The following is a 57671-nucleotide window of genomic DNA, read 5'->3' as shown; positions in this document are numbered from 1 at the left end:
GCTGACATCAATCATTCTCAGCCTGTCCCCGGGTTCCGGAGCGATTAATACCATGACCACCTCCATTAACCACGGTTACCGCGGCGCGGCGGCGTCGATTGCCGGTTTGCAGACCGGGCTGGCCATTCATATCGTGCTGGTCGGCGTCGGCCTCGGCACTCTCTTCTCTCGCTCGGTGCTGGCCTTTGAGGTGCTGAAATGGGCCGGCGCAGCCTACCTGATCTGGCTGGGTATCCAGCAATGGCGCGCGGCAGGGGCCATCGACCTGAATACGCTGGCGAAGGCGCAGACCCGCGGCAAACTGTTCCAGCGGGCGGTGTTCGTGAATCTCACCAATCCTAAAAGCATCGTTTTTCTGGCCGCCCTGTTTCCACAGTTTATCCTGCCCCACCAGCCCCAGGTGATGCAGTATCTCGTTCTGGGCGTCACCACCATCGTCGTCGATATCATTGTGATGATTGGCTATGCAACCCTCGCACAGCGCATTTCAGCATGGATTAAGGGGCCAAAGCAGATGAAGGCGCTGAACAAAGTCTTTGGTTCACTGTTTATGCTGGTTGGGGCGCTGCTTGCCTCCGCCCGTCACGCCTGAATGATGGAATCTCGCTCGCAAAGAGAGGTTCGCCTGGCTGGCGAAGCCATCTCTCTGCGCGAGCCGGCGCGCAAAGCGGGAAATTAATCTTTTTGCCCGCTGTCGACGCTGAGCCCGCCGTGCCAGGATGCCGTCAGAGACGTGATTCACGGATGAACGGCGATGGCAGAAACGGCGACCCCACATGATGCGGTATTTAAAACTTTTCTGTCGCGGGCAGAGACAGCGCGCGATTTTATCGAGATCCACCTGCCACCGTCGTTAACAGCGATCTGCAAACTGGATACCCTGCGTCTGGAATCCGGCAGCTTTCTTGAAGACGATCTCAGGCCCTACTACAGCGATATTCTCTATTCGCTGGAAACCACCCGCGGTAAAGGGTATGTCCATGTTCTGATCGAGCACCAGAGCGCCCCCGATAAACTGATGGCCTTTCGCTTAATGCGCTATGCCGTCGCCGCCATGCAGCGCCATCTGGAGAGCGGCCATAAAACGCTGCCTCTGGTTATTCCGGTCCTCTTCTATCAGGGACGACGCAGCCCCTATCCCTGGTCTATGAGCTGGCTGGATAATTTCGCCGATCCCGAGACCGCCCGCCAGCTCTATAGCGGGGCGTTTCCGCTGGTCGATATCACGGTGATCCCCGACGACGACATTATGCAGCACCGCAGCATGGCGGCCCTGACGCTGGTGCAAAAACACATCCGCCAGCGCGATATGGCGCAATTGCTGGATAAGTTGACCCAACTCTTAATGCTGGAGCAGATGAGCGGACAACAAATCACCGTATTGGTAAACTATATGGCTCAGGCAGGGGATGCCGAGGATACTCGGGCACTCTTATACGGGCTGGCACAGCGCGTGCCGCAGCATGGAGGATTACTGATGACGCTGGCGGAAACATGGCTCGCAGAAGGTATGGAAAAAGGCATCAGGAAAGGCGTACAGCAAGGTATAAAGGAAGGCAAACATCAGGCCTTGCTGCAGGTTGCCGAAGCGATGCGCAAACGCGGGATTGATGACGAAGCGATTATGGAAATGACCGGTCTGTCTGAAGACGAGCTGCAGCGGCTTTGCCATTGACACTTTCTCCACCCGGATATAGCCGGGTGGAGCATCGCGCCAGGTTAACGCGAGATAATCAGGTGGATGCCGAAGCCCGCAAACAGCGTGCCGGCGATACCGTCGATCCACTTCGCCATCCGCTGATAGCCTCGGCGCATCCCCGGCAGGGCGAACAGGCTGGCAACCACCAAAAACCAGGCCAGCGTCTCCATGATAATCAGCAGAAAAATGCCCCAGCGCGCGCCGGCGCCAACGCTGTCACCGACGAACAGCGAGAACACCGATCCGAAGTAGATAATCGCTTTCGGGTTCGCCAGATTGGTCAGCAATCCCTTCAGGAAGCTGCGTCCGCTGCGGGCCAGTTCAACCTGCGGTTCTGCCGGGGACACCGCCTCTTTTTTCAACGCGCCGCGCAACATCTGATAGCCCATCCAGCACAGGTACAAGCCACCGCCGATCATAATGATGTTGTGCAGCCATGCCATTCTGGCGAGGATCAGGTTCAGGCCGAGCAGCGCAACCCCCGCCCAGATCATCACGCCGCAGGTGATCCCCAGCACTCCCATCACCGCCTCTCTGCGCGAGCGGCTGATGGCCGTTTGTGAGACAAAGAAAAAATCCGGCCCCGGGCTCATTAGCGCAATGATATGCACCAGCGCCACGGTGAGGAAAAGCATCAGCATAGTTAACTCGCAGGAAAATAATGAAGAGGATAACTATTCTGGCACTTTTATAGCCAGCTGACTACTCATCGTCGCCATCGACATGCGACCGGATCAGAGCCATAAACGGCTTGCCGAAACGCTCGAGTTTACGTGTTCCTACGCCGTTGACGCTGAGCATTTCGCCAGCGGTTAGCGGCGACTGCTCCGCCATCTCAATCAGCGTCGCATCGTTGAAGACCACGTACGGGGGAATGTTTTCTTCATCGGCAATCGCTTTACGTAACTTGCGCAGCTTGGCAAACAGCTTACGATCGTAATTACCGCCGAAGGATTTCTGCATCGCCTTCGGCTTCAGCGCCACGATACGCGGTACGGCAAGCTGCAGCGGAACGTCGCCGCGCAGCACCGGGCGTGCGGCTTCGGTCAGCTGCAGCGCGGAGTGCTGGGCGATATTCTGCGTCACCAGCCCAAGGTGAATCAGTTGGCGGATCACGCTCACCCAGTGCTCGTGACTCTGTTCCCGGCCGATGCCGTATACCGGGAGCTTATCGTGGCCCATCTCGCGGATGCGCTGATTGTTGGCGCCACGCAGGACTTCCACCACGTAACCCATCCCGAAGCGCTGGTTGACCCGATAAATAGTGGAGAGCGCCTTGCGGGCGTCCATTAAGCCATCGTACTGCTTCGGCGGATCAAGACAGATATCGCAGTTACCGCACGGCTCCTGGCGTCCTTCGCCAAAGTAGTTCAGCAGCACCAGACGACGACAGGTCTGGGCTTCAGCAAACGCCCCCATCGCGTTCAGCTTATGCCGTTCGATATCCTGCAGCGGTCCGGCGGGCTTCTCTTCCAGACAGCGGCGCAGCCACGCCATGTCCGCCGGATCGTAAAACAGCATCGCTTCCGCCGGCAGGCCGTCACGCCCGGCACGGCCGGTCTCCTGATAGTAGGATTCAATATTGCGCGGGATATCAAAATGCACCACAAAGCGGACGTTCGGCTTGTTGATGCCCATCCCAAAGGCCACTGTCGCCACCACAATCTGCAGATCGTCGCGCTGGAATTTCTCCTGCACGTCGGCGCGCACGTCGTTTTCCAGGCCGGCATGGTAAGCCGCCGCGCTGATGCCGCGGCTCTGCAGGCGCGCGGCGGTATCTTCCACTTTCGAACGGCTGTTGCAGTAGATAATGCCCGATTTGCCTCGCTGATCCTGGACGTAGCGCATCAGCTGGTCGAGCGGCTTGAATTTCTCCATCAGCATATAGCGGATGTTCGGCCGGTCGAAGCTGCTGACCTGAATCAGCGGATCGTTAAGTCCCAGCAGACGGACGATATCGCGGCGGGTGGTGTCATCGGCGGTGGCGGTCAACGCCATAAACGGGATCTGCGGCATCCGCTGACGCAGCTGGCCCAGCGCGGCATATTCCGGGCGGAAGTCATGGCCCCACTGAGAGATGCAGTGCGCTTCGTCCACCGCCAGCATCGCCAGATTCCAGTTCGCCAGATGCTCAAGGAAGTTGTCGAGCATCAACCGTTCCGGGGCGATATACAGCAGACGAACCTGCCCGCTGCGGCAGCCGGCCATCACGTCCTGCTGCTGTTCGCGGCTTTGCGTCGAGTTCAGACAGGCCGCCGCCACGCCGTTAGCCAGCAGCTGATCGACCTGATCCTTCATCAAGGAGATGAGCGGCGAGACCACGACCGTCAGGCCGCCCAGCACCAGCGCCGGCACCTGATAACACAGCGACTTGCCGCCGCCGGTCGGCATCACCACCAGGCAATCGCGCCCGGCCAGTGCCGTATCGATAATGGTTTCCTGGCCCGGGCGAAACTGCTGGTAACCGAAGGTCTCTTGTAAAACCTGCCTAGCCAGCGATTCCTGATTTAATACTTCCGCCTGTGCCACGTTGACCCCATTTGCCTGAAAAGAAAACAGGCGCTATTTTCAGCGCCTGCGAGCCAGAGTGCAACGATTAAAACAGATCGTTAAGCATTAGCCCGACGCCGACGCGCGTTTGATTAAAGTTGTAGTCGATAAGCGATTCGCCGTAGCCGCTGTAGATCTGGGTGTAAGCGCGAACATGTTTGGTGATGGGATAGCTCACCCCAAGTTCCGCCCCGCCGTAGCCAGTATTCCAGTTGTATTGCCCCTGCGCGCTGAGGATTGCCTCGCCCAGCTGGTAACCCACCTTCAGGCGGTAATAGCCCATATATTTGGTGATATCCGGGTTATCATCGGTGCTGCCCACCACATACCAGGGTTTCACTTCCACCAGCCAGTTGCCATTTTGCGCCATCAGGCGGGCATAAAGCCGGTTCCAGCTGCGCGAGGTGGGATCGGAACGGCCATTCGAGTCGTGGTTATATCCCATTTCGATATCGCGCAACGTCCAGCCGGCAAACTGATAGTCGGTCGCAAAACCAAGAAACAGCTGGGGTTCGTAGTTGGTTTCGCGAAACGGCGCCGACTCTTTGCTGTTGGAGAGCTGCCACCAGGATTTCTGGGTATAGGACGCGCCGAGCAGCGAATTATCCCCCAGGATGCCGCGCCACAGCGGGAAGGCGAGGCTCAGCTGAAACTTCACTTCATCTTTACGGGCATTTTCGGCCCAGTCATAGCTGCGAATCGCCTCTTTATTGAGATCGCTGGTCCACGTGTAGAGCAGATAGTTGCTTTCATAAGGGTAGAGCAGAAAAGGATTATCATGATCCTGTAGCAGGTTGGCGATAATACTGCCGCGCACTGCTGGTTTGTCGTGTACCGACGCATCCTGCGCCATAACACCAGCCGGTAGCGCGCACAGCGCCGCCAGGCAGGCCAAAGAGATACGCATGCTGGTCTCCTGATAAATAGTTTTTATTTTTGTTTAACCTGAAGACATTCTACCTGTTTATTAATCCCCTGCCCCCTAATCCACTCCGAAAGTGGAAATCAATATTTTAGAAGCATAAAATCAACATTTTATTAACGAATGGAACCGGTGTTATGTCCGAACTTACTGCCGAAGCAGCTCTGAAACTGGTGGGAGAGATTTTCGTCTATCACATGCCGTTTAACCGCGCCCTCGGCCTCGAACTGGAGCGCTATGAAAAAGCGTTTGCCCAGCTCAGCTTTAATAATCAGCCGATGATGGTCGGCAACTGGGCGCAAAGCATTCTGCATGGCGGAGTGATCGCCTCCGCGCTGGACGTCGCCGCAGGGCTGGTCTGCGTTGGCAGCACCCTTACCCGCCATGACACTATCAACGAAGAAGAGCTGCGCCAGCGGCTTTCCCGCATGGGAACCATCGACCTGCGCGTGGACTACCTGCGTCCGGGCCGCGGCGAACGTTTTACCGCGACCAGCACCCTGCTGCGCGCCGGCAATAAAGTGGCGGTAGCCCGTGTGGAACTGCATAACGAAGCGCAGGTATATATTGCCAGCGCAACAGCGACCTATATGGTGGGTTGATTAGCCAAAATCGAGTAACATCACTCTCTTTGGCAATGGATTTTACCGATGGATGTGAAACAGACGCGGTTGGGGATTATTCTGGCCCTCGCCGCCTACTTTATCTGGGGTATCGCGCCGGCGTACTTCAAACTTATCTACTATGTTCCCGCCGATGAAATTCTGACCCATCGCGTGATCTGGTCTTTCTTCTTCATGGTGGCGCTCATCAGCGTCAGCCGCCAGTGGCCGCAGGTGAAAAAGCTACTGAAGACGCCGCGCAAGATCTTCCTGCTGGCGCTCTCTGCGGTGCTGGTCGGCGGCAACTGGCTGCTGTTCATCTGGGCGGTGAATAACCACCATATGCTGGAAGCCAGTCTCGGCTACTTTATCAACCCGCTGGTGAACATTCTGTTAGGGATGATTTTCCTTGGCGAACGTTTCCGTCGCCTGCAGTGGCTGGCGATGATCCTCGCCTTTTGCGGCGTACTGGTGCAGCTCTGGACCTTTGGTTCGCTGCCGATTATCGGCCTTGGGCTGGCCTTCAGCTTTGCCTTTTATGGTCTGGTGCGCAAGAAAATCGCTGTCGATGCGCAGACCGGCATGCTGGTGGAAACGCTGTGGCTGTTGCCGGTGGCGGCGATTTGGCTGTTCGGCATCACCGACAGCCCCACCAGCCATATGGGGCAGAACCCCTGGTCGCTCAATCTGCTGCTGATGGCGGCGGGCGTGGTGACCACCATCCCTCTGCTGTGCTTCACCGGGGCGGCAACGCGTCTGCGGCTCTCCACGCTGGGCTTTTTCCAGTACATCGGCCCAACGCTGATGTTCCTGCTGGCGGTGACGTTCTACGGCGAAGTGCCGGGCAAGGATAAAATGGTCACCTTTGGCTTTATCTGGGTGGCGCTGGCGATATTCGTGATGGATGCGGTGTATACGCAAAGACGGGGGCGTCGGAGCCAGTAGATTGCCGGATAGCGTCTATGCCCTATCCGGCTTACAAAAGTCCAGCACCCAGGCCGGATAAGCGAAGCGCATCCGGCACAACAACTACAGCCAGTTTTTACGCTTGAAGTAGAGATACGGCGCCAGGCCGGCCAGCATCATAAAGACGATCGCCCCCGGGTAGCCGAAGCTCCAGTGCAGCTCCGGCATAAATTCAAAGTTCATTCCGTAGCTGGAGGCCACCAGAGTTGGCGGCAGGAACACCACCGACACCACCGAGAAGATCTTAATGATGCGGTTCTGTTCGATATTGATAAAGCCCATCGCCGCCTGCATCAGGAAGTTCACCTTCTGGAACAGCGATTCGTTGTGCGGCAGCAGGGATTCGATATCGCGCAGGATCTCCCGCGCCTGCTCCAGCTGGCCCGCCGGCAGGCGCGCCTTACGTACGAGGAAGTTCAGCGCGCGCTGGGTATCCATCAAACAGAGGCGGACCTTCCAGCCGATATCTTCCAGTTCCGCCAGCGTCGACAGCGCTTCGTCGTACTCATCGCCCTGGTGGCCTTCCATAATCACGCGGCTCAGCTTTTCCAGGTCGCTGTAGATGTTTTCTATCTCATCCGCCAGCTGTTCGATTTTGGTCTCGAACAGATCTAACAACAGCTCGTAAGCGTTGCCGTCCACCAGCGTCTGGTTACGCACGCGCATGCGGTAGAGGCGAAAAGCCGGCAGTTCACGCTCGCGCAGCGTAAACAGGCGCCCTTCGCGGATAGTAAACGCCACGGTAGAGTTACCCGCGTGATCGTCGGCATCTTCGAAAAAGAAGAAGGAGTGGATATGTAACCCGTCTTCATCTTCAAAGAAACGTGCGGAGGCTTCGATATCTTCCAGTTCCGGGCGCGTCGCCAGGTTCTGACCCAGTTCCGTCTGCACGCGGCTTCGCTCATCATCGTCAGGCTCGACCAGATCGACCCACACCGAGCTGGCGAGGTGCTTGATCTCATCGGCTTCCAGGCGCGTTAAACGATTGTTTTCCAGTTGAAATGCGCTCAGCATGACCGGGACTCCCAATGCAAAAAAATTATCGGACAGTTCGGTGGGCACACAGAAACAAATTGGGTTTCAGACCATTAAGCCTGACTCAGCGCGACGGGAATGGGGCAGGTCGCTGACAACCGCTAAGGCTATCAGCATAAGAGGATAGCCTTAGGAGTTGTTCCTGAATGACAGGAAGTTGAGCCAGCATCTACTGGGTGTGTCCAAGGCGAATGTCCTCTTAGCGTAATCGTGCGCGCATGTTACGCCAGCGCAAAATCGGCGTCAACACGCAACGGAACGCGAAAGCGCAAATCAGGCGCCTTAACGTATAAAGGTAGCAGAATATTACAAAATAATGATATTTTTCTTAAAGTTACACTTCCTCGAGCCGGGCGTAAGCCGCTACCAGCCATTTGATCCCCTGACCCTGAAAAGCCACCTGCAGCCGGCTGTGCTCGCCGCTGCCTTCGAGGTTGACGATGGTGCCTTCGCCAAACTTCGGATGTCGTACGCGCTGGCCTAATTTGTAGCCGGTATTGCTCTCGGCAATCGGCGCGCCCAGTCGCTGATGGTTTACCGGGCGGCTTACCGTGGCCCGCAGACGCACCTCTTCTACGCACTCCTGCGGCAGTTCTCCAATAAAGCGCGACGGGCGATGGTAAACCTCTTTGCCGTACAGACGGCGGGTTTCCGCGTAGGTCAGCGTCAGCTTCTGCATGGCGCGCGTCACGCCAACGTAGGCCAGACGACGCTCTTCTTCCAGGCGGCCGCCTTCATCAAGGGCCATCTGGCTCGGGAACATCCCCTCTTCGACGCCGACGATGAACACCTGCGGGAACTCCAGCCCTTTCGCCGAGTGCAGGGTCATCAACTGAACCGCGTCCTGCCAGGTGTCCGCCTGCCCTTCGCCCGCTTCCAGCGCGGCGTGGGAGAGGAACGCCTGCAGCGGCATCAGATCTTCATCTTCTTCGTTGTAGCTGAACTGGCGCGTCGCCGTCACCAGCTCCTCTAAGTTTTCAATACGGGTCTGGCCCTTCTCGCCTTTCTCCTGCTCGTACATCGCGCGCAGCCCGGAGTCTTTAATCACCCGATCGGTCTGGACGTGCAGCGGCATATCGGTGGTCTCCTGCGCCAGCGCGTCAATCAGCTCCATAAAGCGCTGCAAGGCGCTGGCGGCGCGACCGGCCAGCGCTTTATCTTTCAGCAGCTCGCGGCTGGCCTGCCACAGCGTCAGCTGACGATCGCGCGACGTCTGGCGCACCACGTCCAGCGTGCGGTCGCCGATGCCGCGGGTCGGCGTATTGACTACGCGCTCAAACGCCGCATCGTCGTTACGGTTGGCGATCAGACGCAGGTACGAGAGCGCATCTTTGATTTCCTGGCGCTCGAAGAAGCGCATGCCGCCATAGATGCGGTACGGCATGATGGCCTGCAGAAGCGCCTCTTCCAGCACGCGCGACTGGGCGTTGCTGCGATAGAGGATGGCGCACTGCTCCAGCGCCCCGCCGTTCTCCTGCCAGGTTTTTATCCGGTTCACCACGAAGCGTGCTTCGTCGAGATCGTTGAAAGCGCAGTACAGCGAGATCGGCTCGCCGTCGGCGCCGTCGGTCCAAAGCTTCTTGCCCAGGCGACCGTTGTTGTTTTCAATCAGGGCGTTGGCGGCGCTGAGGATGTTGCTGGTCGAGCGATAGTTCTGCTCAAGGCGGATGGTTTCCGCACCGGGAAAATCGTTAAGGAAGCGCTGAATGTTCTCGACCTGCGCGCCGCGCCAGCCGTAAATCGACTGATCGTCATCGCCGACGATCATCACCTTGCCGGTATCGCCCGCCAGCAGGCGGATCCAGGCGTATTGAATGTTGTTGGTATCCTGGAATTCGTCGACGAGGATATTGGTGAAACGCTCGCGGTAGTGCTGGAGGATATGCGGCTTATTCAGCCACAGCTCGTGGGCGCGCAGCAGCAGTTCGGCGAAGTCCACCAGCCCGGCGCGATCGCAGGCTTCCTGATAGGCCTGATAGACCTTCTGCCAGGTCTGCTCGACCGGGTTGCCGTAGCTCTGAATATGATGCGGACGCAGCCCTTCATCTTTCTGGCTGTTGATGTACCACATCGCCTGACGCGGCGGCCACTGCTTCTCATCGAGGTTCATCGCCTTAATCAGACGCTTCAGCAGGCGCAACTGGTCTTCGCTATCAAGGATTTGGAAATCCTGCGGCAGGTTGGCGTCCAGATGGTGCGCGCGCAGCAGGCGGTGGGCCAGGCCGTGGAAGGTGCCCACCCACATGCCGCCCTGGGTGGTGCCCATCAGCTGGCCGATACGATGGCGCATCTCTGCCGCCGCTTTGTTGGTAAAGGTCACCGCCATAATAGAATACGGCGAGCAGTTCTCTACGCTCAGCAGCCAGGCGATACGGTGCACCAGAACGCGCGTCTTACCACTGCCCGCCCCTGCCAGCACCAGCATGTTGGTGCGCGAGGCCGCTACGGCTTCACGCTGTTTGTCATTGAGGCTGTCGAGCAGGTAAGAAACGTCCATTGGCACCGCCGGAAGAGAAGGGGTTCCACGAACCCCTGTTAATATATACAGAGTGACTGGTGATTATATCAGCGAGGTCAGAGATGCCAACCGTGAAATTTCAATATGCGGCAGCAGGCGGCTGTCCGCGGTGTGCATCAGGTCCGCGCCTTGCGGTTTGATCCAGCATGCCTGCATGCCACAGCGCAGCGATCCGGCGACGTCAGTGGTCAGGTCATCGCCGACGTGCAGAATATGCCCGAGCGGTAAGTTCAGGCGCTCCGCCGCCAGATGGTACATGTCGGCAAACGGCTTGGAGCGGCCATCCGGCCCGGCGCGCAGCACAAAGCGGAAATAGTCGCTCAGGCCGAACAGCTCTGGTCGGGCGTTGCCGTTGGTAATCGCCACCAGAGGCCACTTCTCCGCCAGCTTCGCCAGCGTATCGTGGGTCTCCTGCGGGACATCGACGCGGCTGCGCCAGTGGGCGAAGTGTTCCATCGCCGCATCGGCCCCCGCTTTCGCCGCGTCGGCGGAGAGGCCGGCGTTACGCATGCCTAACTCCAGCGCACGGTGGCGCCAGACGGTCACGTCGTGATAGATCTCAGGCTCGGATGCCAGCAGCGTCTGGCGCAGCTGATTAAGCTCATGGGCGTCGAACTGGCTGAGCGACGGATGGTAGCTGCGCACAAAAGCCAGCGACTCGTGCATCGTCCGGTCAATTACCGGGCGGTTATCATAAAGGGTATCGTCCAGGTCAAACGTCAGCGCGGAAATCTGGCCCAGAGGTCGGTAAAAACGCATTATTTCCCCCGTTTTGCGCGCGGATGCGCGGCATCGTACACCGAGGCAAGGTGTTGAAAGTCGAGATGGGTATAAATTTGGGTGGTGGAGAGGTTAGCATGACCCAACAGCTCCTGCACACCGCGCAGATCGCCGCTGGACTCCAGCATATGAGTGGCAAAGGAGTGGCGAAGCTTGTGCGGATGCACATGGCTGTTCAGCCCCTGCTTAATGCCCCACTCGGCGAACCGCTTCTGTACGTTGCGCGCCGAAATGCGCTTGCCCAGTTTCGACAAAAACAGCGCGTCGTCGTCGGTACCGAACAGGCCGCGTAAATCCAGCCAGTGCTCAATCCACATCACGGCGTTGCGACCGATCGGCAAACGGCGCTCTTTGCTGCCTTTGCCCATCACCCAGACCTCGCCGCTTTCGAGATCGAGATGTTTGATATCAAGGTTGACCAGCTCGGATAAACGCAGCCCCGCGCCGTACATCACCTCCAGCATCGCCCGGTCGCGCACCGCCAGCGGATCGTTGAGATCGATATCCAGCAGCCGATTGACGTCATCGACATCGATATTTTTCGGCAGGTGACGGGGAATTTTCGGCGCGGCGATCCCTTTCGCCGGGTTGGCGCTGAGCTCGCCCTGGCCGACCAGCCAGTCGAAGAAACTGCGCAGCGCCGACAGGCGAAGCGCCAGGCTCGCCGGGCCTAACCCCGCGCGGCGACTGCGCACCGCAAAGCTTCGCACCTGAGCGGCATCGCACTGTGACCAGCTTTTCAGACCCGCCTCATCCGCCAGGGCGATCAGCGCGTCCAGCTGTCGCTGGTAATTCAGTAACGTGATCGGGCTGAGCTGGCGTTCAACGCCCAGGTGGCGCAGAAAGCGGGAGACGGCGGAGAAGAGAGGAGAATCGGTCATGCGCGTTCAATCCAGCGCTCCAGCAGGCCGGGCAGCATCTGGGCAATCTCCTGCAGCAGCTGCGTCCCCTGTCCTGGCTGATAATGCTGCGCATCGCGGCTGCTAAAGAGCATCACGCCGGGGGCATTATCGCCGCCCAGCAGCGACATCGCCACTGACCCAATGGCTTTCGCCTCCGGCAGCACCACCAACAGCTCCGGACCGTTGAGCGGCCCAAGGTAGTGGCGCGCCTGGCCCAGACGTTGAATACGGATCGGCTCAAACGCCTGCCGGCTTAACGCCAGATGGGTAAACTTCGAAGGCGCGCCGAGGCGCCAGCTGTCAGGGAACAGGCGCACCGTGGCGCCCGCCAGCCCCAGCTCGCGCGCCCAGCGGTGAAGGCGGTTGAGCATATCGTCGAGGCTCTCCGCCGCCGCCAGCCGCGTTTGCAGCTGCAGCAGGCGCTGGAACAGGCTTTCATTGGCGACCGCCTGCTCCATCAGCAGCGACATATTCTCTTCCAGCACATGAATATGGTTACGCGCCCGCATCATATGCCACTCCACCAGCGAAATCGTACCGCGTACCGGATGCGGGACGCGGAGGTGTTCGACCTGGGCGGCATTACGAATAAAAAATTCAGGATGTTGCAACAGATAGTCCACCACGGCGCGATCGTTCAATGCGCTGGCGACCTCCTGTTGTTCTTCCCCGATTGGTTTCATAAATGAATAAATCCATCATAGACATGGGCCGCCGGGCCGGTCATAAACAGCGGCTGGCCCGGGCCTTTCCAGGCGATATCAAGACGACCGCCGGGTAATTCCACACGTACCGTTTCAGCGAGCAGCCCCTGCTGGATCCCCACCGCCACCGCGGCGCAGGCGCCGCTGCCGCAGGCCTGAGTTTCCCCGGCGCCGCGTTCGTAGACGCGCAGACGGATATGGGACCGGCCGACCACCTGCATAAAGCCGATATTGGCGCGCTCCGGAAAACGCTCATGGCTTTCCATTACCGGGCCGAGGGTTTCCACCGCCGCCGTATCCACATCATCCACCTGGATAACGCAGTGCGGGTTCCCCATGGATACCACGCCGCACAATACTGTCTGCTCGGCGGCACGCATGATATAGGTCTTTTCCGCTTTGTTGGCGCGGAACGGCACCTGGGAGGGCTCGAAGTTGGGCTCGCCCATGTTCACCCGCACCAGATCGTCTTCCGTTACGCTTAATACCATACGGCCGTTGGCCGTACTCACGCGGATGTCACGTTTATTGGTCAGGCCTTTCAGCCGGACGAAGCGTGCGAAACAGCGCGCACCGTTGCCGCACTGCGACACTTCGCTGCCGTCGGCATTAAAGATCCGGTAATGGAAATCCAGATCCGGATCGTAGGGCGGCTCCACCACTAACAGCTGATCGAACCCGACGCCAAGGTGGCGATCCGCCAGGCGGCGAATCAGCTCCGGCGAGAAAAAAACATTCTGCGTTACCGCGTCAACGACCATAAAATCGTTGCCAAGGCCATGCATTTTAGAGAACTGCATCATCTACTCCAGTTGCGCGGAACAGAACGTTATCGTTAGTAATTGACCTGGCTCGGACCACCGGTATCGCCACGATCGTTACGATCCGGCGTTGAGCTCTGAATGCCCGGGTTAACCGGTTTGGTCGGCGGCGGCGCAGTTTTGTCAGCCGGCGGGAAATAGAGAGGCCCTTTCAAACCGCAGCCGGTCAGGCTGAAGATCGCAAACAAAACGGCAAGCGTAGGAAAAACGTTTTTCATTGATAGTTGCCCGTGATTCATTCTTTCTGCTTTCTATCATCGCAGGAGAAGGCGTAAAAGCAAGCCTTTAGCATCTGACTGCGCGCGCTTTTGTTTCGCGCTATACTGCCGCCAATCTCAAAAATGCGGGACAGAATCATGAATGACAGTGAATTTCATCGCCTTGCCGACAGCCTGTGGATGACCATCGAAGAACGCCTGGACGACTGGGACGGCGATAGCGACATCGACTGCGAAATCAACGGCGGCGTGTTGACCATCAGCTTTGAAAACGGCAGCAAAATCATTATTAACCGTCAGGAGCCGCTGCACCAGGTATGGCTGGCCACCAAACAGGGCGGCTACCATTTCGATCTCAAAGGCGACGAGTGGATCTGCGATCGCAGCGGCGAGACCTTCTGGGATCTGCTGGAGCAGGCGGCAAGTCAGCAGGCCGGTGAGACGGTGAGATTCCGTTAATGACGCGTTTCCCGGATGGCGGCGCATCGCGCCTTATCCGGGCTACCCGACGGCTCAGGTAGTCCCCAGGCCCGTACCGCCGGACGACGAACGCAGGCACGGAGCCGCGACGCCTGACCCGGCCTGGGAAAGCGCGCCCCGATAAGCGTTACGAGTAGCGCTGCTGCAGCACCGGCGAGGCGGTAACGTCCTGGCTGGTGGGTATCGCGGCGGCAATCGCCTGAGTGCGGAAAGGGATCACCTGGGTGCGCCCGTCCACCTCGACAATCTGATAGAACTGCGGCAGGTTGAAGTTGATAAAGCTGGAGCCGTAGGTAAAACGATCGTGCGATGACGAATAGAAGCGGCTGACGTCGCGCACCAGCTCCTCTTTGCTGCCCTCGCAGTGGTGATACACCTCAGCGCGGTTGCTCTCATCGAGAATATAGATGTTAAAGCCGCTGTCGTTGTTATCCGCGTCTTCAAAGAAGAACTGAATAATCCCTTCGCTGGCGAAGCCGTCCACCACCGCCGGCAGCTTAACGTGATTGGTTTCCACCTGCACCGACAGGCCGTGGAGCTTGTTGTGCGAGATAGCGCCGTAGAATTCAATGGCGTTTTCCAGCTTCTGCACCGAAACATTGAGACGCTCGAAGAACAGCCCCCAGGTCTGGCCGGAGACGCGCAGCGCTTTAAAGCGCCCGGTATCCTGGCGGGTACTGGAGAGACGCAGTTCGATGCACTCGGAGATCATCTGCTGTACGCGGGTACGGATCAGGCCGCGCAGATGTTGGCTATAGCAGAACACCTCCACGCTGTCCGGCGGCGCGGCGTCCTGATGCATTTTACCGAGGATCGTTTTCAGCGCTTCGATCATCGCCTGCTCGCCGTTGAAATGCAGGGTACGCACTTCGTTCCACGAGTTGCGATACAGCAGGTCGACGCTGCCGATCAGGCATTTTTGCTCTTCGCCGAAGCTGAAAACATCAAGCTTACGGAAATCAAAGTGCACCACCTGATTGCGGAAGGCCGCCGTCGGGTCATATTCGAGGTTGACGATAATCGCCAGGTGGCGAATTTCGCATGGGCTGTATAGCGCTTTTGGCGTCGGCGCCGGCAGGCGCAGCGGGAAGTGGTGCGACACGTCGGCCACCATCTCCTGCAGCTTCGCCAGATCGACGATGCCGTTGCCCTTAATAAACAGGCGGGTGCGTGAGGTCAGCAGGCCGTTAAACCAGGCCCAGGCCACCAGCTTATTAAGATAACGGTTATATTCCAGCGGCTGATGGCTGATGATCGATTCCATATCCGGCGCGCGGTTGTACAGATACCAACCGGTACGGTTGGCGCGACCCGGCGGCACGTGGATAAAGGTCAGATTCGGTTCCGACAGGTCCGGCGAAATTTGCGGGTTCACCAGCGTCACTTTGCCCGGCAGCGCTTCAAAAGCCGCATACAGCTTACGCGTCAGCACGCCAATATCCTGCGGACTGGCGGAGACGCTGAGGTTATTGCGCCGCGCGAAGCGGATCAGATTACGATAGCTCTGCATCATCGCATCGAGCAGTTCGTTGTGCGCCTTGCGCACTTCATCAATTTTCCAGTTCGCGCGGTTGTCGAGCATCATCAGACGCTTTTCATCCCAGCCCCACGCGTTGACCAGCTGGCTGACGACTTCGCGACGCCAGCCAACGCAGGCGCGTTCGCGGCTGAGTTTTTCACACACTTTCAGATAGAAGCAGCGGCGCACCAGGTCGAGACGGGTTTCATCTTCGATGGCCTGCAGGTAGGTGGTGACGCGCTCCAGCATCATGCAGTACGGGTCGAGGCCGAAGGAGACGATCTCGCCATCGTGCAGGCGCTGTTTGATATCTTTCGCCAGCAGGCGGTTATTGGGGTATTCCCAGGAATAGGCTTCCAGCAGCAGCGTTTTCAGCACCGCTTTATAGGGGGAGTCAATACTCTTATACAGCTGCCACAGGCTGGCGCCGAAGTACTCTTCCGCCGACAGCGAACTGAGGCCGCCGAGATCGAGCCACTCGTTTGGCGTCAGCACGCCCTGGGCATACAGCCCCATGACGTAATCGTCGTAATGCTCTTCTTCATCGCACGGCACCATATTCCACAGAATACGCTTGCCGGCGAGACGGACCGCGGTGCGGTAGAACTCATCGAGCAGTAAAATATGCTGGGTCGAACCGCAGTCTTCGCCGCCGAGGCTGCCGCTTTCGTTATGGCGGAAACGGTTTTCGTCGATCAGGAAGAAGCTGACTTCCACACCGAGCGAGGCCGCCCAGCTCTCAAGCAGGCTGCATTTTCGCTGCAGCAGCTGGCGCTCTTCGCTATCCAGCCAGGCCTGGTGACATACCCAGATGTCCAGATCGGAAGAACAGCTCTGGCCGACGGAGGAGGTACTGCCCATCGAGTAGACGCCGGTGATCGGCAGCTCGCCTTTCGGCGGCTCCTGGGTCTGCATGCCGCGATGCAGTTCCAGTTCTTCAAGATAGTGGCGTTGGGTTTCATCAGGCGTGTAGAGGCAAATGCCACGGGGAACGTTACCGTCAAGGTAACCCGGCATCAGCGGGTGATGATAATGTAATAACGTTGGCAGTAGACTGTAAACCTGCTGGAAAGCGGGTCCCATGGCAGCAAGCGCGCGATCCACGCGCAGTTGGTTGATGGCATCCAGTCTCTGTTTCAGTGTCTCAATATAGAGGTACAAGACATATCGCCTGATGTTCAAAAACCCGAGGTACAATAGTACGGAGGATTTCAGTATTTCAACAAAAACCGTCACCATTCGTCGTCGGTGTGGTTGTGAAGAGCAGCGGACAGACAAATGGTTTAAAACGTGATCAATTTAACACCTTGCTCATTGACCGTAAAGAAAGATGCGCTACATACAAGTGTAGCACCGTTTATTACCTGTAAATTCCTCACTACGCCTCCGGCAACCGCCCACGCGCATGAAAGGTTAAAAAAGAGTGGGCCGGAGCTATCTCCCACATAAACCGTGAAAACTAACATCCGTAAGACAACAATGTTAGGATGGTTAGTGGTCGACAATGACGGTAACAAGCATGTTAGACAAAGTTTTGAAAATTGCCACACGGCAAAGCCCGCTTGCGCTATGGCAGGCGCAATATGTTAAAGCGCGCCTGGAACAAGCGCATCCCGGACTGAAGGTCGAGCTGGTGCCGATGGTCACTCGCGGGGATGTCATCCTTGATACTCCCCTGGCAAAGGTGGGTGGCAAGGGCTTATTTGTGAAAGAGTTAGAGCTTGCCATGCTCGAAGGACGCGCCGATATCGCCGTTCATTCGATGAAAGATGTGCCGGTGGAATTCCCGGAGGGGCTGGGGCTGGTGACTATCTGCGAGCGCGACGATCCGCGCGACGCGTTTGTCTCCAATCGCTATGCCTCGATTGATGAACTCCCGGCCGGCAGCGTCGTTGGCACGTCAAGTTTACGCCGTCAGTGCCAGCTGGCCGCCACCCGTCCGGATCTGGTGATCCGCTCTCTGCGCGGTAACGTCGGTACCCGACTGAGTAAGCTGGATAACGGCGAGTATGACGCCATCATCCTCGCCGCCGCCGGCCTGAAGCGCCTGCAGCTCGAGGCGCGAATTCGCCAGCCGCTGTCGCCTGAGCAATCTCTGCCGGCGGTCGGCCAGGGCGCGGTGGGCATCGAATGCCGTCTCGACGATGCATGGACCCAGGGGCTGTTAGCGCCTCTCAACCATACGGAAACGGCAGTGCGCGTGCGCGCCGAGCGGGCGATGAACACGCGTCTCGAAGGCGGCTGTCAGGTGCCGATTGGTAGCTATGCGGAACTGAAAGACGGTGAATTGTGGCTGCGGGCGCTGGTTGGCGCCCCGGATGGTTCGCAGATGGTACGCGGCGAACGGCGCGGGCCAGCAGAGCAGGCCGAAGCGCTTGGCATCTCGCTGGCGGAAGAGCTCCTGGATAACGGCGCCCGCGATATTCTCGCGGCAGTTTATGATGGAGAAGCCCCACGATGAGCATCCTGGTCACTCGTCCACTACCGCAAGGAGAAGCGCTGGTCAGCCGTCTGCGGGCCATGGGACGCGTGGCCTGGAGCTTTCCGCTGATAGAATTTACGCCCGGTCGGGAGCTTCCCGCGCTGGGCGACGCGCTTGCCCGCCTGGGGCCTGACGATCTGCTGTTCGCGCTGTCCCAGCATGCGGTGGAGTTCGCCCATGCCCGTCTGCAGCAACAGGGTATGCCCTGGCCCACTTCCCCGCGTTATTTTGCCATTGGCCGCACGACGGCGCTGGCCCTGCATACGGTCAGCGGGCAGCACATCCATTACCCGTTAGATCGGGAAATTAGCGAAGTCTTGCTACAATTACCTGAATTACAAAACATTGCCGGGAAGAATGCGCTGATCTTACGCGGCAATGGTGGGCGGGAACTCTTAGGCGCGACGCTGACCGAGCGCGGCGCCAGGGTCACATTTTGTGAATGTTATCAACGTAGTGCAAAGCATTACGATGGCGCAGAAGAAGCGATGCGCTGGCAATCTCGCGGGGTCACCACGCTGGTGGTCACCAGCGGCGAGATGCTGCAGCAGCTATGGTCGTTAATACCGCAATGGTATCGCGAACGGTGGCTCCTGCACTGCCGCGTTGTCGTTGTCAGCGAACGTCTGGCCCTTCAGGCCCGGGAGCTGGGCTGGCAGGAGATTCAGGTTGCCGATAGCGCCGACAACGATGCGCTGCTACGCGCATTACAATAACTCTCAACATTGGAAGCCATAATGACGGAACAACAAAATCAATCCGCCGTGGTTGAAGAGACCAGGGAGGCCGTGGAGACCACACCACAGCCAGAGAACACTGATAAGAAGAAGGCTGGCAACAAAACCAGCCTGGCGCTCAGCGCGATCGCTATCGCCATTGCGATAGCCGCCGGTATCGGCCTGTATGGCCTGAACAAACAGCAGGCCTCGCGTCAAAACGAAACCACCTCTGAATTATCAAGCCAGGTCGCGGCGCTGCAAAAAGCGCAGGAAAGCCAAAAAAGCGAACTGGAAGGCATTATCAAACAGCAGGCCGAGCAGCTAAACGAAGCCAAACATCAGCAGGAGACGCTGGCCAAACAGCTGGACGAAGTCCAGCAAAAAGTGGCGGTCATTTCCGGTAGCGACGCCAAAACCTGGCTGCTGGCCCAGGCCGACTTCCTCGTCAAGCTGGCGGGACGTAAGCTGTGGAGCGATCAGGATGTCACCACCGCCGCCGCGCTGCTGAAAAGCGCCGACGCCAGCCTCGCCGACATGAATGACCCAAGCCTGATCGGCGCCCGCCGGGCGATCACCGACGATATCGCCACCCTCTCCGCGGTGAACCAGGTCGACTACGACGGCATGATCCTCAAGGTTAATCAGCTGGCGAACCAAATCGATAACCTGCGGCTGGCGGATAATAACGATGACGATTCGCCGATGGATTCTGATAGCGATGAGCTCTCCAGCTCCATCAGCGAATGGCGCGTCAATCTGCAGAAAAGCTGGCAGAATTTTATGGACAGTTTTATCACCGTGCGCCGCCGCGATGAAACGGCGGTCCCGCTGCTGGCGCCGAATCAGGATATCTATCTGCGGGAAAATATTCGCTCTCGCCTGCTGGTCGCCGCGCAGGCAGTGCCGCGCCATCAGGAAGAGACCTGGAAACAGTCGCTGGATAACGTCTCGACCTGGGTACGCGCCTATTACGATACCGATGACGCCACCACTAAAGCCTTCCTTGAAGAGGTGGATAAGCTCAGTCAGCAAAGCATTACCATGACGGTGCCGGAAACGCTGCAGAGCCAGGCGTTGCTGGAAAAACTGATGCAGACCCGGGTGCGTAATCTGATGGCGCAGCCTGCCGTTTCCGCAGGCGGCGCGCCCTCGCCTGCACCTGCAGCACCGGCCGCCCCCGCTGCGCCGCAAGGAGAGTAACGCATGCTGAAAATTCTTTTACTCTTCGCACTGTTGATCGCCGGGATCGTGCTTGGCCCGATGATCGCCGGGCATCAGGGCTACGTCCTGATCCAGACCGATAATTACAATATCGAGACCAGCGTGACCGGGCTGGTGATCATCCTGATCCTCGCCATGGTGGTGCTGTTCGCCATTGAATGGCTGCTGCGCCGTATTTTCCGCACCGGGGCGCATACGCGCGGCTGGTTTGTCGGCCGTAAACGCCGTCGCGCGCGTAAGCAAACCGAGCAGGCGCTGCTTAAGCTGGCGGAAGGTGATTACCAGCAGGTTGAGAAGCTGATGGCGAAAAACGCCGATCACGCCGAACAGCCGGTGGTGAACTATCTGCTGGCGGCGGAAGCGGCCCAGCAGCGCGGCGATGAAGCGCGGGCTAACCAGCATCTGGAGCGCGCCACCGACCTGGCGGGCGATGACCTGATCCCGGTGGAAATCACCCGCGTTCGCCTGCAGCTGGCGCGCAATGAAAATCACGCCGCGCGCCATGGCATCGATAAGCTACTGGAAATCACCCCGCGTCATCCGGAAGTGCTGCGCCTCGCCGAACAGGCTTATACCCGTACCGGCGCCTGGCAGTCGCTGCTGGATATCATTCCGTCGATGGCGAAAGCTAACGTCGGCGATGAAGAGCACCGCGCCGCGCTGGAACAGCTGGCATGGGTTGGCCTGATGGACAAAGCGCTGGCCGACGGCGGCAGCGAGGGGCTGCGCGAATGGTGGCGCAACCAGAGCCGTAAAACGCGGGCGCTGGTGCCGCTGCAGGTGGCGATGGCCGAACGCCTCATCGAGAGCGACGATCACGATACCGCGCAGCAAATTATTATTGATGGTCTGAAGAAACAGTATGACGACCGTCTGGTGATGCCGATCCCGCGCCTGAAGACCAATAACCCGGAACAGCTGGAGAAAGTACTGCGCCAGCAGATCAAAGCCGTTGGCGATCGTCCGCTGCTGTGGAGCACCCTGGGCCAGTCGCTGATGCGGCACGGCGAATGGCAGGAGGCCAGCATCGCCTTCCGCGCCGCGCTTAAGCAGCGTCCGGATGCCTTTGATTACGCCTGGCTGGCGGATGCTCTGGATCGTCTCCATCAACCTGAGGAAGCGGCTACCATGCGCCGCGATGGTCTGCTGCTGACGCTGCAGAATAACCCTCAGCAATAACCTCACCTGGCTGTCGCCTCCTGCGGGGCGATAGCCCTTCTCCCCCGCCTTCCCGTTGACGCTCCCCCTGAAAGAAAAAAACGCCTGCGCTGAAATCAGGGCAGGCGTTAAAACAGGTCTGTTTGACAACAAATTGGGTGCTTCACTCAACGTAATGTCCATGGTGTTTGATGAGGCATAAATGCGACATCTGTCAGTGGACGATAAGCACCGTAAGAACGGCTCTGCATCATTCCGGAGTTTATGAGGCACAAAGGCGAACATAAGAGATGGAATGAGCATCTACCCGATTATTATCGCACAGGATCCAGGGAAATTGCATCTACCACAGTGATGAATTGAGAGTTTTCCTGACGCGTATTCTTAAGCAAAGAGAAGATTTTTTATCAGCAAGATCAGGGAAATAAGTCATGGCAGGAAGTCACAGAAAACAAAAAACCCCGCCGAAGCGGGGTTCAAAATTGGTCGGCGAGAGAGGATTCGAACCTCCGACCCACTGGTCCCAAACCAGTTGCGCTACCAAGCTGCGCTACTCGCCGAAATACTGCTTTTTGAATTTTTAGTTCAATTCGTTAAAGTCGTGGTGCGAGGGGGGGGACTTGAACCCCCACGTCCGTAAGAACACTAACACCTGAAGCTAGCGCGTCTACCAATTCCGCCACCTTCGCAGATTCACAACTCTATCAAATAATGGGGTGGCTAATGGGATTCGAACCCACGACAACTGGAATCACAATCCAGGGCTCTACCAACTGAGCTATAGCCACCACTGCAAACCTTTTACGCGGTATTAAAACCACCGCAGCTCCAGCACCGGGTTAATGGTGCGCCCGACAGGATTCGAACCTGAGACCTCTGCCTCCGGAGGGCAGCGCTCTATCCAGCTGAGCTACGGGCGCTTAGCGCCGTTGCGGGGTCGGATAATACGGACTTCCTCCCCCGCTGTCTAGTGCCTTTTAAAAGAAAATTATCGTTTGCTCATGCTTTGTTCGTTTTGGCGCTTATTCAGCCGTATTATTGACTTGCCCCTGCCTTCCAAGGCCAAACACCTTATAAATCAGGGTAACGGCAGCAAGGAAAATAATGCCGACAAAGAGCGACATCCGGGTTTCATCATTCAGCCCCATCCCGACCAGCACGCAGATCAGGAAAGCCATGGTGAAATAGTTGGCCCACGGAAACAGCAGCGAACGGAACGGATGGCTGGCTATCGCTGCCTGATGTACGCGACGGAAACGCAGCTGACTAATCAGGATCACAAACCAGGGCACCATCCCCGGCAGGACGCTGGCGCTATAGACATAGACAAACACCCGCTGCGGATTAGGAATGATGTAATTCAGGCAGGAGCCTACCAGCAGAATCAGAATAGACAGCGCCACGCCGACGGCCGGAACGCCGTTGCGCGATACCTTACCGATCGCCGCCGGCAGCTGACGGTTCTTCGCCAGGGCGTACAGCATACGTCCGCAGCTGTACATCCCGCTGTTGCAGCCGGAAAGCGCCGCCGTCAGCACCACAAAGTTGATAATCCCCGCCGCGGCGGTAATACCGATTTTGGCAAACGTCAGTACGAACGGGCTGCCGTTGGAGCCGATTTGATCCCATGGGAAGATGGTGACGATAACGAAAATCGCGCCGACGTAGAAAATCAGGATCCGCCACAGCACTTTGCCCACCGCGCTGCGCAGTGTGACCTGCGGATTTTTCGCTTCACCAGCGGTAATGCCGATGAGCTCCACGCCCTGATAGGACGCGACCACGATACACAGCGCCGTCAGGAAGCCCTTCCAGCCGCCGGCAAAGAAGCCGCCATGTTCGGTCAGGTTGCCAAAACCGATGGAGTGGCCGCCGTTGCCAAAGCCGAAGAAAATGACGCCCAGGCCCACGACGATCATCACGATAATGGTGGTCACTTTAATCATGGCGAACCAGAACTCGATTTCACCGTACAGCCGGACCGCCGCGAGGTTAGCCAGCGCCACCAGCCCCACGGCAATTAACGCCGGGATCCACTGCGCCATCTCCGGGAACCAGAACTGCACATAGACGCCGATGGCGGTAATCTCAGAGATGCCCACCGCCATCCACATAAACCAGTACGACCAGGCGGTCAGGTAGCCGAAGAAGGGGCTCATATAGCGATGCGCATACACCGCGAAGGAGCCGGTGACGGGCTCAAGGAACAGCATTTCGCCCATTGAGCGCATAATGAAAAAGACGAACAGGCCAGCGATAATGTACGCCAGCAGCACGGAAGGCCCAGCCCACTTCAGGGTACTGGCCGCCCCCATAAACAACCCCACGCCAATCGTCCCCCCAAGGGCGATCAGTTCAATATGCCGGGCCTCCAGTCCACGCTGGAGCTCCGCTTTTTTCTCAGTCATATATCCTCTTGTGTTTGCCGTATTCCGGGTACTCCCGGTTATTGTTATTAACTGAACTCATAGCCTTGCCGACGCGCAGGTCTCCCCCCGCGCGTATGAAGCCTGCGAATGGTTAATGAATTTTATGGAAATGGCAAATAAAGTATCAGGCGAGTAAAGACATTAAACAGAAAATGGACACAAACTCGCCAGAATGCAGAGGAATATTAGAGTTTATTGGTGTAATGCCAACGTAAATATCGTAGCAGCCGAGCCTGCCTTTTAATCCGGCTCGGCTGGGAAACCAGGCGGTAAAACCACTCCAGCCCCAGATCCTGCCAGAACTTCGGCGCCCGATGAACGTGCCCGGTGAAAACATCGTAAGTGCCGCCGACGCCCATATACAGCGCGTGCGGGTACAGGCGCCGACAGTCGCGCATAAAGATCTCCTGACGCGGGGACCCCATGGCGACGGTGACGATTTTCGCCCCGCTGTCGCGAATGCGTTCGAACAATGCCTGCCGTTGCTCAGGCGCAAAATAGCCGTCCTGGCTGCCGACGATATTCACCTGCCAGCGCTGGCGCAGGCTGGACGCCGTCTGCGCCAGGACTTCAGGTTTACCGCCGACCAAAAACACCGGAGTGCCTTCAGCGCCGGCGCGCTGCATTAACGCTTCCCAGAGATCGGCTCCCGCCACGCGGGACACCTGGGCCTGCGGATATTTTTTACGCAGCGAACGTACCACGCTGATGCCATCCGCATATTTAAACTCCGCCGCCTCAATCAGCGCCCGCACCTCGGGGTTATCCTCTACGGCCAGCATTTTCTCGGCATTAATCGCCACCAGCGTCCCCTCCCGGAGAACGCCGTCGGCATACAAATAATCCAGAGCGTGCTGCATATCGCGCCAGCCTATGAGCTGCAGCCCTCTTAACAGGTACAACGGCGCGGAAATGGTCCCAGTCATGTCCATCCTTCTCAGACTTGCGGTTGCGAAAGCGGTTTTACGCGCTTATGAATCAGTCCCACGCTATCCAGGAACCAGTACAGCAGTTTCGCCGCCAGCAAGCAGATACCAAAGATCACGAGGAAAAACACCACGCGGGAGCCGAACGAATCCAGCCCCTCGCGCGCCAGCACTATCATGTTGAAGATAGCGCCGAAACAGAAACTATGCAGGATTGCCGCTTTATAGCGATTGCTCTCCCGGTTGCCGAGCTCATACAGCCAGTCGAACCATTTAATAATCAACCCGACCGCCACAGCGCCCAGCGGCACAAACCAGACGCCGCCCATCACCACCAGCGAGCCAATCAGCGTCGGCGAAATCGCCAGCCCCGAATGGTTGTTTAACACTTCCCAGGTGAAGTAGTTGGCGGTATTGAGCACCATCGTCGGACGACCGTGCCACATCCAGCTGGGGATAAAGACGTAGAAGTCGCGGATCATCGGCGCCAGCCCCTGGAAATAGATCTTGTCATAGTTTTGCAGCAGCAGCGCCAGGTTCTCCCACGGCGAGAAGGTATCGCGTGTGAGATAGAGGAAGGTATAAAACGCTTCGTCGCCGCTGACGTTCATCCCGTAGCGCTTCAGCGCCAGCCAGAACATGCCGACGATGCCCAGCACGCCCGCCGCAGCCAGCATCCACAAGCTGATCCAGCCGCGAATAATGCCGATAAACAGGAAGATGGCGAAGGCGATGATGATATTGGCGCGAGTCCCGCCGACGATAGCGTAGGTCAGCAGACCAAAGGCCACGGTGCTGACGAGGAAGAAAATCCACGCCTTATAATCCTGGCGCAGGAAATAGACCACCAGCATCGCCGGGATAAAGAAGTAGAAGAAGCGCTTCAACGCCACGCCGGAGACTTCAGCAGAGAAAATCTGGCTGTAGGAGTTGAGCTTAAACAGCAGGAAACCATTGTGGGCGAAGAAGATGCCGACGCACAGCAGCGCCAGCCCCATCAGTATGCCCCACGCCAGATGGGTTTCCACCCGGTTCATGGTAAACAGCGGCCGACGCGTAACCTCACGCGATGCCGGACGCAGCCGCGTTTTATAGGTCACGTAGTAGATCGCGTAGAAGCACACCGCGATCAGCAGCGTCTGCAGCAAAATCTCCGGCGGCGCCACGCTGACGTCAAAGCGGAACACCAGAATACTGGTCAGCGGGAAACCGAAGAAAAAGGTCAGCAGAAACAGCAACGAGAAAAAGACGTTGAAGTTGAAGCGTACCCGACGGAACTCAAACCAGGTGGCGGTGGCGATAAACAGCGTCGACAGCAGCCAGACCACCAGCAGCCCGCTAAATTGCATTAACGTCATGCCTGCCCCTCCGCCGCTAACCGTAGCGCCCGCTGCCAGCCCGTCAGATAGTTCGGCCGGAAGAAAGCGATACCCGACTTATCCACGCTCGCCAGCTGGCGCTGCGCTTCGCGCACCACGCTGACGTCCAGCGCATCGCTGGTGAACAGCACCGGCACATGCTGCTCGGTCATATCCTGCCAGAACGGGTTTTCGCGGTTGAGCACGCAGGGAATGCCCGCCTGAATCAACAGGCACAGGGTGCCGATCCCCTGCTGACGCGCAAACAGGAAATAGCCCAGATCGCAGCGGCGCAGCAGCGCCAGATAATCATGAAACTCAAGCTTCTCGCTGAGGATCTGCAGATGCTCGCGACTAAACAGCGCCGCCCCCGCCTCACGAACCTCATTGATATAGGCCTCGTTATTCGCCGGATAGCCCATCGGCACGATGACGTTTACCGTATCGCCAAACTGCTGATGGATAGCCTTCAGCGCGGCAATATGTTCATTGCTGCGATCCCCGGAGTTGCCCACCAGAATGGTCAGCGTGTCGCCGCGCGGCGCGTTTTCGGCCAGGGTATTCAGCGCCGGATCCATACGCGTCGGGAAGTAGAGCAGTTCGCCCGGAACGCGCGGATGGCGGTTAGCGAACCAGCTAAGATCGCCGCGGGTGGCGAAAACGCGCCCCACCCGCCCCTGCGCCAGGCGGCGCAGCGGATAGAACAGGCGGAACTTCAGGCTGGTCGCATTTTCATACAGATCCGCCCCCCAGATATGCCAGTTAAACTGCGATGGGCGGATACCGCCGCTCAACAGCGCCAGCCACAGGCCGGTATTGAACTGGCCGTGGAAGAAAAAGCGCTGCTGACGGTTGGCTTTGGCTTGCGCAATCACCGCCTGCGCCAGCGACTTCTTCCCCGGATAGCAGGTGATGTCCAGCGCCGGATACCCATCACGCACGCTGGCCTCATCACCGACGACCATAAATCTCCTGGCCTGCGGATCGGCGGCCAGTTCGTCGTTAAAGAACCGCAGTACGGTCTGGTTATGATGCGGGATATCCGATCCCAGTACATGTATCAGTGCTGTCATGCCCGTTTACGCCAGAGTAAAAACACGCCACTACAAAGGGCGAAATAAACAATATAAGTGGCCATATACGCCTGCGCCGCGCCAACCGCGCCGTGCGCCGGTATAAGCCAGTGTGAGAATGCGGTCAGCAGCGTGAACTGGCTGATTTCCGTCAGAATATAAAAACGCAGCGACGCTTTAGCGATCACCAGATAGCCATAGACGTAGGCGCCTACTTTTAAAACGTCGCCCACCAACTGCCAGGCGAACAGGTCTCGCATCGCGGTAAAGCGATCGGAAAACAGCAGCCAGATGGCAAAATCACGCAGCAGCCAGACCGTCAGGCTCGCCGCCGCCACTGCCGGCAGGACGAATTTCAGCGACTTGACTATCTCGCGGGTGATATCCGTTTTGGCGCTCAGCCGCGACAGCGTCGGCAGGAGATAGACGCTGAACGAGGCGGTAATAAACTGCAGATAGGCATCAGAGATACTGCTCACCCCCTGCCAGATACCGACCGCCTCCCAGCCATAATGCGCCGCCAGCAGATTACGCATCATCACATAAGCCACCGGCAGGGTCACTGAGGTTATCAGCGCCATCAGGGTAAATTTCGATAGCTGTCCCGCCAGACCGTTATCCCAGCGCGGACGCAGGGCGTTCAGCGGAATATTACCCCGCCGCCAGAGCATGATGCCCGCCGGGATCACCACCAGCGCCGGCACTAACGCCAGCCCCAGCAGCGCCCCCTGGTAACCACCGAAGTAGTAACAGGCATAATAGGCCGCCACGCCAATCAGGCTGCCGGCAATCAGCGAGAAGGCGTTTCCCGCCGCATCGCGAAAGCCTTTCATCAGCGCCAGCAGGAAGTTCGCCCAGGCGATCCCCATCTGCACCAGCGCCACCAGCCGTACCAGATTCTGATAATGAGTATGACCGAACAGCCCCTGGCTTATCGGCGCCGCCGCCAGTAAAAACACCAGCGCCAGCAGCGTGGAAAAGCCAAGCACCATCGCCGACGAGGTGCCCACCACCTGCTTCAGGCGCGGGGGATCGTCGTGATGCTGAGCCACCAGCTTCGTGACGCCGTTAAATATCCCGGCCCCGGCCAGCACGCCGAGCACGGTGACCAGTTGCCGGAAGTTACCGGCCTGGCCAACGCCCGCGGGCCCAAACGAGACGGCCAGCAGCTTGACGACCAACAGCCCGGCGCCGATTTTGACCAGCGTCGAGGCCGCCGTCCACAATGAGGCTTTTGCTAACGACATATCAGGAGAAGTAGCTCAGCAGCGAGTTAATCACCGTCCGCTGGTTCACCACAGACAGATTGTAAAACAGCGGCAGGCGTACCAGGCGCTCGCTCTCCTGGGTGGTATAGCGGTCTTCACCGTGGAATTCGCCGAAGTGTTCGCCTGCCGGACAGCTGTGCAGGGGAATGTAATGGAATACCGCGAGGATCTCCGCCTCTTTCAGCCAGGCGATAAGCCTGCTGCGATCCTCGATATCGCGCAGCTTAATGTAGAACATGTGCGCGTTTTGCCCGCAGTCAGCCGGGACCGTCGGCAGTTCGATACGTCCCGCGCGGGCCAGCGGCAACAGCGCGTCATAGTAATTCTGCCACAGCGCCAGACGCTGCTGGTTGATGCGCTCCGCCGCTTCCAGCTGCGCCCACAGATAGGCGGCCTGCAGGTCGGACATCAGATAGCTGGAGCCAATGTCCCGCCAGGTATATTTATCCACCAGGCCACGAAAGAACTGGCTGCGGTTGGTGCCTTTTTCGCGAATGATCTCCGCACGTTCCACCAGCGTGCGATCGTTGATCAGCGTCGCCCCGCCCTCACCGCCGGCGGTGTAGTTTTTAGTTTCATGGAAGCTGAAGCAGCCGATATGGCCGATGGTGCCCAGCGCGCGCCCCTTGTAGGTGGACATCACCCCCTGCGCGGCGTCTTCCACCACGAACAGGTTGTACTTGTCGGCGATGGCCATGATGGTATCCATCTCGCAGGCTACGCCAGCATAGTGCACCGGGACGATCGCCCGGGTTTTATCGGTGATAGCGGCTTCGATTAACGTTTCATCGATATTCATCGTATCGCGACGGATATCGACAAAGACGATTTTCGCCCCGCGCAGCACAAAGGCATTGGCGGTGGAGACAAAGGTATAGCTGGGCATAATCACTTCGTCGCCCGGCTGGATATCCAGCAGCAGCGCGGCCATCTCCAGCGAAGCCGTGCAGGAAGGGGTTAGCAGGGCTTTTGCCGTGCCAAAACGCTGCTCCATCCACTGCTGGCAGCGGCGCGTAAAGCCGCCGTCGCCGCACAGCTTGCCGCTGTTCATCGCAGACTGCATGTAATCAAGCTCGGTTCCAACCACCGGCGGCGCGTTAAATGGGATCATGGGGTCACCTGTATAGCCAGTAGGCGGTGCTTTCCACATTAGCACCGCTGAGAATATAACGTTTAAGCGCGGCGGTGTTGCCCATCTGGGTCGCCACCCGCAGTGTAGAAAGTCCGCGCGAAGCGGCCCAGTACCGCGCCGCCTGCATCAGCTGCGCCCCGGCGCCGCGTCCGGCCAGCAGGCCGATACGCGCCTCGGTGGCATTGAGCTGGCGCAGGGAGACAAAGGCGCGAATATCGCCCTCTGGATGGCGGTAAATCAGGCACTGATGATCGAAGGTGCCGCGCACCGCATTTTCAATCCACTGGGCATAGAAACGGCCGCTGGCGTCGGCAGCATACCAGGGCGCGCGAAAGCGGCTCATCGCAAAGGCCTGCGCCGCCTGCTCGCGCAGTGGCGCAATATCCGCCGCCACGGCGACGTCGGCGCCCGCATCCGCAGGGTTGCCCACCGGTAGCGCCAGATCGACCTCGCCTTCCACCAGCTGAAAACCCAGCTGCTGCAGCGCGTCGAGCCGGACGGTGTCGCTGGCGGCTACCTTCGCCTGCACTCGCGACCACCCCGCCAGCGCCTCAGGCGTCAGCCGCGGCGCATGCTCGTCAAAGTGAACGACGGCGCTGTTAACGGCAAAGAAGCGGTTCTCCCACTCCAGGGGATCAATACTGGCGCGGACGGGCACGGAGCAGATCCAGCAGATATTGGCCGTAGCCGGTTTTTTCCAACCGCTTCGCCGCGTGTTTGACGCCGTCGTCGTCCAGCCAGCCGTTGCGCCAGCCGATCTCTTCCAGACAGGCGATTTTGAAGCCCTGACGCTTCTCGACGGTCTGCACGAACATGCTGGCCTCGATCAGGCTATCGTGGGTGCCGGTATCCAGCCACGCAAAGCCGCGTCCAAGCAGTTCGACGGTCAATGCGCCATCTTCAAGGTACATCTGGTTGATAGAGGTGATTTCCAGTTCGCCGCGCTCGGATGGCTTGACCCGTTTGGCGTACTCCGCCACCTTGCCATCGTAGAAATAGAGACCGGTGACCGCCCAGTTCGACTTCGGCTGCTTCGGCTTCTCTTCCAGCGACAGCGCGCGAAAGTTGTCATCAAACTCCACCACGCCAAAGCGCTCAGGATCCATCACCTGATAGCCAAAAATCGTCGCCCCTTCCGTGCGGGCAGCCACGCTGCGCAGCTTGGGGCTGAAGCTCTGGCCGAAGAAAATATTGTCGCCTAACACCAGGCACGCCGGTTCGCCGTTAAGAAAGGCTTCGCCGATGATAAACGCCTGGGCTAAACCATCCGGCGTCGGCTGTACGGCATAGTGCAGCGCAATGCCAAATTCTGAGCCATCGCCGAGCAGGCGCTGGAAATCGCGTAGATCGTCCGGCGTGGTGATGATCAGGATCTCACGGATCCCGGCCAGCATTAATACCGACAGCGGGTAGTAGATCATCGGCTTATCGTAGATCGGCAACAGCTGCTTCGACACGCCGCGGGTGATGGGATGCAGTCGCGTTCCGGAACCCCCCGCCAGAATAATACCTTTCATCATTCCCCCCAGAGATGATTAGCCTTGCAGTCCAAGACGCTCGCCCTGATAGCTTCCGTCCTGAACCTGGCGCCACCATGTCTCGTTCGCCAGATACCACGCCACGGTCTTACGCATACCAGAGGCAAAGGTCTCAGCCGGCGTCCAGCCCAGCTCACGGGCGATCTTCGAGGCATCAATGGCATAGCGCAGATCGTGGCCCGGGCGATCGGCAACAAAGGCGATCAGGTCGCGATAGTGCGCCACGCCCTGCGGCTTATGCGGCGCCAGCGCTTCGAGCAATTCGCAAATGGTTTCCACCACCTCGATGTTTTTACGCTCGTTATGACCGCCGATATTGTAAGTCTCGCCCGGTTCGCCGCGGGTCGCCACCAGATACAGCGCTCTGGCGTGATCTTCCACGTACAGCCAGTCGCGGACCTGCTGTCCATTGCCATACACTGGCAGCGGCTTGCCTGCCAGCGCGTTGAGGATGGTCAGCGGGATCAGCTTCTCGGGGAAGTGATATGGGCCGTAGTTATTCGAGCAGTTGGTGATAAGCGTCGGCAGGCCATAGGTCCGCAGCCAGGCACGCACCAGGTGGTCGCTGCTGGCTTTCGAGGCCGAATAGGGGCTGCTTGGCGCATAGGGCGTGGTCTCGGTAAAGAAATCATCGCTGCCGTGCAGATCGCCATACACCTCATCGGTGGAGATGTGATGGAAGCGAAACGCCGATTTTTGCGCCGTAGCCAGCGTATTCCACCAGCTACGGGCCGCCTCCAGCAGCGTATAGGTGCCCACGATATTGGTTTCAATAAATGCCGCCGGGCCGTCAATCGACCGATCGACATGGCTTTCCGCCGCCAGGTGCATCACTGTATCCGGTTGATACTGCACGAAAATACGGTCCAGCTCGCCGCGGTCGCAGATATCCACCTGTTCAAAGGCGAAACGCGCATCCTGCGCCACCGGCGCCAGCGACATTAAATTGCCGGCGTAGGTCAGTTTATCCACCACCACCACGCGATCGGCGGTGTGCTGGATAATCTCCCGCACTACCGCCGAACCAATGAAGCCCGCGCCGCCGGTGACCAGAATGGTTCTCACCGCCACACTCCTTTGGTGTCGATGATATACGCCTGGGTGACGCTGTCGCCGCTAACGGCTTTAAATTCATTGTGATCGACCAGCATCACCAGCACGTCGGCGCTGGCCAGCGCCGCATCGAGGGTCGCCAGCGTACACAGACCCTCGAGTTTCTTCGGCAGCGCGTGAATGTTGGGCTCAACTACCTGCGTCGTGCCGCTGTGCCAGCGGGCAATCTGCGCGGCAATTTCCATTGCCGGGCTTTCGCGCAGGTCGTCAATATTCGGCTTAAAGGCGAGGCCAAAACAGGCAATGGTCAGCTCGCTGGCCCGTTTGTTGGTGGCATTCAGGCAGTCAGCTACCTGCGCCTTCACCTGTTCGATAACCCATTCCGGCTTGTGGTCGTTGACCTCACGAGCCGTGCGGATCAGACGCGCCTGCTGCGGGTTTTGCGCCACGATAAACCACGGGTCGACGGCGATACAGTGGCCGCCGACGCCCGGTCCCGGCTGCAGGATATTCACTCGCGGATGGCGGTTCGCCAGGCGGATCAGTTCCCAGACGTTAATGGCCTGATCGGCGCAAATCAGCGACAGCTCGTTGGCAAAAGCGATGTTGACGTCGCGGAAGCTGTTTTCCGTCAGCTTGCACATCTCGGCGGTACGCGAGTTGGTCACCACACATTCGCCTTCGAGGAAGATTTTATACAGCTCGCTGGCGCGAGCGGAGCAGACCGGCGACATGCCGCCGATAACGCGGTCGTTTTTAATCAGCTCGACCATCACCTGGCCGGGCAATACCCGCTCCGGGCAGTAGGCGATATTCACGTCCGCCGCTTCACCCACCTGCTGGGGAAAGCTGAGGTCCGGGCGCATCTCCGCCAGCCACTCAGCCATCTGTTCGGTCGACCCGACCGGCGAGGTGGACTCGAGGATCACCAGCGAGCCTTTCTTTAACGTCGGCGCAATGGATTTAGCCGCCGACTCGACAAACACCATATCCGGCTCGTGGCGATCTTTAAACGGCGTCGGCACGGCAATCAGGTAGGCATCCGCTGCCACCGGGGTGGTGGTGGCGCTTAAATATCCCTGCTCGACCGCGGTCTTCACCACGCTCGCCAGGTCCGGCTCCACGATATGAATCTCTCCACGGTTAATGGTCTCCACGGCATGTTGATTGACATCAACGCCGACCACCCGCTTCTGCCGGGAGGCGAACGCGGCAGCGGTTGGCAGCCCGATATAGCCAAGGCCAATCACTGAAATGGTAGAAAAACTCATAGCATTACCTGATTATTTTTAAGTGCAGACAAAATTCGACGACATGCTTCGCCATCGCCATAAGGATTATGCGCGCGGCTCATCGCCTGGTATGCGGCATCATCCTCCAGCAGTCGCGTGACTTCCGCCACGATGCGCTGGCTGTCGGTGCCCACCAGACAGACGGTACCGGCGGCCACCGCTTCCGGACGTTCGGTCATATCGCGCATGACCAGCACCGGTTTCCCCAGGGAAGGCGCCTCTTCCTGAATACCACCGGAATCGGTCAGGATGAGCCAGGCCCGATCCATCAACCAGACGAACGGCAGGTAGTCCTGCGGTTCAATCAACATCACGTTGTCGATATGGCCGAGAATACGGTTCACCGGTTCGCTGACGTTAGGATTCAGGTGAACCGGATAGACAATCTGCACCTCAGGGTGGGTATGGGCTATCTCCGCCAGCGCCTGGCAGATCTGCTCAAAGCCGAGCCCAAAGCTTTCCCGCCGATGGCCGGTAACCAGAATCATTTTTTTACCGTGGCTAATGAAAGGATAGCGCTGCAGCAGGGTCTCCCGTAGCGCTTCATCGCCCAGAACGCGATCGCGCACCCAGAATAGGGCATCGATGACCGTATTCCCGGTCACCGTGATGCGACTGTCGGCAATGTTTTCCCGCAGCAGATTCTGCCGCGAGGTTTCCGTAGGGGCGAAATGGTACGTCGCCAGATGCCCGGTCAGCGTACGGTTGCCCTCTTCCGGCCACGGCGAACTTAAATCGCCGGTCCGCAGACCCGCCTCTACATGGCCCACCGGTATGCGCTGGTAAAACGCCGCCAGGCTCGCCGCCATCGTGGTGGTGGTATCGCCATGCACCAGCACCACGTCGGGTTTAAACGACTCCAGAACTGGCTTCAGCCCCTCAAGAATACGGCAGGTGATCTCGGTGAGCCCCTGCCCCGGCTTCATGATGTTAAGATCGTAGTCCGGGGTGATGGAGAATAGTTTCAACACCTGATCGAGCATCTCCCGATGCTGCGCGGTCACGCATACTTTCGCCTCAAAATGAGGATCCTTTGCCAGCGCATGGACCAGAGGAGCCATCTTGATGGCTTCCGGCCTCGTGCCAAATACAGTTAGTACTTTCACATCGATTCTCTTCGATTAGGCGATGAAGGTCATTTGCCCTTCACCACAGGCCGCAATCACAGGACACGACGACGCGATAACGCCACGCCTGCGCCGATGAGCGCACCCACAATCCCCCACATCACCATCAGAAATACACGGCGCGGGCTATCGCGTTTTACAGGTTCTTCCGGCGTTCGCAAATACCGGTAAGTCTGAAAACGCGGATCCAACGTTGGACCGACGTTCAACGTGCTCAGCATGGCGCGATTCTGGTCGTAATCGAGGTCATATTCCGGTCCGACGGCCTGCAGGTTTTCCAGTCTGGCCTGCAGCATCGGCCTGCCCAATAAAAATAGCTCTGAATCCGGCAACTGATCGGCAGGAACATCCGTTTCGCTGCGCGAGATATTATGCTGCTGAGCGACCTTCAGTGCTTGCTCCACGCTGTGGGTCCGGCGGTTGAAAATAGCCTCGGCCACTTCTTCCTGGCGCTTCACCTGCGCCTTCATTTGCACCGTTCGCGCCGCCCAGGCGCCTTTGAGCTCGTCGTTAAGATGGCCAGCCGCCCGCTGGCTGGCGAAAGCCACATACTGGCGCAGCAAATTATTGGCATCCTGCCCGGTCTCGGCGGTCAGTTTGACGCTGTCGTTGACGCTCTTGGCCGCATCGCCTGGCATAAACTGGATATTGTTAATTAAATCATCCAGCATCGCCGCATCGGCGCGAGCATTACCCGACTGTCGCTGCTTGTAGTAGTCCGTTTGCAGCCAGAAATCACGCCGGGTATCCCAGGAGGCCAACTGCATGATGAACTCTTTATACGCTTCATCCATGGCGGAAGGCTGATCTACCGAGGCCAGGTCGGCTTTGATATCCAGATTGCGTAAGAACTGCTGCTGGGAATAGTACCCCCCCAACATGTTGACAGTAGGCCGATCGGTGATCGCCGTGGCGCTCCACTCCTGGCGAGCAAAGAAGGTGTACACCAACACGATAGCGGCGAAGAGTACAGCACCGCCGACTATCCAGCCTTTTCCTGCCCATAAAGCGCGAAACAGCCCGCGAATATCCAGCTCGTTCTCAACGTTCACTGATTGTGCTCCCGGTAATGGTTGAGTCATCACATCCCCAGCTTTACTTGGTTAGTTTCGGATTATTGCCGCTGTGTCGCCGAATTCTGCGTCTGATGCGCTTAACCAGACGCGCCACTTTCCAGGCGCGCTTAATACAGTAGCCATAAAGGAAGAAGGCCACCAAAAAGAGAATTAACATCACCCATTCCGGCACAATGCGGGTATATTCCGCCGCGACGCCAACCAGCGCCAGCAGGGCAGCGGCCAGGGTGATCAGGACGAACGCCTGGCGGGAAGTAAACCCGGCGCGCATGATCAAATGATGAATATGCTGCCGGTCCGGTGAGAAAGGACTCATGCCTTTGCGCAGGCGGCGATACATAATCGCCACCATATCCATCAACGGGATAGCGATAATCCACAGCGCGGTGACCGGGCTGATGGGATGCGTTTTACCTTGTGTGGTTTCCAGCAGGATCCAGATGATGGTGAAGCCAATCATGGTGCTGCCGGCGTCACCCATAAAAACTTTATAGCGGCGGCCGAGGGCGCCAAGATTAAGAAGAATATAGGGCAGAATGGCGGCGATCATCGCAAAACACCACATCGCCAGGCTGTACTGACCGTCAAACCAGAGGATGATCCCGGTCGCCGCAAAGGAGACGGATGACAGGCCGCCGAGCAGGCCGTCAATCCCATCGACCATATTAAACGCGTTGATGGCGGCCCAGACGGCAAACAGAGTGAGGAAGAAGCCGAAAGGCCCCAGCACCAGCTCCCACGAGCCAAAAATAAAGCCCAGACTACTCAGATGCAGATTCCCTGCCATCATCATAATCACGGCGATCGCGGCCTGAATGACCGCGCGAATTTTCACGCTGATGTCGAAGCGATCGTCCAGCGCGCCAACCAGCACCAATACCCCCGCACAGGCCAGATACAGCGAGGCGTGAGGAATATAATAATCGGCGATGGCGAAGGTGAAACAGATGCCTGCATAAACTGAGATACCACCGACCAACGGAATCAACCCCTGATGCCGTTTGCGATAGTTTGGTTTATCCACTAACCCAATCTTTTTTGCCACTTTCCGCGCGACAAAAATAAAGAGGGTCGTGAATAAGAAAATACTGATTAATTCAGTAATAGCAGTGAGTAAATTCACAACGCATGTGCTCTCAGCATAGTTAATCCGGGAAGTATAGCGATGATGCCCCAACTCCAGAAGGGGAAAAGCAGAACATTACAAATTTATTGTATAGATTTTAGTCTGTTAAAGCTGTCTCCGCCTGCTGTCCGGCGCCATTATACGACAACTTTCGTCCCGCTTTCTCTGTCTCTGGATCATACAAATCCCAAAATGAAAACGCCACGCAAAGGCGTGGCGTTTTTGGCTTTTTTTACCTTACGAGCGCTTCATCATATCGAAGAAGTCATCATTCGTCTTAGTCATTGCCAGTTTATTAATGAGGAATTCCATCGCGTCGATCTCACCCATCGGATGGATAATTTTGCGCAGGATCCACATTTTCTGCAGCTCTTCCTGAGTGGTGAGCAGCTCTTCTTTACGCGTACCGGAACGGTTGTAATCGATAGCCGGGAAGACGCGTTTTTCAGCAATCTTACGAGAGAGGTGCAGCTCCATGTTACCGGTGCCTTTAAACTCTTCGTAGATAACTTCATCCATTTTGGAGCCGGTGTCGATCAGCGCCGTGGCGATGATGGTCAGGCTGCCGCCCTCTTCGACGTTACGCGCCGCACCGAAGAAACGCTTCGGACGGTGCAGGGCGTTGGCGTCCACACCACCGGTCAGCACTTTACCGGAAGCCGGGACCACGGTGTTGTAGGCGCGCGCCAGACGGGTAATGGAGTCAAGCAGGATGATAACGTCTTTCTTGTGTTCAACCAGACGTTTCGCTTTCTCGATAACCATCTCAGCAACCTGAACGTGACGGGATGCCGGTTCGTCGAAGGTGGAAGCAACCACTTCACCTTTCACCAGACGCTGCATCTCGGTCACTTCTTCCGGACGTTCGTCGATCAGCAGCACCATCAGCACGCAGTCCGGATGGTTGTAAGCGATGCTCTGCGCGATGTTCTGCAGCAGCATGGTTTTACCGGCTTTCGGCGGCGCGACGATCAGACCACGCTGGCCGCGGCCAATCGGGGAAGCCAGATCCAGTACGCGAGCGGTTAAGTCTTCGGTAGAACCGTTACCACGCTCCATACGCAGACGAGAATTCGCGTGCAGCGGCGTTAAGTTCTCGAACAGGATCTTGTTACGGGCGTTTTCCGGCTTGTCGTAGTTAACTTCGTTAACTTTCAGCAGCGCAAAGTAACGCTCACCCTCTTTCGGAGGACGAATCTTACCGGAAATGGTGTCACCAGTGCGGAGGTTGAAACGGCGGATTTGGCTGGGGGATACGTAGATGTCGTCAGGGCCGGCGAGGTAGGAGCTGTCTGCGGAGCGGAGGAATCCAAATCCATCCTGCAGTATCTCCAGTACGCCGTCGCCAAAGATATCTTCGCCACTCTTCGAATGCTGCTTGAGGATGGCAAAAATAATATCCTGCTTACGCATACGAGCCAGGTTTTCCAGCCCCATATTTTCGCCGAGAGTAATCAGCTCAGAAACCGGCGTATTCTTTAATTCGGTAAGATTCATAGTGGTGTGGGTTCTTAAACTCGGGGTAAATCTCGAACTTAATGTTGTGAATGGTATGGCAGGAACTTCCATGCCTGTTAACGGCCTTCATCTCGTGTCTGTACGTCGCCTGGTCACAGGAAAGAACGCAGAACTGAAACGACTAGACGGAATGAGTGAAAAGCCCGGAATTAATAGCTTCACGCGCATTTTTTGCGGGATGCTTCGGGTAAAACAAGATTCAAACAAGGTATGTTTAAAACGAAGTCTGTGGATTAACTTAGCACGACTCCAGCCGGGCGTCCAGAGTTCCGCAAAAAATAGGAATCTGGACGCCGGAACAGCAATTCGCTTACGCCAGGTTGGCGTCGAGGAACTCTTTCAGCTGACCCTTGGACAGTGCGCCGACTTTGGTGGCCGCCACTTCGCCGTTTTTGAACAGCAGCAGGGTTGGGATGCCGCGAATGCCGTACTTCGGCGCGGTGCCCGGGTTCTGGTCGATGTTCAGCTTAGCTACGGTCAGTTTGCCCTGATACTCTTCAGCGATCTCATCCAGAATCGGGGCGATCATTTTGCACGGACCACACCACTCTGCCCAGAAATCGACGAGGGTCAGCCCGTCAGCCTTGAGTACGTCCGTGTCAAAACTGTCGTCAGTCAGGTGAATAATTTTATCGCTCATATTTAACTCCACAGGAATAAGCCTGGTGTGTTGGTGTCGTAGCCATCAACGACGCGCTGCGGCTACGTTATGCACGCTATTCTTCAGGATACCTCAATTCTCTGGTCTGCCAACTGGCGCGATCCCTCATGGACCCACCCTTTGACGCCAGGGTCACCTGAACGCGCACTGCATATTGCAGATTTATCGCTCCCGGCTCGCTTAGTGGTCTAAGCTATCCTGGATTCGTTCAGTTACCGTAGACGTACCTTGAATAATTTCGTACACCGCCAACGAAAGGTTGACGTTATTTCACCGGATACGCTTTCTTAATGCAATAGTTAGCTGATATTCTACCACACTATGAGCAAAACACATTTAACAGAACAGAAGTTTTCCGACTTCGCCCTGCACCCGGCAGTCATTGAAGCCCTTGAAAAGAAAGGGTTTCATAATTGCACACCTATTCAGGCCCTCGCCCTTCCGCTGACGCTGGAAGGCCGCGATGTCGCCGGGCAGGCGCAAACCGGTACCGGTAAAACGATGGCGTTCCTGACGTCGACGTTTCATTATCTTCTCTCTCACCCGGCTATCGCCGATCGCCAGGTTAACCAGCCGCGCGCGCTGATTATGGCGCCGACGCGCGAACTGGCGGTACAGATCCACGCGGACGCTGAACCGCTGGCGCAGGCCACCGGTCTGAAGCTGGGTCTGGCTTACGGCGGCGACGGCTACGATAAGCAGCTGAAAGTGCTGGAAAGCGGCGTCGATATTCTGATCGGTACCACCGGTCGTCTGATCGATTACGCGAAGCAAAACCACATTAACCTCGGCGCCATTCAGGTCGTCGTGCTGGACGAAGCCGATCGCATGTACGATCTCGGCTTTATTAAAGATATCCGCTGGCTGTTCCGCCGCATGCCGCCGGCCACTCAGCGTCTGAACATGCTGTTCTCCGCGACGCTTTCTTATCGCGTACGCGAACTGGCGTTCGAACAAATGAACAACGCCGAGTACGTTGAAGTCGAGCCGGAACAGAAAACGGGCCACCGTATTAAAGAAGAGCTCTTCTACCCGTCCAACGAAGAAAAAATGCGCCTGCTGCAGACGCTGCTGGAAGAAGAGTGGCCCGATCGCGCCATCGTCTTCGCCAATACCAAGCATCGTTGTGAAGATATCTGGGGCCATCTCGCCGCCGACGGCCATCGCGTAGGTTTGCTGACCGGCGACGTGGCGCAGAAAAAACGTCTGCGGATTCTCGAAGAATTTACCCGCGGCGACCTTGATATTCTGGTCGCGACTGACGTTGCCGCTCGTGGCTTGCACATTCCGGCCGTGACCCACGTCTTTAACTACGATCTGCCGGACGACTGCGAAGATTACGTTCACCGCATTGGCCGTACCGGTCGCGCTGGCGCCAGCGGTCACTCCATCAGCCTCGCCTGCGAAGAGTATGCGCTGAACCTGCCGGCTATCGAAACCTATATTGGTCACTCAATTCCGGTCAGCAAGTACAACCCGGACGCGCTGATGACCGACCTGCCTAAGCCGCTGCGCCTGACCCGTGCGCGTCCAGGCAACGGCCCGCGCCGCAGCGGTCCACCGCGCAATCGTCGTCGTTCAGGTTAAGAACTCTATGCTATACGCTCAATCATTCAGAATGTGCCAGGGCGCGTTTCCCCGGCAACCCGCTCAGTTACACGGATTGGGCACAAGCGCCCCGTCGACCAGGGAGCCTTCTGAACGATGAAGAGCATGAGCTCCACCTCGCTGTATGCCGCCATTGATTTGGGCTCCAACAGTTTCCATATGTTGGTGGTGCGCGAGGTGGCTGGCAGTATCCAGACGCTGAGCCGGATTAAGCGCAAAGTTCGTCTGGCCGCCGGCCTGAATAGCGACAACACGCTCTCCGCAGAAGCGATGGAGCGCGGCTGGCAGTGCTTACGCCTGTTTGCCGAACGCCTGCAGGATATTCCGCCGGCGCAAATCCGCGTCGTGGCCACCGCCACGCTGCGTCTTGCCGTCAATGCCGGCGAATTTCTGGCGAAAGCGCAGGAGATCCTCGGCAGTCCGGTACAGGTCATTAGCGGTGAAGAAGAAGCGCGCCTGATTTATCAGGGTGTCGCCCACACCACCGGCGGCGCCGATCAGCGTCTGGTGGTCGATATCGGCGGCGCCAGCACCGAACTGGTGACCGGCACCGGCGCGCAAACGACCTCGCTATTTAGCCTGTCGATGGGCTGTGTGACCTGGCTTGAACGCTATTTCGCCGACCGCAGCCTGACGAAAGAGAATTTCGATCTTGCCGAGGCGGCCGCGCGTGAGGTGCTACTGCCCATCGCCGATGTGCTGCGCTATCACGGATGGAAAGTGTGCGTTGGCGCCTCCGGCACCGTTCAGGCTCTGCAGGAAATTATGATGGCGCAGGGGATGGATGAGCGGATCACCCTGACCAAACTCCAGCAGCTTAAACAGCGCGCCATCCAGTGCGGACGCCTGGAAGAGCTGGAGATCGAAGGCTTAACCCTTGAGCGAGCGCTGGTGTTTCCGAGCGGGCTGGCGATCCTTATCGCTATCTTCAGCGAACTGAATATTCAGTGTATGACCCTCGCGGGCGGCGCATTACGGGAAGGGCTGGTGTATGGCATGCTGCATCTCTCCGTTGAACAGGACATCCGCAGCCGCACTCTGCGTAATATTCAGCGTCGTTTTATGATCGACACCGAACAGGCCCAGCGCGTCGCTGGTCTCGCCAGCCACCTGCTCAGCCAGCTGGACGGCTGCTGGGAACTGGATCCGCTGAGCCGCGATTTGCTCCTCAGCGCCTGTGCGTTGCATGAGATTGGCCTGAGCGTGGATTTTAAGCGCGCGCCGCAGCACGCGGCCTATCTGGTCAATAATCTCGACCTGCCCGGCTTTACCCCAGCGCAGAAGAAGCTGATTGCGACGCTGCTGCTTAACCAGACTAACGCCATCGACCTCTCATCGCTTCATCAGCAGAACGCCGTCCCGCCGCGGGTTGCCGAACATCTTTGTCGCCTGCTGCGACTGGCGATACTCTTTGCCAGCCGGCGGCGTGACGATTTGCTGCCCGCCATCAATCTGGTGGCCGATGATGAAAAACTGTCCCTGACGCTGCCGGAAAACTGGCTGGATAATCACCCGCTTGGGGCTGAGCTGATCGAACAGGAATGCCAGTGGCAAAGCTATGTGCACTGGATGCTTGAGGTGAAGTAATACGCTGAACATTGCCGGGCGGCGGCTTCGCCTTACCCGGCCTGCTTATCGCTATCCTTTCTCTTTAGCTTTTGCCAGCATGGCGCGAATGTTCGCCACGTTAGCCTGTCCTTTATGCATTCGCTCTTCAGCGGTAATCACTTTGCGCGCCTGCTCCCAAATCAGATCGTCCTGGGGTAGCTCGAGCAGGAAACGGCTCGGTTCCGGGCGCACCACCTCACCATACTGCCGGCGCTCCTTACAGAGCGTAAAGGTCAGCTCTTTCTGCGCACGGGTGATGCCCACGTAGGCTAACCGGCGCTCTTCATCGACGTTATCTTCATCAATGCTGCTCTGGTGCGGGAGCAATCCCTCTTCCATGCCCACCAGGTAAACATACGGGAACTCCAGCCCTTTTGAGGCATGGAGGGTCATCAGCTGCACCTGATCCAGCTCTTCATCCGATTCGCCGCGCTCCATCATGTCGCGCAGCGTAAAGCGGGTGACCACCTGCGTCAGGGTCATCGGCTCATCGATTTCGCTGCCTTCCAGCATCTCGGTCATCCAGGTGAACAGCTGGTTGACGTTTTTCATACGCATTTCCGCGGCTTTCGGGCTGGGCGAGGTTTCATACAACCAGGATTCGTAATCAATCCCGCGGATCAAGTCGCGCACGGCGTTGACCGGCTCGCGTTCGGCCAGTTGCTGGATCTCGCGCAGCCAGTGGGTGAAGCGGGTGAGTGATTCATAGCCGCGCCCGGTCAGCGTCTGACTAAGACCCATATCAAAGCTGGCGGTGAACAATCCTTTGTTGCGGCCCATCGCCCACTCACCGAGCTTTTGCAGCGTCGCCGGGCCGATCTCGCGCTTCGGCGTGTTGACGATACGCAGGAAGGCGCTGTCGTCGTCCGGGTTGGTCAGCACGCGCAGATAGGCCAGCAGATCTTTAATTTCCGGGCGCGAGAAAAACGACGTGCCGCCGGAGATTTTGTACGGGATGCGGTTCTGCATCAGCATCTTTTCAAAGACCCGCGACTGGTGATTGCCGCGATAAAGGATCGCGTAGTCTTTGTAATTGGTTTTATTGATAAAGTGGTGGGCGATCAGTTCCCCGGCCACGCGCTCCGCTTCATGATCTTCATTGTTGGCGGAGAGCACTTTCAGCTCAGCGCCGTATCCCAGTTCGGAGAACAGACGCTTTTCAAAAACGTGCGGGTTGTTGGCGATCAGAATGTTAGCGGCTTTCAGAATACGCCCGGAGGAGCGATAGTTCTGCTCAAGCTTGATAACCTGCAGCGCCGGGAAGTCCTGGCTGAGCAGCACCAGGTTCTGTGGCCGCGCGCCGCGCCACGAGTAGATCGACTGGTCATCGTCGCCTACCACGGTAAAACGCGCCCGCTGGCCCACCAGCAGCTTCACCAGCTCATACTGGCTGGTGTTGGTATCCTGATACTCATCCACCAGCAGGTAGCGGATCTTATTCTGCCAGCGTTCGCGCACCTCCTCGTTGCGCTGCAGCAGCAGCGTCGGCAGCAGGATCAGATCGTCAAAATCGAGGACATTGCAGGCCTTCATATGCGCATCGTACAGTCCATAGCAGTGGGCGAAGATGCGGTCCCGTTCGCCTTTCGCACCCGCGGCGGCCTGGGCCGGGGTTTTCAGATCGTTTTTCCAGTTGGAGATCGTCGATATCAACTGCTGGAGCACCACTTTGTCATCTTCGATCAACCCTTCGGTCAGCTCTTTGAGCAACGCCACCTGGTCGGTATCGTCGAATAAGGAGAAGTTAGACTTCATGCCCAGCGCGGCGTATTCCCGCTTGATGATATCCAGCCCCAGGGTGTGGAAGGTGGAAATCATCAGCCCGCGCGCCTCTTTGCGCCCCAGCGTTTGCCCAACGCGCTCTTTCATCTCGCGCGCGGCTTTGTTGGTAAAGGTCACGGCCGCGATATGGCGCGCCTGATAGCCGCAGCCGCGGATCAGGTGGGCGATTTTATTGGTGATCACGCGGGTCTTACCGGAGCCGGCGCCCGCCAGCACCAGGCACGGTCCGGTTACAAATTCGACGGCTTGTTGTTGGCCAGGGTTTAAACGCATGGGAGTCTTGCTCAATCTTCGAACGGGGTGGGGATTGTAGCAGAAAGCGGAGCCGAGATTTACCGACTGATGGTAAAGTGAAGAAATCGCGATTAACCCATAGAGCAGAACCATGAAAAAGACCGCAGCAGCCCTGCATATCCTGGTCAAAGAAGAAAAACTGGCCCAGGAGATCCTCGCCAAACTGGAGCGGGGCGTCAGCTTCGATCATCTGGCGAAGCGCTATTCCCAATGTCCCTCGGGGCGCAACGGCGGCGACCTGGGCGAGTTTCAGCAAGGCGCGATGGTCGGCCCATTCGATCAGGCGGTCTTTAGCTGCCCGCTTCTCAAGCCCTACGGTCCGGTAAAAACCAAGTTTGGCTACCATATCATTAAGGTGCTTTATCGCCGCTGACGCGTGGTATATTGCGCCCTGATTTATCTCAACCTATTCAAGGCACGATCATGGCAAAAACAGCAGCAGCACTGCATATTCTTGTTAAAGAAGAGAAACTGGCTCTGGATCTTCTGGAGCAGATTAAAAACGGCGCCGACTTCGGTAAGCTGGCAAAGAAACACTCTATTTGCCCATCAGGCAAACGCGGCGGTGATTTAGGTGAATTCCGCCAGGGCCAGATGGTCCCGGCGTTCGATAAAGTGGTCTTCTCCTGCCCGGTGCTGGAGCCAACCGGACCGCTGCATACCCAGTTCGGCTACCACATCATCAAAGTCCTGTACCGGAAATAATAAAAAAACCCGGGGATCTTAATCTCCGGGTTTTTGCCTGATGGCGCTTCGCTTATCAGGCCTACTAAACAAATTCATTCCTCTATGGATTTCAGCTTGCCGGAAGGCGGCCAGGAAGTACATCCCCAGGAACATAGATAACTATGTGACTGGGGTGTACGTACCGTAGCCAACGCATCGGCCAGTCGAAAGACGACGAGGAATTAGCCGGCAACCGCAATACGCTTCATATCGGTCATATAGCCACGCAGTTTGTGACCCACTTTCTCGATCTGGTGGCTGCGGATGGCTTCGTTGACATCACGCAGCTGGGCGTTGTCTACCGCGCCTTCGGCAATCGCCGTACCCAGGTCGCCAGTCTGCAGGGTGGTCATGAACTCTTTCAGCAGCGGTACGCAAGCGTAAGAGAACAGGTAGTTACCATATTCAGCGGTATCGGAGATAACCACGTTCATCTCGTACAGACGCTTACGGGCGATGGTGTTGGCGATCAGCGGCAGCTCGTGCAGTGATTCGTAGTAAGCGGACTCTTCAATGATGCCGGAATCGACCATGGTTTCGAACGCCAGCTCAACGCCTGCTTTCACCATCGCGATCATCAGAACGCCTTTATCGAAGTACTCCTGCTCGCCGATTTTACCTTCATACTGCGGCGCGGTTTCGAACGCGGTTTTACCCGTCTCTTCACGCCAGGTCAGCAGTTTCTTATCGTCGTTCGCCCAGTCCGCCATCATACCGGAGGAGAATTCGCCGGAAATGATGTCGTCCATGTGTTTCTGGAACAGCGGCGCCATAATCTCTTTCAGCTGCTCGGAGAGCGCATAAGCGCGCAGTTTCGCCGGGTTAGAGAGGCGATCCATCATCAGGGTGATGCCGCCCTGCTTCAGCGCTTCGGTGATGGTTTCCCAGCCGAACTGAATCAGTTTTTCTGCATACGCCGGGTCGGTACCTTCCGCCACCAGCTTGTCGAAGCACAGCAGAGAACCCGCCTGCAGCATGCCGCAGAGGATGGTCTGCTCGCCCATCAGGTCAGATTTCACTTCTGCCACGAAGGAAGACTCCAGGACGCCCGCACGGTGGCCGCCGGTCGCCGCTGCCCATGCTTTCGCAATGGCCATGCCTTCGCCTTTCGGGTCATTTTCCGGGTGTACCGCGATAAGCGTCGGTACGCCGAAACCGCGTTTGTACTCTTCACGCACTTCGGTACCCGGGCACTTCGGCGCCACCATCACCACGGTGATGTCTTTACGGATCTGCTCGCCCACTTCCACGATGTTGAAGCCGTGGGAGTAGCCCAGCGCCGCGCCGTCTTTCATCAGCGGCTGTACGGAGCGCACAACGTCAGAGTGCTGTTTGTCCGGGGTCAGGTTAACCACCAGGTCCGCCTGTGGGATCAGCTCTTCATAAGTGCCGACTTTAAAACCGTTTTCGGTCGCTTTACGCCAGGAGGCGCGCTTCTCGGCGATCGCTTCTTTGCGCAGCGCATAGGAGATATCCAGGCCGGAGTCACGCATGTTCAGACCTTGGTTCAGACCCTGCGCGCCGCAGCCGACGATGACCACTTTTTTACCCTGAAGGTAGCTTGCGCCATCGGCGAATTCGTCGCGCGCCATAAAGCGGCATTTGCCCAGCTGTGCCAGCTGCTGGCGCAGGTTCAGTGTATTAAAGTAGTTAGCCATGTCTGTAACTCCGTGATGTTGTGTCGTGCTTATTGTTCGGTTCGCTTTTGCGAGAATGAACTTACTATATGACAGGAATTTTATTGCGGAAATTGATATATTCACAACGTCACGTTGCATTTTATGAAATACAAAACCGGGGAGTACGCGCCGTGGATTTACGCGATCTGAAAACCTTTCTGCATCTGGCGGAAAGCCGCCATTTTGGCCGCAGCGCGCGGGCCATGCACGTCAGCCCGTCGACGCTTTCGCGCCAGATCCAGCGCCTGGAAGAGGACCTCGGCCAGCCGCTGTTCGTGCGAGATAATCGCACGGTGACCCTGACCGAAGCCGGGGAAGAGTTACGCACCTTTGCCCAGCAGACTTTACTGCAGTATCAGCAGCTTCGCCACGCCATCGATCAGCAGGGCCCTTCGCTCTCCGGCGAGCTACACATCTTCTGCTCTGTCACCGCCGCCTATAGCCATCTGCCGCCGATCCTCGACCGCTTTCGCGCCGCGCATCCCTCGGTAGAGATCAAGCTGTCGACCGGCGACGCCGCCGACGCCATGGAAAAGGTGGTCACCGGCGAAGCCGACCTGGCGATTGCCGGTAAGCCGGAGACCCTGCCAGGGTCGGTGGCGTTTTCGATGCTGGAGAACCTCGCCGTGGTGTTAATTGCCCCGGCCCTTCCCTGCCCGGTGCGCAACCAGGTGACCGTCGAGCGTCCGGACTGGTCGACAGTGCCGTTTATCATGGCTGACCAGGGGCCGGTACGTCGGCGCATCGAGCTGTGGTTTCGACGGCATAAAATCAGCAATCCGTCGATCTACGCCACTGTCGGGGGCCACGAAGCGATGGTGTCGATGGTCGCCCTGGGATGCGGCGTGGCGCTGCTGCCGGAGGTGGTGCTGGAGAACAGTCCGGAGCCGGTACGCAACAGGGTGATGATTCTGGAGCGCAGCGATGAGCAAACCCCATTCGAGCTCGGCGTTTGCGCACAAAAAAAGCGGCTGCATGAGCCGCTTATTGATGCTTTCTGGAAAATCCTGCCGAACCACTAGCCCGCGAGGAAAAAGCGGAATGCCGGGTTATGGGTCTCATCGTGACACTCATAGCCCAGCTCATTGAGACGAGTTTCAAAGTCCGGCTCGTGCTCGCCCAGCTCGAAGGCCGCCAAAACCCGACCATAGTCGGTGCCGTGGCTACGGTAGTGGAACAGCGAAATATTCCAGTGGGTGCCAAGGGTGTGCAGGAACTTCAGCAGCGCCCCCGGGGACTCTGGAAATTCGAAGCTGAACAGCCGCTCCTGCAGCGCTTTGGACGGTCGGCCGCCAACCATATAGCGCACATGGAGCTTGGCCATTTCGTCATCGGAAAGGTCAACGACGCTGTAGCCGCCATCATTCAGTAACTGGAGGATCTCTTTCCGCTCCTCCAGCCCACGACTCAGACGCACCCCCACAAAGATGCAGGCGTCTTTGGCATCGGCAAAGCGGTAGTTGAACTCGGTCACCGAACGCCCCCCCAGCAGCTGGCAAAACTTCAGAAAGCTGCCTTTCTCTTCCGGGATCGTCACCGCCAGCAGCGCTTCGCGCTGTTCCCCGAGCTCGCAGCGTTCAGACACGTAGCGCAGACCGTGGAAGTTGACGTTGGCCCCGGACAGAATGTGAGCCAGTCGCTCGCCGCGAATATTGTGCTGGGCGACATATTTCTTCATCCCCGCCAGCGCCAGGGCGCCGGAAGGCTCTGCCACCGCCCGCACATCTTCGAACAGATCTTTCATCGCCGCGCAAATAGCGTCGCTGTCGACAGTGATGATGTCGTCCAGATACTCCTGGCACAGACGGAAGGTTTCATCGCCGATGCGTTTGACCGCCACGCCTTCGGCAAACAAGCCGACGCGCGGCAGATCCACCGGATGACCGGCATCCAGCGCCGCCTTCAGGCAGGCCGAATCTTCCGCTTCCACCGCTATCACTTTAATCTGCGGCATCAGTTGCTTGATCAACACCGCCACGCCTGCCGCCAGGCCGCCGCCGCCCACCGGGACGAACACGCGGTCGATGTGGGCATCCTGCTGCAGCAGCTCCAGCGCCAGGGTTCCCTGACCGGCGATGACCATCGGGTGATCGAACGGCGGCACCCAGGTAAAGCCCTGCTGCTGCGCCAGCTCAATCGCTCTCGCCTTCGCTTCGTCAAAATTGGCGCCATGCAGCAGTACTTCGCCGCCAAAGCCGCGAACGGCATCCACTTTGATGTCGGCGGTCGCTACCGGCATCACGATCAGCGCCTTAACGCCCAGCCGCGATGCGGAGAACGCCACGCCCTGGGCATGATTGCCCGCCGAGGCGGTGATCACCCCGTGGGATTTCTGTTCCGCGGTCAGGCTGGACATCATCGCGTAGGCGCCGCGCAGCTTAAAGCTGTGTACCGGTTGGCGATCTTCGCGCTTCACCAGAATAACGTTATCCAGGCGAGAAGAGAGTTTGTCCATTTTTTGCAGCGGCGTTTTCTGCACCGCTTCATAAACCGGCGCGCGCAGCACTGCTCTCAGGTATTCGGCGCCCTCGGGGGCGCCGGAGAGGGGTTGTGAATCCGCCATGATTAGCCACCCAGTTTCGATTTATCGCGAACCGCGCCTTTGTCAGCGCTGGTCGCCAGGCTGGCGTAGGCGCGAAGGGCAAAGGAGACCTGACGCTGGCGATGCTTCGGCGTCCACGCCTGGTCGCCACGCGCTTCCTGGGCTTCACGACGCGCCGCAATTTCCGCATCGCTCAGCTGCAGCTGGATACTGCGGTTTGGAATATCAATCGCGATCATGTCGCCATCTTCAATGAGCGCAATGTTGCCGCCGCTCGCCGCTTCCGGTGAGACGTGACCGATAGAGAGCCCTGAGGTGCCGCCGGAGAAACGGCCATCGGTGATCAGCGCGCAGGCTTTGCCCAGCCCCATCGACTTCAGGAAGCTGGTGGGGTAAAGCATCTCCTGCATCCCCGGCCCGCCTTTCGGCCCTTCGTAGCGGATCACGACGACGTCGCCTTCAACGACTTTGCCGCCGAGGATGGCCTCAACCGCATCGTCCTGGCTCTCATATACTTTCGCCGGACCGGTAAATTTCAGGATGCTGTCGTCCACGCCGGCGGTTTTCACGATACAACCGTTTTCCGCGAAATTGCCGTACAGCACCGCCAGGCCGCCGTCCTTGCTGTAAGCGTGTTCCAGAGAACGGATACAGCCTTCGGCGCGATCGTCATCCAGCGTATCCCAGCGGCAGTCTTGCGAGAACGCCTGGGTGGTACGGATGCCCGCCGGGCCGGCGCGGAACATCTTTTTCACCGCATCGTCCTGAGTCACCATCACATCGTACTGTTCCAGGGTCTGCGGCAGCGTCAGGCCGAGGACGTTTTTAACCTCGCGATTCAGCAGCCCGGCGCGGTCCAGCTCGCCCAGAATGCCCAGCACGCCGCCGGCGCGATGCACATCTTCCATATGGTATTTCTGCGTGCTCGGCGCCACCTTACACAGCTGCGGCACTTTGCGGGAGAGCTTATCGATATCGCTCATGGTGAAATCGATTTCAGCTTCCTGCGCCGCCGCCAGCAGGTGCAGAACGGTGTTGGTGGAACCGCCCATGGCGATATCCAGCGTCATGGCGTTCTCAAAGGCCGCCTTGCTGGCGATATTGCGCGGCAGCGCGGAAGCGTCATCCTGCTCGTAATAGCGTTTGGTCAGCTCAACGATACGTTTCCCGGCGTTAAGGAACAGCTCCTTACGATCGGCGTGGGTCGCCAGCAGAGAGCCGTTACCCGGCTGCGACAGGCCCAGCGCTTCGGTCAGGCAGTTCATGGAGTTGGCGGTAAACATCCCGGAACAGGAGCCGCAGGTCGGACAGGCGGAGCGTTCCACCTGATTACTCTGCTCGTCGGACACTTTCGGATCCGCCCCCTGGATCATCGCATCCACCAGGTCGAGCTTGATGATTTTATCTGACAGCTTGGTTTTCCCGGCTTCCATTGGGCCGCCGGACACAAAGATCACCGGAATGTTCAGGCGCAGGGAAGCCATCAACATCCCCGGAGTGATTTTGTCGCAGTTGGAGATACAGACCATCGCATCCGCACAGTGGGCGTTAACCATGTACTCCACCGAGTCGGCGATCAGCTCGCGGGATGGCAGTGAATAGAGCATACCCCCGTGGCCCATGGCGATCCCATCATCCACTGCGATGGTGTTGAATTCTTTGGCCACGCCACCGGCGGCTTCAATCTGCTCGGCAACCAGTTTGCCGAGGTCGCGCAGGTGCACGTGCCCGGGAACAAACTGGGTAAAGGAGTTAACGACGGCGATAATCGGTTTGCCGAAATCGGCATCGGTCATCCCGGTTGCGCGCCACAACGCGCGGGCGCCCGCCATATTGCGGCCATGTGTGGTGGTGGCGGAACGGTACTTAGGCATGCTCTTTTTACTCCCATCTGTGTTTATTAAATGGGACGGTGCGTGCCGTCCCATTTTTAATTACTTACTTACCGGATCCAACCAACCCCATTTATCTTCTGTTTCACCGGTGAAGAGGCCAAAGAAGGCTTCCTGAATGCGTTTGGTGACCGGACCGCGACGGCCTGCGCCGACCTGGATGCCATCCACGCTGCGTACCGGGGTGATTTCCGCCGCGGTACCGGACATGAAGACTTCATCCGCCAGGTACAGGGATTCACGGGACAATACCTGCTCGCGGACTTCAATACCGAGATCTTTCGCCAGCTTGATGATGGCGTCACGGGTAATGCCCGGCAGCGCGGAAGAGGTAAACGGCGGGGTGAACAGCACGCCGTCCTTCACTTCAAACAGGTTTTCGCCTGCGCCTTCCGAGATATAGCCGTTAACATCGAGGGCGATACCCTCCTGGTAGCCATGGCGACGCGCTTCGCTGCCAACCAGCAGCGAGGAGAGATAGTTGCCGCCGGCTTTCGCCGCCGTCGGGATGGTGTTCGGCGCCGCGCGGTTCCAGGAAGAGACCATTGCATCGATCCCCTGCTCCAGCGCTTCTGCGCCGAGGTAGGCTCCCCACGGGAACGCCGCGATGATCACGTCAGTGTTGTAACCCGGAGGCGGGTTTACCCCCATGCCGACATCGCCAACAAACACCAGCGGGCGGATATAAGCGCTGGTCAGATTATTGGTGCGAATGACTTCGCGGCAGGCTTCCATCAGTTCGTCGACGCTCTGGGAGACCGGGAAACGATAAATTTTGGCTGAATCATGCAGACGCTGCATATGTTCGCGATGACGGAACACCACCGGGCCTTTGTGCGAGTCATAGCAACGGATGCCTTCGAATACCGAGGTGCCATAGTGCAGCGCATGGGACATCACATGAACTTTCGCTTCGCCCCACGGAACCATCTCGCCATTGAACCAGATGTAATCAGCTTTTTTCGTCGTCATTTTTCTTCCTTTGCGCTCAGGCGCGGATTTGTTGTGATGTGGGTTGCTGGATCTCGACGCAGGCAACGTCGACCAGTTTGCTTAATTGACTAAACAGTAATTCGACGGGCCGCGGGCTGGCAACGGTCAATTCGATATTTATGTTCTGTGCGTCCGCCGCGGTTTCCATGTTCATTGCGCAGATTTGGAAACCACGGTGGCGGACAACGCGCAGCACGCGCTCTAAGGTTTCCGGGTTGAAACGTGCCTGTAAAGCGACTTGATGTTGCATCATGATAATTTCTCCAGCATTTCAGAGTTACTGGCGCCGGGCGGCACCAACGGCCAGACATTCTCAAGTTCGTCGATTGAGACATGAAGCAGGTATGGCCCCTGGCTCGAAAGCATGGTGTCGAGTGCCGCTTCAACCTGGTCTTTACGGGTGATGTGTTGGCCAGGAATACCGAAGGCGCTGGCCAGCGTGAGGAAATCAGGGTTATCAGTCAGAGTGGTTTCGCTATAACGTTCCTGGAAAAACAGCTGCTGCCATTGTCGAACCATCCCTAACCGCTGGTTGTCGAGTAATACGATCTTCAGCGGTAACTGCTTGCGTTTAACGGTGCCCAGCTCCTGCACATTCATCATGAAGGAGCCGTCACCGGAGATACAGATCACTGTATCGTTAGGGCGCGCCACCTGGGCGCCAACGGCGGCCGGCAGGCCAAAGCCCATGGTGCCTAAGCCGCTGGAGGTGATGAAGTTTTCCGGGCGGGTATAGGTCATATGCTGAGCCGACCACATCTGATGCTGGCCAACGTCGGTTGTCACCACGCTGTCCGCCGGCTTGCGGTCGGAAAGCTGTTTCAGCAACAGCGGCGCGTAGATTGCCTCACCGGGATGATCGTAACGCCAGGCGTGATCGGCACGCAGCGCGGCACTCCGCTCGCGCCAGCCATCGATAGCTAACGGCTGCTGCAGCGCCGGCAGCAAGCGGTTCAGGTCGCCGGTCAGACCGATGTGCGCCTGGCGCAGCTTGTTCAGCTCCGCCGGATCGATGTCCATATGGATCACTTTGGCATGCGGCGCGAAGGTGTTGAGCTTGCCGGTCACGCGATCGTCAAAGCGCGCGCCGACGGCGATCAGCAGATCGCACTCCTGTACCGCCAGGTTGGCCGCCCTGGTGCCGTGCATTCCCAGCATGCCGAGATAATACGGGTAATCGGCGTCCACCACGCCCAGCCCTTTCAGAGTGCAGGTCGCCGGCATCCGGGTTACGGCGAGAAATTCACGCAGCGCCGGTACCGCCTGCGCCATGCCGACCCCGCCGCCAACATACAGCATCGGTTGCTGCGATTGAGCCAGCATCTGCAGAGCCTGAGCCACTTCCGCCTGCGGAAATGCCATCTCATCGGCGACCGTAGAGAAATGGGGATCGAGATCGCCCTGCGCCATCTGAATATCCTTAGGGATATCAACCAGCACCGGGCCTGGACGGCCTGAGTTTGCCACCTGGAAAGCTTCAGCAATGACCCGCGGCAGCTCGTCCAGAGACTGCACGAGGAAACTGTGCTTAGTACAGGCCAGTGACAAACCGAGAACGTCTACTTCCTGAAACGCATCCGTGCCGATGAAGGGCGCGGCCACCTGGCCGGTGATGGCGACAATGGGGATGGAGTCAAGCAAAGCGTCCGCCAGGCCGGTGATCAGATTGGTCGCGCCCGGGCCGGAGGTCGCGATACACACTCCGGTTTTACCGGTTGCTCGCGCATAACCAATGGCCGCCATGGCTGCCCCTTGCTCATGCCGGCACAGCAGGTGCTCCACGCCGCCGTCATACAGTGCATCGTAAACCGGCATAATTGCGCCACCCGGATAGCCAAAAACGGTGTCGACCCCCTGTGTCCGCAAAGCATGTACCACCCACTGCGCGCCATTCATAGTTAGTTCCCCGTCATAAATCGGGAGAAACAGAATTTTATGCTAAAAGTCATCATCTGCTCCTCGCTTAGGTTATTTCAGTTATAAAAAAACCCCCGGACCTTTCGGTGCGGGGGTCTTAGTTCGTTAAGGCTTGATTATTAAGCCTTTCCTCGTCCAAGTGCAGCCCCGCACGGTGGGATAATAATCACCACCACGCTAATCACGACCAGGCTAATCACTCGTAGAAGGGCTGTCATTTTCTGTACTTTCTGGCTTCTTGTTCGAAGGAATACCTAAAGAGGTACCACAGACATCACATAAAACACAAGATTTTTTTATATCTCCGTTGCTGAGCAGCCTAACAGTTTCAGCAAAAATAATTGTTTTATATGAAAAAAATCAGAAATGAAAAAAATTCAGTTTTCTCTCGCCTGGCGCGCGCTTTTGCGCGTGCCTTGCCCACGCCACTCTCTTTTGCGAGCGAAATTCCATTTTCGGCTAAATGTAACGATATAGCGCGAAAAGTATGGATTTATGGTCCTAAATTCTCACTATTACCGCTCCCGTTTTACCACAGATCAGCCATAATCCTGCCTGGTCCAGGAGGTTTTATGTCGCTCGCCATCGTCTATACTCGCGCGGCGCTCGGTATCGAAGCGCCATTGATTACTGTCGAGGTTCATCTCAGCAACGGTCTGCCCGGCCTGACTATGGTCGGACTGCCGGAGACGACCGTGAAAGAGGCCCGTGACCGGGTCCGTAGCGCCCTGATCAACAGCGGCTACGCTTTCCCTGCGAAGAAAATAACCATTAACCTGGCGCCAGCGGATCTGCCTAAAGAGGGCGGACGATACGATCTGCCTATCGCTCTCGCGCTTCTCGTCGCCTCAGAGCAGCTCAATACGACGCGACTGAATCACTATGAGTTTGTGGGCGAACTCGCCCTCACAGGTGGGTTACGCGGCGTTCCAGGGGCGATCCCCAGCGCAATGGAGGCCATCAAAGCCGGCCGGCGTATCGTCGTCTCCGCTGATAATGCGGCTGAGGTCGGCCTGATCGGCGGCAGCGATTGCCTCGTCGCCGACCATCTGCAGGAGGTATGCGCTTTTCTCGCGGGGCAGACATCGCTTTCACCGCCTCTTGCCGAGGCACCTATTGTTGATGAACGCGGCGAAGATTTGCGCGATGTTATCGGCCAGCAGCAGGGAAAACGAGCGCTGGAGATTGTGGCCGCCGGGGGTCACAACCTGCTCCTGATAGGCCCGCCCGGCACCGGGAAAACCATGCTTGCCAGCCGGCTACCCGGTCTCCTGCCGCCATTAAGCAATCAGGAAGCACTGGAGAGCACCGCCATTCAGAGCCTGGTCAATCTGCATACCGCGAAGACCCGGTGGCGTCAGAGGCCGTTTCGCGCGCCTCACCATAGCGCCTCGCTGGCAGCGATGGTGGGCGGCGGTTCAATACCGGTCCCCGGTGAGATTTCCCTGGCCCATAATGGCGTGCTGTTTCTTGATGAACTGCCTGAGTTTGAGCGGCGTGTACTGGATGCGCTGCGCGAACCCATTGAGTCAGGCAAGATCCACATATCACGCTCGCGCGCCAAAATTGACTATCCGGCGCGCTTTCAGCTTATCGCGGCGATGAACCCAAGCCCGACAGGGCATTATCAGGGCAAACATAATCGTACATCGCCTGAGCAGACATTACGTTATCTGGGACGTCTGTCAGGCCCCTTCCTTGACCGCTTCGATCTCTCCTTAGAGATCCCGCTGCCGCCGCCAGGGATACTGAGCCAGGGCACACAGGGCGAAGAGTCTAGCGCAACGGTCAGGCAGCGGGTGCTGGCGGCGCGCGAACGGCAAATGCTCAGGCAAAATAAGCTCAATGCTCATCTTGAGAATCGTGAAATGAAGAGCTGCTGCCACTTACGGCGGGAGGACGCTGTCTGGCTGGAACAGACGCTAACGCAGTTGGGGCTCTCTATTCGAGCCTGGCAGCGTCTGTTAAAGGTGGCGAGAACCATTGCCGATCTGGCAGAGGCTGAAGAGATTGAACGCCGTCATTTGCAGGAGGCGCTCAGCTATCGGGCGATAGACCGGATGCTAAACCATCTGCAGAAAATGATGGCGTAAAAAAAGGGCTTACGCCCTTTTTTCTTAGTCATCGCTTTCGGTGTAATCGTCAGCGCCTTCCATCTGCGGTTTGCCGCCGGAAAGGGTATGGAAACGCTTCGGCCGCTTGATGCGCGCCATATACTTAATCCATACGCGTTCTGCTTCCGTTACCGGCTCACGCTCACCACGGCACACCGAGACAAACTGTTTTTCATCATCGGTAACAGGTTCGCGTTTACCCAGTTCCAGTTCGTTAAAGGCATAACCATGACGTTCCAGCAGTTGCGCCTCTTTGATGGTGAAATCACCGTGACGGGAGAACCCGCGTGGATAATTTTTATTGTCGAAAAAACGATTAGTCGTCGTAAAGCTTTCCGCCATCCTACACGCTCCTGATTCTTTGGCCGAGCTATTTATGGCGCGGAGTATTAGTTACGCTTGACAGAGCGTCAAACAAAACATTTAAATCATCACGACAAATAATTTTGTGGAGAACGGTGTGGATACGGAATTGCTCAAGACTTTCCTGGAAGTGAGCAGAACTCGTCACTTTGGGCGAGCAGCAGAGGCGCTTTACCTGACGCAGTCAGCGGTCAGCTTTCGTATTCGTCAGCTGGAAAATCAACTTGGTGTGAACCTGTTCACCCGACATCGTAATAACATTCGCCTGACGACGGCCGGAGAAAAGCTCCTGCCTTACGCCGAAACGTTAATGAATACCTGGCAGGCTGCGCGCAAGGAGGTCGCACACTCTTCGCGACATAATGAATTCTCCATCGGAGCCAGCGCCTCGCTGTGGGAATGCATGCTTAACGGCTGGCTCGGCACCCTCTACAGCGCACCTTACAATCTCCAGTTTGAAGCGCGTATCGCACAGCGGCAGTCGCTGGTTAAACAGCTTCATGAACGCCAGTTGGATCTGCTGATCACCACCGAATCGCCGAAGATGGATGAATTAAGCAGCCAGCTGTTGGGTAATTTTACCCTTGCCTTGTATTGCGCATCGCCAGCAAAAAACAGAAATGAATTGAATTACTTGCGCCTTGAATGGGGGCCTGATTTTCAGCAAAACGAAGTGGGTCTGATAGGAAGCGATGATGTTCCGCTGCTCACTACCTCTTCAGCTGAATTGATCTACCAGCAATTATCACGCCTGAACGGCTGCTGTTGGCTACCTGTTCGCTGGGCGAAAGAGAAACATGGGTTACATACGGTCATGGACAGCGCTACGCTTTCCCGCCCACTCTATGCGATCTGGTTACAAAATAGCGATAAGCAGGCGCAGATCCACGAGATCCTGAAAAGCCCTATCCTGGAATAAGCGGTACTCTCCATGGACGGAGAGAAGCAAGGTATTTTGAACAGGGATATTGCAGATGGAGAGTAGAGATAAAAAAAAATCCTTTGCCTGAGCAAAGGATTCTTATAAATGGCAGGGGCGGAGAGACTCGAACTCCCAACACCCGGTTTTGGAGACCGGTGCTCTACCAATTGAACTACGCCCCTAAAGCTTTCTTACCACTAAGCCTGCTATCTGAGCAGGCTTAATGTTAAATAAGTGGCGGAACGGACGGGACTCGAACCCGCGACCCCCTGCGTGACAGGCAGGTATTCTAACCGACTGAACTACCGCTCCACCGAATTTTTTCGCTTTATTACCACCGGTTGTCACCCCGGCTTAC

General features: G+C 57.6%; 53 protein-coding genes and 6 tRNA genes (1 of these 59 running past the window's edge). 16 read left to right on the top strand and 43 right to left on the bottom strand.

Annotated elements, in window-relative coordinates; all coding sequences use genetic code 11:
• Positions 1–592 carry the 3' portion of a homoserine/homoserine lactone efflux protein gene (rhtB, locus tag MKR05_RS24990; RefSeq protein WP_002883411.1) on the top strand. 29 nt of this gene lie to the left of the window's left edge, so 592 of the gene's 621 nt are visible here — the last part of the coding sequence; its start codon lies off the left edge, out of view; it ends in the stop codon at positions 590–592.
• A 162-nt stretch (positions 593–754) separates the two neighbouring features.
• Positions 755–1675: an Rpn family recombination-promoting nuclease/putative transposase gene (locus MKR05_RS24985; protein ID WP_101989818.1), complete on the top strand. Its 921-nt coding sequence runs from the start codon at positions 755–757 to the stop codon at positions 1673–1675.
• 44 nt (positions 1676–1719) lie between these two features.
• Here the strand turns inward: MKR05_RS24985 and rhtC are convergent, their stop codons facing one another.
• The 3 genes from rhtC to pldA form a co-directional block, all read right to left on the bottom strand.
• Positions 1720–2340, bottom strand: a complete 621-nt coding sequence (gene rhtC / locus MKR05_RS24980; protein WP_023291572.1) for a threonine export protein RhtC — start codon at positions 2338–2340, stop codon at positions 1720–1722.
• Between the two features lie 61 nt (positions 2341–2401).
• Complete coding sequence (gene recQ / locus MKR05_RS24975; protein ID WP_101989817.1) at positions 2402–4228, bottom strand: ATP-dependent DNA helicase RecQ; 1827 nt, start codon at positions 4226–4228, stop codon at positions 2402–2404.
• 67 nt (positions 4229–4295) lie between these two features.
• Positions 4296–5156 (bottom strand): phospholipase A, encoded by an 861-nt coding sequence (gene pldA, locus MKR05_RS24970; RefSeq protein ID WP_004886777.1) that lies wholly within the window; start codon positions 5154–5156, stop codon positions 4296–4298.
• A 152-nt stretch (positions 5157–5308) separates the two neighbouring features.
• On the opposite strand from pldA, the gene yigI reads away from it, so the two are divergent.
• Together yigI and rarD are read left to right on the top strand one after the other, a co-directional pair.
• Positions 5309–5773, top strand: a complete 465-nt coding sequence (yigI, locus tag MKR05_RS24965) for an acyl-CoA thioesterase YigI (RefSeq protein WP_002883404.1) — start codon at positions 5309–5311, stop codon at positions 5771–5773.
• Positions 5774–5821: 48 nt separating this feature from the next.
• Positions 5822–6718, top strand: a complete 897-nt coding sequence (rarD, locus tag MKR05_RS24960) for an EamA family transporter RarD (protein ID WP_064155690.1) — start codon at positions 5822–5824, stop codon at positions 6716–6718.
• An 84-nt stretch (positions 6719–6802) separates the two neighbouring features.
• Here rarD and corA read toward each other — a convergent pair whose 3' ends face one another.
• The 8 genes from corA to lptM form a co-directional block, all read right to left on the bottom strand.
• Entirely contained in the window at positions 6803–7753 is a 951-nt protein-coding gene (corA, locus tag MKR05_RS24955; protein ID WP_002883400.1) for a magnesium/cobalt transporter CorA, read from the bottom strand.
• Between the two features lie 150 nt (positions 7754–7903).
• On the bottom strand, positions 7904–7960 hold the full coding sequence (gene ysgD, locus MKR05_RS27095) for a YsgD/CorL family protein (RefSeq protein WP_349815745.1): 57 nt from the start codon (positions 7958–7960) through the stop codon (positions 7904–7906).
• Positions 7961–8108: 148 nt separating this feature from the next.
• Positions 8109–10271, bottom strand: coding sequence for a DNA helicase II (gene uvrD, locus MKR05_RS24950; RefSeq protein ID WP_101989816.1), 2163 nt, complete (start codon positions 10269–10271; stop codon positions 8109–8111).
• A gap of 63 nt (positions 10272–10334) precedes the next feature.
• Positions 10335–11051 carry a 5-amino-6-(5-phospho-D-ribitylamino)uracil phosphatase YigB gene (gene yigB / locus MKR05_RS24945; RefSeq protein ID WP_023291569.1) on the bottom strand — a complete coding sequence of 239 codons (717 nt, stop codon included), beginning with the start codon at positions 11049–11051 and terminating at the stop codon, positions 10335–10337.
• On the bottom strand, positions 11051–11953 hold the full coding sequence (gene xerC / locus MKR05_RS24940) for a tyrosine recombinase XerC (protein WP_044521758.1): 903 nt from the start codon (positions 11951–11953) through the stop codon (positions 11051–11053). Before xerC ends, yigB begins: the two co-directional genes overlap by 1 nt.
• On the bottom strand, positions 11950–12657 hold the full coding sequence (locus MKR05_RS24935) for a DUF484 domain-containing protein (RefSeq protein WP_044521756.1): 708 nt from the start codon (positions 12655–12657) through the stop codon (positions 11950–11952). Before MKR05_RS24935 ends, xerC begins: the two co-directional genes overlap by 4 nt.
• Positions 12654–13478, bottom strand: a complete 825-nt coding sequence (dapF, locus tag MKR05_RS24930; RefSeq protein ID WP_002883394.1) for a diaminopimelate epimerase — start codon at positions 13476–13478, stop codon at positions 12654–12656. Before dapF ends, MKR05_RS24935 begins: the two co-directional genes overlap by 4 nt.
• A 35-nt stretch (positions 13479–13513) precedes the next feature.
• Positions 13514–13717, bottom strand: coding sequence for an LPS translocon maturation chaperone LptM (gene lptM / locus MKR05_RS24925; RefSeq protein ID WP_004886794.1), 204 nt, complete (start codon positions 13715–13717; stop codon positions 13514–13516).
• A gap of 138 nt (positions 13718–13855) precedes the next feature.
• On the opposite strand from lptM, the gene cyaY reads away from it, so the two are divergent.
• A complete protein-coding gene (cyaY, locus tag MKR05_RS24920) occupies positions 13856–14176 on the top strand; it encodes an iron donor protein CyaY (RefSeq protein WP_004886799.1) in 321 nt (106 codons plus the stop codon).
• 148 nt (positions 14177–14324) lie between these two features.
• On the opposite strand, the gene cyaA is transcribed toward cyaY, so the two are convergent.
• Positions 14325–16877, bottom strand: coding sequence for a class I adenylate cyclase (gene cyaA / locus MKR05_RS24915; protein WP_002883383.1), 2553 nt, complete (start codon positions 16875–16877; stop codon positions 14325–14327).
• Positions 16878–17235: 358 nt separating this feature from the next.
• Here cyaA and hemC point away from each other — a divergent pair, with 358 nt between their 5' ends.
• Genes hemC through hemY form a run of 4 tightly spaced genes read left to right on the top strand, consistent with a single transcriptional unit; the run spans position 17236 to position 21317 of the window.
• Positions 17236–18177, top strand: a complete 942-nt coding sequence (hemC, locus tag MKR05_RS24910; RefSeq protein ID WP_032454513.1) for a hydroxymethylbilane synthase — start codon at positions 17236–17238, stop codon at positions 18175–18177.
• Complete coding sequence (gene hemD / locus MKR05_RS24905; RefSeq protein WP_023291564.1) at positions 18174–18914, top strand: uroporphyrinogen-III synthase; 741 nt, start codon at positions 18174–18176, stop codon at positions 18912–18914. Before hemC ends, hemD begins: the two co-directional genes overlap by 4 nt.
• A 21-nt stretch (positions 18915–18935) precedes the next feature.
• Positions 18936–20117, top strand: coding sequence for a uroporphyrinogen-III C-methyltransferase (gene hemX, locus MKR05_RS24900; protein WP_023291563.1), 1182 nt, complete (start codon positions 18936–18938; stop codon positions 20115–20117).
• 3 nt (positions 20118–20120) lie between these two features.
• Entirely contained in the window at positions 20121–21317 is a 1197-nt protein-coding gene (hemY, locus tag MKR05_RS24895) for a protoheme IX biogenesis protein HemY (protein ID WP_023291562.1), read from the top strand.
• A gap of 462 nt (positions 21318–21779) precedes the next feature.
• Here hemY and MKR05_RS24890 read toward each other — a convergent pair.
• From MKR05_RS24890 to trxA, 19 genes are all read right to left on the bottom strand, one after another.
• Positions 21780–21856: transfer RNA gene (locus tag MKR05_RS24890), tRNA-Pro, on the bottom strand.
• 42 nt (positions 21857–21898) lie between these two features.
• Positions 21899–21985, bottom strand: a tRNA-Leu gene (locus MKR05_RS24885).
• A 23-nt stretch (positions 21986–22008) separates the two neighbouring features.
• Positions 22009–22084, bottom strand: a tRNA-His gene (locus MKR05_RS24880).
• A 55-nt stretch (positions 22085–22139) separates the two neighbouring features.
• Positions 22140–22216, bottom strand: a tRNA-Arg gene (locus MKR05_RS24875).
• A 102-nt stretch (positions 22217–22318) separates the two neighbouring features.
• Entirely contained in the window at positions 22319–23704 is a 1386-nt protein-coding gene (gene thrP / locus MKR05_RS24870; RefSeq protein WP_086075723.1) for a bifunctional threonine/serine APC transporter ThrP, read from the bottom strand.
• Positions 23705–23910: 206 nt separating this feature from the next.
• Positions 23911–24651, bottom strand: a complete 741-nt coding sequence (gene wecG / locus MKR05_RS24865; protein ID WP_023291561.1) for a lipopolysaccharide N-acetylmannosaminouronosyltransferase — start codon at positions 24649–24651, stop codon at positions 23911–23913.
• 11 nt (positions 24652–24662) lie between these two features.
• A complete protein-coding gene (gene wzyE / locus MKR05_RS24860) occupies positions 24663–26009 on the bottom strand; it encodes an ECA oligosaccharide polymerase (RefSeq protein ID WP_284118923.1) in 1347 nt (448 codons plus the stop codon).
• A complete protein-coding gene (locus MKR05_RS24855; RefSeq protein WP_048296403.1) occupies positions 26006–27082 on the bottom strand; it encodes a TDP-N-acetylfucosamine:lipid II N-acetylfucosaminyltransferase in 1077 nt (358 codons plus the stop codon). The genes wzyE and MKR05_RS24855 overlap by 4 nt, the downstream gene beginning before the upstream one ends.
• Positions 27079–28329, bottom strand: a complete 1251-nt coding sequence (gene wzxE, locus MKR05_RS24850) for a lipid III flippase WzxE (RefSeq protein ID WP_048296402.1) — start codon at positions 28327–28329, stop codon at positions 27079–27081. The genes MKR05_RS24855 and wzxE overlap by 4 nt, the downstream gene beginning before the upstream one ends.
• A gap of 1 nt (position 28330) precedes the next feature.
• On the bottom strand, positions 28331–29461 hold the full coding sequence (gene rffA / locus MKR05_RS24845; protein WP_044521751.1) for a dTDP-4-amino-4,6-dideoxygalactose transaminase: 1131 nt from the start codon (positions 29459–29461) through the stop codon (positions 28331–28333).
• Between the two features lie 4 nt (positions 29462–29465).
• Positions 29466–30140 carry a dTDP-4-amino-4,6-dideoxy-D-galactose acyltransferase gene (gene rffC, locus MKR05_RS24840; RefSeq protein WP_060591403.1) on the bottom strand — a complete coding sequence of 225 codons (675 nt, stop codon included), beginning with the start codon at positions 30138–30140 and terminating at the stop codon, positions 29466–29468.
• Positions 30118–30999, bottom strand: a complete 882-nt coding sequence (gene rfbA, locus MKR05_RS24835) for a glucose-1-phosphate thymidylyltransferase RfbA (protein WP_023291555.1) — start codon at positions 30997–30999, stop codon at positions 30118–30120. The genes rffC and rfbA overlap by 23 nt, the downstream gene beginning before the upstream one ends.
• A gap of 18 nt (positions 31000–31017) precedes the next feature.
• Positions 31018–32085, bottom strand: coding sequence for a dTDP-glucose 4,6-dehydratase (gene rffG, locus MKR05_RS24830; protein WP_087824604.1), 1068 nt, complete (start codon positions 32083–32085; stop codon positions 31018–31020).
• A complete protein-coding gene (wecC, locus tag MKR05_RS24825; protein WP_064158501.1) occupies positions 32082–33344 on the bottom strand; it encodes a UDP-N-acetyl-D-mannosamine dehydrogenase in 1263 nt (420 codons plus the stop codon). The genes rffG and wecC overlap by 4 nt, the downstream gene beginning before the upstream one ends.
• The gene (gene wecB / locus MKR05_RS24820) at positions 33341–34471 is read right to left on the bottom strand and encodes a non-hydrolyzing UDP-N-acetylglucosamine 2-epimerase (protein ID WP_072013405.1); all 1131 of its coding nucleotides are present in this window, start codon (positions 34469–34471) and stop codon (positions 33341–33343) included. The genes wecC and wecB overlap by 4 nt, the downstream gene beginning before the upstream one ends.
• Positions 34472–34527: 56 nt before the next feature.
• On the bottom strand, positions 34528–35574 hold the full coding sequence (wzzE, locus tag MKR05_RS24815) for an ECA polysaccharide chain length modulation protein (RefSeq protein ID WP_032429045.1): 1047 nt from the start codon (positions 35572–35574) through the stop codon (positions 34528–34530).
• Between the two features lie 13 nt (positions 35575–35587).
• A complete protein-coding gene (wecA, locus tag MKR05_RS24810) occupies positions 35588–36691 on the bottom strand; it encodes a UDP-N-acetylglucosamine--undecaprenyl-phosphate N-acetylglucosaminephosphotransferase (protein ID WP_004886849.1) in 1104 nt (367 codons plus the stop codon).
• A gap of 240 nt (positions 36692–36931) precedes the next feature.
• Positions 36932–38191, bottom strand: coding sequence for a transcription termination factor Rho (rho, locus tag MKR05_RS24805; RefSeq protein WP_002883293.1), 1260 nt, complete (start codon positions 38189–38191; stop codon positions 36932–36934).
• A gap of 331 nt (positions 38192–38522) precedes the next feature.
• Positions 38523–38852, bottom strand: a complete 330-nt coding sequence (gene trxA, locus MKR05_RS24800; protein ID WP_002883224.1) for a thioredoxin TrxA — start codon at positions 38850–38852, stop codon at positions 38523–38525.
• 342 nt (positions 38853–39194) lie between these two features.
• Between trxA and rhlB the strand changes: the two genes are divergently transcribed.
• Together rhlB and gppA are read left to right on the top strand one after the other, a co-directional pair.
• The gene (gene rhlB / locus MKR05_RS24795) at positions 39195–40460 is read left to right on the top strand and encodes an ATP-dependent RNA helicase RhlB (protein WP_023291550.1); all 1266 of its coding nucleotides are present in this window, start codon (positions 39195–39197) and stop codon (positions 40458–40460) included.
• 117 nt (positions 40461–40577) lie between these two features.
• Positions 40578–42068 carry a guanosine-5'-triphosphate,3'-diphosphate diphosphatase gene (gene gppA / locus MKR05_RS24790; RefSeq protein ID WP_023291549.1) on the top strand — a complete coding sequence of 497 codons (1491 nt, stop codon included), beginning with the start codon at positions 40578–40580 and terminating at the stop codon, positions 42066–42068.
• Positions 42069–42119: 51 nt separating this feature from the next.
• Here the strand turns inward: gppA and rep are convergent, their stop codons facing one another.
• On the bottom strand, positions 42120–44144 hold the full coding sequence (rep, locus tag MKR05_RS24785) for a DNA helicase Rep (RefSeq protein WP_004886858.1): 2025 nt from the start codon (positions 44142–44144) through the stop codon (positions 42120–42122).
• Between the two features lie 112 nt (positions 44145–44256).
• Between rep and ppiC (MKR05_RS24780) the strand changes: the two genes are divergently transcribed.
• Both ppiC (MKR05_RS24780) and ppiC (MKR05_RS24775) read left to right on the top strand, forming a co-directional pair.
• Complete coding sequence (ppiC, locus tag MKR05_RS24780) at positions 44257–44538, top strand: peptidylprolyl isomerase PpiC (RefSeq protein ID WP_032454495.1); 282 nt, start codon at positions 44257–44259, stop codon at positions 44536–44538.
• Between the two features lie 50 nt (positions 44539–44588).
• Positions 44589–44870 (top strand): peptidylprolyl isomerase PpiC, encoded by a 282-nt coding sequence (gene ppiC / locus MKR05_RS24775; RefSeq protein WP_004886861.1) that lies wholly within the window; start codon positions 44589–44591, stop codon positions 44868–44870.
• Between the two features lie 203 nt (positions 44871–45073).
• On the opposite strand, the gene ilvC is transcribed toward ppiC (MKR05_RS24775), so the two are convergent.
• Positions 45074–46549, bottom strand: a complete 1476-nt coding sequence (ilvC, locus tag MKR05_RS24770; protein ID WP_023291546.1) for a ketol-acid reductoisomerase — start codon at positions 46547–46549, stop codon at positions 45074–45076.
• Positions 46550–46701: 152 nt separating this feature from the next.
• On the opposite strand from ilvC, the gene ilvY reads away from it, so the two are divergent.
• Positions 46702–47592 carry an HTH-type transcriptional activator IlvY gene (gene ilvY, locus MKR05_RS24765; RefSeq protein ID WP_012543253.1) on the top strand — a complete coding sequence of 297 codons (891 nt, stop codon included), beginning with the start codon at positions 46702–46704 and terminating at the stop codon, positions 47590–47592.
• Here the strand turns inward: ilvY and ilvA are convergent.
• The 7 genes from ilvA to ilvL form a co-directional block, all read right to left on the bottom strand.
• Positions 47589–49133, bottom strand: a complete 1545-nt coding sequence (ilvA, locus tag MKR05_RS24760) for a threonine ammonia-lyase, biosynthetic (RefSeq protein WP_017899412.1) — start codon at positions 49131–49133, stop codon at positions 47589–47591. The two genes, ilvY and ilvA, sit on opposite strands and share 4 nt — an antisense overlap.
• 2 nt (positions 49134–49135) lie before the next feature.
• A complete protein-coding gene (gene ilvD, locus MKR05_RS24755) occupies positions 49136–50986 on the bottom strand; it encodes a dihydroxy-acid dehydratase (RefSeq protein ID WP_023291545.1) in 1851 nt (616 codons plus the stop codon).
• A gap of 60 nt (positions 50987–51046) precedes the next feature.
• Positions 51047–51976: a branched-chain-amino-acid transaminase gene (gene ilvE / locus MKR05_RS24750; RefSeq protein WP_002883171.1), complete on the bottom strand. Its 930-nt coding sequence runs from the start codon at positions 51974–51976 to the stop codon at positions 51047–51049.
• Positions 51977–51992: 16 nt separating this feature from the next.
• Positions 51993–52250, bottom strand: coding sequence for an acetolactate synthase 2 small subunit (ilvM, locus tag MKR05_RS24745; protein ID WP_004886870.1), 258 nt, complete (start codon positions 52248–52250; stop codon positions 51993–51995).
• A complete protein-coding gene (gene ilvG, locus MKR05_RS24740) occupies positions 52247–53893 on the bottom strand; it encodes an acetolactate synthase 2 catalytic subunit (protein ID WP_049013138.1) in 1647 nt (548 codons plus the stop codon). The genes ilvM and ilvG overlap by 4 nt, the downstream gene beginning before the upstream one ends.
• A 2-nt stretch (positions 53894–53895) precedes the next feature.
• Entirely contained in the window at positions 53896–53946 is a 51-nt protein-coding gene (gene ilvX, locus MKR05_RS27090) for a peptide IlvX (RefSeq protein WP_175426296.1), read from the bottom strand.
• A gap of 87 nt (positions 53947–54033) precedes the next feature.
• Complete coding sequence (gene ilvL, locus MKR05_RS24735; RefSeq protein WP_001311244.1) at positions 54034–54132, bottom strand: ilv operon leader peptide; 99 nt, start codon at positions 54130–54132, stop codon at positions 54034–54036.
• 354 nt (positions 54133–54486) lie between these two features.
• Between ilvL and MKR05_RS24730 the strand changes: the two genes are divergently transcribed.
• On the top strand, positions 54487–56007 hold the full coding sequence (locus MKR05_RS24730; protein ID WP_032454493.1) for a YifB family Mg chelatase-like AAA ATPase: 1521 nt from the start codon (positions 54487–54489) through the stop codon (positions 56005–56007).
• A gap of 24 nt (positions 56008–56031) precedes the next feature.
• Here the strand turns inward: MKR05_RS24730 and MKR05_RS24725 are convergent, their stop codons facing one another.
• Positions 56032–56370 (bottom strand): DUF413 domain-containing protein, encoded by a 339-nt coding sequence (locus MKR05_RS24725; protein ID WP_004886877.1) that lies wholly within the window; start codon positions 56368–56370, stop codon positions 56032–56034.
• Positions 56371–56488: 118 nt separating this feature from the next.
• On the opposite strand from MKR05_RS24725, the gene hdfR reads away from it, so the two are divergent.
• Positions 56489–57310 carry an HTH-type transcriptional regulator HdfR gene (hdfR, locus tag MKR05_RS24720; RefSeq protein WP_023291542.1) on the top strand — a complete coding sequence of 274 codons (822 nt, stop codon included), beginning with the start codon at positions 56489–56491 and terminating at the stop codon, positions 57308–57310.
• 109 nt (positions 57311–57419) lie between these two features.
• On the opposite strand, the gene MKR05_RS24715 is transcribed toward hdfR, so the two are convergent.
• Both MKR05_RS24715 and MKR05_RS24710 read right to left on the bottom strand, forming a co-directional pair.
• Positions 57420–57495, bottom strand: a tRNA-Trp gene (locus MKR05_RS24715).
• Between the two features lie 53 nt (positions 57496–57548).
• Positions 57549–57625, bottom strand: a tRNA-Asp gene (locus tag MKR05_RS24710).
• Between the last annotated feature and the right edge of the window lie 46 nt (positions 57626–57671).

This window comes from Klebsiella sp. K5-204 (genome assembly GCF_030128585.1).
Lineage (GTDB): Bacteria > Pseudomonadota > Gammaproteobacteria > Enterobacterales > Enterobacteriaceae > Klebsiella > Klebsiella quasipneumoniae.
This window is presented reverse-complemented; position numbering and strand designations above follow the sequence as displayed.

Coding starts and splice junctions, on each gene's coding strand:
- rffA (WP_044521751.1), bottom strand. CDS start 29,461: ATGATCCCATTTAACGCGCCGCCGGTGGTTGGAACCGAGCTTGATTAC.
- dapF (WP_002883394.1), bottom strand. CDS start 13,478: ATGCAGTTCTCTAAAATGCATGGCCTTGGCAACGATTTTATGGTCGTT.
- rhlB (WP_023291550.1), top strand. CDS start 39,195: ATGAGCAAAACACATTTAACAGAACAGAAGTTTTCCGACTTCGCCCTG.
- MKR05_RS24935 (WP_044521756.1), bottom strand. CDS start 12,657: ATGAAACCAATCGGGGAAGAACAACAGGAGGTCGCCAGCGCATTGAAC.
- ilvD (WP_023291545.1), bottom strand. CDS start 50,986: ATGCCTAAGTACCGTTCCGCCACCACCACACATGGCCGCAATATGGCG.
- hemD (WP_023291564.1), top strand. CDS start 18,174: ATGAGCATCCTGGTCACTCGTCCACTACCGCAAGGAGAAGCGCTGGTC.
- gppA (WP_023291549.1), top strand. CDS start 40,578: ATGAAGAGCATGAGCTCCACCTCGCTGTATGCCGCCATTGATTTGGGC.
- rep (WP_004886858.1), bottom strand. CDS start 44,144: ATGCGTTTAAACCCTGGCCAACAACAAGCCGTCGAATTTGTAACCGGA.
- MKR05_RS24725 (WP_004886877.1), bottom strand. CDS start 56,370: ATGGCGGAAAGCTTTACGACGACTAATCGTTTTTTCGACAATAAAAAT.
- rho (WP_002883293.1), bottom strand. CDS start 38,191: ATGAATCTTACCGAATTAAAGAATACGCCGGTTTCTGAGCTGATTACT.
- hemC (WP_032454513.1), top strand. CDS start 17,236: ATGTTAGACAAAGTTTTGAAAATTGCCACACGGCAAAGCCCGCTTGCG.
- wzxE (WP_048296402.1), bottom strand. CDS start 28,329: ATGTCGTTAGCAAAAGCCTCATTGTGGACGGCGGCCTCGACGCTGGTC.
- ilvA (WP_017899412.1), bottom strand. CDS start 49,133: ATGGCGGATTCACAACCCCTCTCCGGCGCCCCCGAGGGCGCCGAATAC.
- wzzE (WP_032429045.1), bottom strand. CDS start 35,574: ATGACTCAACCATTACCGGGAGCACAATCAGTGAACGTTGAGAACGAG.
- xerC (WP_044521758.1), bottom strand. CDS start 11,953: ATGACCGATTCTCCTCTCTTCTCCGCCGTCTCCCGCTTTCTGCGCCAC.
- ppiC (WP_004886861.1), top strand. CDS start 44,589: ATGGCAAAAACAGCAGCAGCACTGCATATTCTTGTTAAAGAAGAGAAA.
- thrP (WP_086075723.1), bottom strand. CDS start 23,704: ATGACTGAGAAAAAAGCGGAGCTCCAGCGTGGACTGGAGGCCCGGCAT.
- wecG (WP_023291561.1), bottom strand. CDS start 24,651: ATGACTGGGACCATTTCCGCGCCGTTGTACCTGTTAAGAGGGCTGCAG.
- yigB (WP_023291569.1), bottom strand. CDS start 11,051: ATGCGTTTTTACCGACCTCTGGGCCAGATTTCCGCGCTGACGTTTGAC.
- rfbA (WP_023291555.1), bottom strand. CDS start 30,999: ATGAAAGGTATTATTCTGGCGGGGGGTTCCGGAACGCGACTGCATCCC.
- ppiC (WP_032454495.1), top strand. CDS start 44,257: ATGAAAAAGACCGCAGCAGCCCTGCATATCCTGGTCAAAGAAGAAAAA.
- MKR05_RS24985 (WP_101989818.1), top strand. CDS start 755: ATGGCAGAAACGGCGACCCCACATGATGCGGTATTTAAAACTTTTCTG.
- MKR05_RS24730 (WP_032454493.1), top strand. CDS start 54,487: ATGTCGCTCGCCATCGTCTATACTCGCGCGGCGCTCGGTATCGAAGCG.
- hemY (WP_023291562.1), top strand. CDS start 20,121: ATGCTGAAAATTCTTTTACTCTTCGCACTGTTGATCGCCGGGATCGTG.
- ilvG (WP_049013138.1), bottom strand. CDS start 53,893: ATGAATGGCGCGCAGTGGGTGGTACATGCTTTGCGGACACAGGGGGTC.
- ilvE (WP_002883171.1), bottom strand. CDS start 51,976: ATGACGACGAAAAAAGCTGATTACATCTGGTTCAATGGCGAGATGGTT.
- rhtC (WP_023291572.1), bottom strand. CDS start 2,340: ATGCTGATGCTTTTCCTCACCGTGGCGCTGGTGCATATCATTGCGCTA.
- hemX (WP_023291563.1), top strand. CDS start 18,936: ATGACGGAACAACAAAATCAATCCGCCGTGGTTGAAGAGACCAGGGAG.
- yigI (WP_002883404.1), top strand. CDS start 5,309: ATGTCCGAACTTACTGCCGAAGCAGCTCTGAAACTGGTGGGAGAGATT.
- uvrD (WP_101989816.1), bottom strand. CDS start 10,271: ATGGACGTTTCTTACCTGCTCGACAGCCTCAATGACAAACAGCGTGAA.
- MKR05_RS24855 (WP_048296403.1), bottom strand. CDS start 27,082: ATGACAGCACTGATACATGTACTGGGATCGGATATCCCGCATCATAAC.
- ilvC (WP_023291546.1), bottom strand. CDS start 46,549: ATGGCTAACTACTTTAATACACTGAACCTGCGCCAGCAGCTGGCACAG.
- wzyE (WP_284118923.1), bottom strand. CDS start 26,009: ATGACGTTAATGCAATTTAGCGGGCTGCTGGTGGTCTGGCTGCTGTCG.
- trxA (WP_002883224.1), bottom strand. CDS start 38,852: ATGAGCGATAAAATTATTCACCTGACTGACGACAGTTTTGACACGGAC.
- ilvL (WP_001311244.1), bottom strand. CDS start 54,132: ATGACAGCCCTTCTACGAGTGATTAGCCTGGTCGTGATTAGCGTGGTG.
- rarD (WP_064155690.1), top strand. CDS start 5,822: ATGGATGTGAAACAGACGCGGTTGGGGATTATTCTGGCCCTCGCCGCC.
- lptM (WP_004886794.1), bottom strand. CDS start 13,717: ATGAAAAACGTTTTTCCTACGCTTGCCGTTTTGTTTGCGATCTTCAGC.
- corA (WP_002883400.1), bottom strand. CDS start 7,753: ATGCTGAGCGCATTTCAACTGGAAAACAATCGTTTAACGCGCCTGGAA.
- wecC (WP_064158501.1), bottom strand. CDS start 33,344: ATGAGTTTTTCTACCATTTCAGTGATTGGCCTTGGCTATATCGGGCTG.
- ilvM (WP_004886870.1), bottom strand. CDS start 52,250: ATGATGCAACATCAAGTCGCTTTACAGGCACGTTTCAACCCGGAAACC.
- pldA (WP_004886777.1), bottom strand. CDS start 5,156: ATGCGTATCTCTTTGGCCTGCCTGGCGGCGCTGTGCGCGCTACCGGCT.
- cyaY (WP_004886799.1), top strand. CDS start 13,856: ATGAATGACAGTGAATTTCATCGCCTTGCCGACAGCCTGTGGATGACC.